Source organism: Porphyromonas uenonis DSM 23387 = JCM 13868 (assembly GCF_000482365.1).
In the GTDB taxonomy this organism is placed as follows: Bacteria; Bacteroidota; Bacteroidia; order Bacteroidales; family Porphyromonadaceae; genus Porphyromonas; species Porphyromonas uenonis.
On record NZ_KI535306.1, the window covers coordinates 90,045 to 147,715 of the forward strand.

The following is a 57,671-nucleotide window of genomic DNA, read 5'->3' on the forward strand; positions in this document are numbered from 1 at the left end:
AAATTCCTAGGTAGGAATTCCATTCTTCGGGAGGAAGGTGTAAGCAGAGGGGATCCGTATCCACTCGGCATCGATACTCGAACCGTGTATCTCTAGTTATCGACATGTGCAGCTCCTAGACGGCTGGCTGTAATGCATCAGTCCTCCCTTCTGACCTAAATTGCGTGCATGCTAGAGAGGACGTAGGGCGTCAGTAGAGGAGCGTGCCGACGAGCGGGAGGTGGTCACTGGGGCCACCGAGGTAACTGTCCCCACCGTACGTTCGTCGAGGACGCCCCCACGGTGCTGGCGTCTCGTGCATATACTGCTGAGGGGGCAGCGCTATGCGTACTGTCTCTAGCTCTATGTGCGGATAGCGGCTCTCGGTGAGTAGCGAGCGAGAGACGAAGAGACGATCGATGCGCTCCCAGTAACCTCGATAGTAGTAGCTCCCTGGGGGCATCGTCTTTAGTTGCTCATCGGTGAATGGTGGCGTGAGATCTACCATAGCTAGCGAGTCTGCCTGAGATCGATACGCTGCGTAGGGCAAAGCCCAACTGTCTGTCAAGCCGTCCTCAGGGGTAGCGTTGAAGTCGCCCATGACGAGGATGCTTTGCTCTGGATCAGCCATTAGCAGGCTGTCGGTACGCATGCGGAGCATCTTGATCAGCGTGGCACGCGCCTCCTCTGCCGTAGCGCCTCCTCTGCGTGATGGCAGGTGGCATACGATGAGCGAGAGACGTGCGGCGGAGGGAAGGCGACCCGAGACGACAAGTAGATTGCGTGTCGGGTAGACGCTGTCGGGCGTGATCCGTAGAGGCCACTCCTCGGTCTGCTCTAGGGCAAAGCGGTCTGCATCATAGAGCAGAGCCACGTGAGATCCACGACGGTCGGAGCCTGTAGCACAGATAGTCTTGTAGTTGGCACTGCGCAGGAGCGTGTGATGCGCTAGTTGCTCCAGTGCCTCCACGCTCTCGACCTCTTGTAGGGCTATGAGAGCGGGGATGTCCCATGCAGTCACATGAGAGATCACCTCAGCTAGCTGACGACACTTGAGCTTCATGCGTGGTGCCGTCCACCCTTTGCGAGCCGTGGGGAGGTACTCACGATCATCCCAGCGGGTGCTGGGGATGGTGTCAAAGAGGTTCTCCACATTGTATGATACGAAGGTCAGCCTCTGCTGTGCTACTAAGTGGAGCATACCTCCGAGTAGTAGGAAGAGTATCATTGGCCAGCGCAAGCGTACAAACAGAGAGGTAGTCATTTTCAGATAAAAAGGAAGCGGCGCTCCCATAGAGTCTAGTTAGTCTCTACGAGAGCGCCGCTACAAGTTGATGTAGGGTCTATATTACCAAACCAAGACACGCTCCTCGGGAGCAATGTACATGGGGTCTCCAGGTTGAACGTTGAACGCCTCATAGAAGGCATCAATATTCTTCAGTGCCTGATTGACACGGTTGATACCCAAGCTGTGTGGATCGATCTTGGTCAGACGGACCTCCTCCTCGGGGGTGATGTTTTGTCCCCATACACGAGCGTAACCGATGAAGAATCGCTGTGCAGGCGTGAAGCCGTCGATCTTGTCAACCTTCTTGCCCTCGAGCTGCTTCTGGAGTGCTAGGTAAGAGACTAGGAGACCACCCTGGTCAGCAATATTCTCACCGAGCGTCAGATGACCATCAGCATTGAGGTGGTCATTGACCTTGATCTTGCTATACTGCTGTGCGAGGCGCTCCGTAGAAGTCTTGAAGTTCTTCTTGTCAGCCTCAGTCCACCAGTTGTTCATGTTGCCGGCAGCATCATACTCACTACCCTGATCGTCAAATCCGTGCGTCATCTCATGACCGATGACCACACCGATAGCACCATAGTTGACAGCATCATCAGCATTGATGTTGAAGAACGGAGGCTGTAGGATACCAGCAGGGAAGCAAATCTCATTCGTCGAAGGCATATAGTAAGCGTTGACCTCCTGAGGATTCATGAGCCAGCGAGAGCGATCGACAGGCTGACCCAGCTCAGACATATTGAAGTCATGCTCAAACTGGTGGGCACTGCGAATGTTCTCCACAAAGCTCTTGTCCTCAGAGATGTTGAGCTTAGAGTAGTCCTTCCACTTGTCAGGGTAGCCAATCTTGACCGTGAAGTTAGAGAGCTTCTCGATAGCCTTCTGCTTCGTATCTTCAGACATCCACTCGAGCTGAGAGATGCGATCCTTGAGCGCAGACTGGAGATTGCTAATCATCGTCTTCATACGCTCCTTAGCCTCTGCGGGGAAGTACTTCTTGACGTAGATCTCACCGAGAGCCTCGCCGAGGGTGCCGTTAAGTAGGTTGACCGCACGACGCCAGCGTGGGTGCATCTCCTTGGTACCAGAGAGTGTGGTGGAGTAGAAGTCGAAGCTAGCCTGTACAAAGTCGTCCGAGAGATAGCCTGCGTAGCTATCAATAGTCTGTGCTAGAAGATAATCCTTGAGTGCCTGTAGGTCTGCCGTGGGGAACCACTTGCTAAATTTCTTGAAGAAGTCTAGCTGACCGCCATTCCAAGACTCTAGACTCTGAAGCTTGCGGCCCTCGATGTAGCGAGCCCAGTCGAAACCAGGGTTATCGGCGACAAACTTCTTGACCTGAACCTTGTTGAAGTTACGAGTCACATCACGTAGCTCCGTCTGCGAGTAGCACATGTCAGCGAGTACGTTGCTGACGGCGATATTGTTTTTCGCAATGCGCTGCGCCTCCTCGGCAGAGTAGCCAGCTAGCTGAGCAATACGCTCGATGTACTGGTTGTAAGCCTTGATGATCTCGCCATTCTTTGGGTCTGTGTAGTACTCTTTGTTGCCCAGAGCCAGACTGGTCTGATTGAGGTTGAAGATATTCATGTCGCTATTCTCAGCATCCGCCATGACGTAGGTGCCAAAGAAGGTATCATCACCCTTGTTGTCCTGCTGAGCGGCGAAGTCTACGAGCGCCTCCTTAGAGTCAATTGCCTCGATAGACTTTAGCTCGTCAAGGATCGGCTGAGCGCCCAGCTCGTTGCGCTTGACACTGTCGATAGCCTGCTTATATAGTACAGAGACACGATACTCATTGGTACCTGCCTCGTAGCTACCCTTAGCTAGCTCATCGACGATGCCATGAACCTGCTCTAGTGAGCGATCACTAAGGACATCAAAAGTTCCGAAGCGACTATAAGCTGGCTTGAGCGGATTAGCCTTGATCCAGCCACCATTGGCATAGTGGTAGAAGTCATCCTGTGGACGCACGAGCGTGTCCAGATCAGCTAGGTTGATAGCTGGGACGATCTCTTCGTTGGTCTGCGCACCCTGCTTCTTATTGCAAGCAGAGAACGAGATAGATACTGCGCATAGAGCAGCAACTAGTAGTTTGCGATTGTTCATATTTGATTGTTCGATTTCAAAATGATTCATAGGTTGAGAGAGAGTCTACTTTAGAGGAGTGGAGAGGGATACTCTCCCGCCTCAGTCAGCTTGGCTAGATGCTCTATGACCATCTCACGGTCAGAGGCATAAGTCGCGCCAAACCAGCGGGCATCGGTACTTAAGACCTGCACCTGAGCCAGTCCCTGACGGATCAGCGTGTCAACGACTGTCGGAATAAAAAACTCAGACGTAGGCTCGTTGCCATGCTCCTTGAGGAAGTCTGCAAAGAGTCTCTCAGAGTACTCTAAGTAGTCAGGCGTAAAGCCCCAAAGATTCATCGATACAAGCGTGCCACGTGCTATGGAGAGCTTCTTGCCGTCATGCATGCTGACTATCTCGTGGCTCTCATTCTCGTGGATGTTCTTGTGCTCGGTGATGTGCATGAGGTAGCCCTCGGGCGATGCCTTGCATACGCCACGGCTCACGCTCCCCTCAGCGGTGAGCGTGCTCTCTATATCGTAAGCGACCATACAGTAGGCGCCTCGGCTGTCTGAGGGTAGCTGAGAGAGGTAGTCACTCATCGTCTGAAAGGCCTCACGACCGTAAAAGTCGTCTGCATTGATCACTGCAAAGGGGCCGTCAATCTCAGGTGCCGCCATCATCAGCGCATGGTTAGTACCCCACGGCTTGGTGCGCTCGGCAGGAGCCGTAAAGCCCGCGGGCAGTGAGTCTATCTCTTGGTAGACGACAGCCGTGTCGATAGCTTTCTGATACTTCTGTAGCACCTGCTCTTTGAATTGCTCCGCAAAGGCGTGGCGAATGACAAAGATCACCTTGCCAAAGCCTGCTCGGATCGCATCAAAGACGGAGTAATCCATAATACTTTCTCCCGCAGGTCCCAGCTTGTCTAGCTGCTTAAGTCCGCCATAGCGACTGCCCATACCAGCAGCCATGATGACTAGTGTAGGTTTCATTCGATCGTTCGTTGTTAAATGTGTGTAGAGAGGGACCACTCTATGAGAAGAGCGTGCCCCCGCTTCTGCTATTGAGGATAGTGCGTGTTCGTATCGTCCAGATGCTCTAGCACCTCCTCTAGGTAGCGTCTAGATTCCTCACGCGCCAGCTCTAGGTTGTGTAGCTTGTAGTTGCCACAGTCACGAGGAGCCACGCCAGGCACAGCGCCCTCGTAGTGTGCCACAAAGTCAAAGGCACGACGGAGCAGGTCTGCTATATCTAGCGGATTGAGGTCTCCTACTATAATAAGGTAGTTGCCCGTCAAGCAGCCCATCGGTCCCCAGTAGATAATACGACTCCCCCACTCGGGATCATTGCGCAGATAGGTCGCCACGAGATGCTCTATCGTATGCAGAGCACTCAGGTCAAGCACAGGCTCACGATTCGGTGCCTTCATACGTATGTCAAAGGTGGTCACCACCTGATCACCCACGAGGTCACGACGAGAGACATAGACACCACGCTTGAGGCGCTCGTGATCTATGGTAAAGCTTGGGATATCCTTCATACCTTAGGTTACGTAAGTTACTTTTTCTCGCTGTATGCGAGGACTCCAGGCTCTATCTCTAGTGGATTGTCGTAGAAGGTCGGATAGTTAAAGAGCCTAGCCGTACGCTCCCCCCACAGCGTGATCTTGTCACCCGTGATATGGAGCATGCTACCCTCTCGCAGACCGAGTACGTCGCAGTTAGGATTGTACTTGACAAACTCACGGATACGCTGCTCACGCGTCTCGCCACCATGACCCTCAGGATGCGCATCGAGGTAGTGTGGATTGATCTGGAAGGAGATAAGCCCCAGTGCCTGCGTCGTATCAGGATTGCAGATAGGCATATCGTTTGTCGTCATGATCGTCGGGCAGGCGAGGTTCGACCCAGCGCTCCAGCCTACATAGGGGATGCCATCCTCGAGGACGCGCTCACGGATCAGCTTCATAGCGCCCATATCTTGTAGCTGCTTGAGGAGTGCCCATGTATTGCCACCGCCCACCATAATAGCCTGAGCAGAGGCAATGGCCTGTAGCGGTTTATCGTAAGTGTGCAGACCCGTGACATTGACACCAACGCCACCCAGCGCATTATTGACCTTAGCTACATACTCATCCCAGCTATAGGTGATAGCAGCATAAGGGACGAAGAGTACATCCTGAGCCACTGGACCTAGGAAGCGACCAATCTCCTCAGCAGCATAGCCTAGATAAGGCTGGCCCTGAGATGCCGAGTTGGATATAAGTAAGAGTTTCTTCATGTCTATACTAGAATGATTGAGATAATCCAGTCGCAAAGGTACAAAATAGAAATACACGGCTCCACGCTTTTCACACGAACACGCTAAAAAATCCTTCATTTTCCACGATCTCCAGCACTCATTGTGTCAGGCTCTCGGGACGTCCACCGACCTATATGAGACTGTTGCATAAAGGCGAATCGCTGTGTTGCTTTAGGGATTCGGCTTCGGTCACATACGGAGGTATGCTCCCTTCAGACCTCACCCTCAGCGCCTTGCGCTTCATCCTTTCTGCAAAGTCTAGACAATCTTGCAAGCAAGATTGTGAGACTGTTGACTTTTGCAACAGTCTCTATATGGCAACCCTCTTCGAGAGGAATTGCATTAGCGGGTGGAATGAACGATTCCGCAGATCGGATAGCCCGATTTGCAGAATTAAGCGAAAGTCTCGACGTGCGCTATCTCTTGATTTTGTATTACCTTTGTGGCACGAGGGTGCGTTGTCCCTATGAGTGGATACATGCCCACCCTCCTTTGTCAAGTATCACCTTAGATAGTAATCATAAGTATATGAAAGGTTTCAACCCTATAGGTAGTCTGGTAGTCCTCGTCGGGGCGCTCATACTCATCGTCCCCGCTCTGATGGACAAGGGGGGGAATATGTTCAATCTGATCGGTTGTATCGTGATGATTGCTGGATTCCTCCTACACATCTTCCTCAATAAGCGCATCACAACTATCAAAGAGTAATCCTACCCAAGTGCCCTCTGGAGCACTGGCTCTGGCCTTGTATCCAGCCCCTTGGCTATCTGTCGAGGGCTTGCCTTGCCCATACGTAAGACAAGTCCCTTTCGTTCGTATATAAGGTCACCCCTAGTAACTTACTCACCAGCTCTATGTACTACAACAAGGCGATCCTGATAGGCTTCGTAGGTGCAGACCCCAGCGTACACTATTCGCGTCGGGGCACCTGTCAGGCGTCGCTACGCTTAGCGACCTCTGTGCCAGGCTATACGAAGCGTGATGGTACGCAGATACCAGATCGTACGGAGTGGCACACGGTGGTGATCTTCGGTACGCTGGCACAGTTTGTCGAGCGCTGGGTGCGCAAGGGGTCGCACCTCCTCGTGGAAGGCGAGATACGCTACAACAGCTATACAGATCGACAGGGGAAAGCGCAGGCACGTACGGAGATATGGGCGGACAAGGTCACCTTTGTGGATCGTCCTAAGCAGAGCCGTGGCCAGGAGAGCAGCTCGCCTCGTCCTGCTACCGAGCAATCAGTATCGCCGTCTGACCTTAGTGACGCAACCAGCTAGGGTGGCAACAGCATAAGTCACAACCGTAGTAACAATGGGTGATGCCTTCTTATTAAGCCTTTTCGGAGGAATCGTGTACAGCAATCCTATCGTTTGGATAGACGCTATACCGCTTCTGATCATCCTCTTCCTACTGCTTTGCTCCGCCTTCATGTCGAGCAATGAGGTGGCCTTCTTCTCTCTTACTCCGAAAGAGGTGCAGCAGATCAAAGAGCAGGAGCACCCCAACGACCCACGACTACTCCAACTCCTATCGCACTCGGAGCAACTACTGGCGACCATCCTGATCGGCAATAATGCGGTCAACGTGGGGATCACGATCCTCTGTGCGTGGTTTGTGGGGGAGCATTGGGACTTCTCGGCAAATCTTGTTGCAGGCTTTATCATCCAGACGATCCTCATCACCTTTCTACTCTTACTCTTTGGCGAGATTATCCCAAAGATCTATGCTCAGCGACACCCGCTCTCCTTCATACGGATGACGGCTCCAGCCGTGTCCGGTCTCTACAAGGGAATCGCTTGGTGCTCCAAGGGCTTGATCAAAACCTCTAAGCTCCTCGGCTCTAAGGCTAAACGGGGGCCTGAACTCTCTGTAGACGATCTCTCGGAGGCTGTGGCGCTGACGGCAAACGGAGACAATAAGGAGACGGAGATGATCCATGAGATTGTCAAGTTTTACCACAAGACGGCCGATGAGATCATGGTGCCACGCGTCGATATGGTCGGTATCAACTACCACTGGGCTTATCATCAGACGCTGAGCTTCGCGGTCGACACGGGTTACTCTCGACTGCCGGTCTACGATGGGTCGCAGGATACGATCCGAGGAGTGCTCTATGTGAAGGATCTACTCCCTCACATGCACGAGGAGGACACCTTCCCCTGGCAAAAGATCATCCGACAAGCTTACTTCGTACCTGAGAATAAGAAGATCGACACCCTACTGGAAGAGCTACAGCAGGAGCGTATCCATATGGCGATCGTGATTGATGAGTTCGGCGGGACCTCGGGACTGATCACGCTGGAGGACATCCTCGAGGAGATCGTCGGAGAGATCGTCGATGAGTACGATGACGAGGATCCACCCTATGTACGACTCGCCGAGGGAGTTTATCTGATCGATGGTGGTATGTCGCTAATCGATCTCTGCAAGCTACTAGATGTAGAGCCAGAGTACTTTGCTCCACACTACGAGGAGGTTGATACGGTCGGAGGTTTATTCCTAGAGGTACTACAGGAGATCCCTCAGGTGGGTCAGCAGGTAACTATCTCGGACATCGACTTCATCGTGACGCGCATGGAGCGCCACCGTATCATGCAGCTCAAGATGCGCCTGCATCCTAAGGAGCAGACTGACACACAGACCGATAGTCAGACAGAGTCTCAGTCGTGAACTACTCACAGCTACCCCTCCCGCTGGGGGACACACTCTACATTGCTGAGCTACCACCCAGCATCGCGCCTAGCCTATCTACCTACCGCTCACTAACGCAGCAGCTACTTGACGAGATCGCTCCTAGGGAGTCGGTCTGGCGACTGACGCACCTCCCCTCTGGCGCCCCCCGCCTTGTCTCGCCTGACCACGACTACCGTATCTCCATATCCCACAGCGGGAGCTACGTGGCTCTCGTCCTCAGTGAGGGGCCACACGGTGTAGGCGTCGATATTCAGGTGGCTAGTGATAAGTTGCCACAAGTCGCTCCGAGATTCATGTCTCCGACCGAGCTGGCTTACTATCGTCATCTTACGACAAGCGAAGCGGACGAATGGCTCTACACCGTGTGGGGGCTCAAGGAAGCAGCCTACAAAGCTTACCCGCTACAGGTCAAGCGCCACCTAGCGACCAACTATATCGTCTCTCTGCCCGAAGCTTCTCGCTCTTGTGGCGTGGAGAGCGAATCCTTCGCCCGCTACACCGTCTATGCCGACGAGGGGGACGACCACCCTACCCTTCTCACGGGCCACCTCCTTCGTAGCATCACGACTGCACCCTACCACCTCACCTACGTTCAGACTGTGGGCAACAGCTTTTGAAAGTTAAGCCCTACGTCCGAGACACGGTATCTCTAAAATCCTTATCTTTGCGAAAGCTTTGGTGTATGTACACCGTGCTATGACCTTTGGACTATAAAAAGACCTATGAGCCAACTATACATCTACAACACGCTGGAGAGGGCTAAAGTGCCCTTTGAGCCAATTGCCCCGCCACATGTGGGGCTCTACGTTTGCGGACCGACCGTTTACGGGGATCCGCATCTAGGGCACGCTCGCTCGGCGATTACGTTTGACATACTCTTCCGCTACCTCAAGCACCTCGGCTACAAGGTGCGCTACGTACGCAATGTGACCGACGTGGGGCACCTAGAGCATGATGCAGATGATGGCGAGGACAAGATAGCTAAGAAGGCTAAGCTCGAGCAGCTTGAGCCGATGGAGGTGGCTTACTACTACCTCACCCGCTACCACGATAGTCTGCGCCTGCTCAATGTGCTGCCGCCTTCTATCGAGCCACTTGCCTCGGGGCATATCATCGAGCAGATCCAGTTGGTACAGCAGATCCTCGATGCGGGCTACGCCTATGTGAGCCACGGGAGCGTCTACTTTGACGTACTCAAGTACCATGCTGACCACCCTTACGGCATCCTGAGCGGACGCAATGTGGAGGACATGATATCCAACACACGCGATCTGGACGGGCAGGACGAGAAGCACAACCCGCTGGACTTCGCTCTTTGGAAGAAGGCGCAGCCTAGCCACATCATGCGGTGGCCTTCGCCTTGGAGTGAGGGTTTCCCCGGGTGGCACTGCGAGTGTACCGCTATGGGACGTAAGTACCTAGGCGCTCACTTCGACATCCATGGCGGTGGACTGGACTTGACCTTCCCGCATCACGAGTGCGAGATCGCACAGGCGGTCGCTTCGCAAGGAGAGCCGATGGTCAAGTACTGGATGCACAACAATATGATCACGGTGGATGGCAAGAAGATGGCGAAGAGTGCGGGCAACTTCATCACCCTGGAGGAGTTCTTCACGGGCAATCACCCAGCACTCGAGCAAGCTTACGCGCCGATGACCATTCGCTTCTTTGTCCTGAGTGCGCACTACCGTGGCACAGTGGACTTTAGCAATAGCGCTCTGCAAGCTGCCGAGAAGGGGTACCAACGCCTCATGGACGCTGACGCTAAGCTTCAGTCGCTCAAGCCTTCGGCTACCTCAACGATTGAGAAGATTGATCTGGCGGAGCGTTGCAAGGAGGCGATGGATGACGATATCAACACGCCGATGGTGATTGCTGCGCTCTTTGATGCGGCTCGTCTCATTAACTCGATCCACGACGGACATGAGCAGATCGCGAGCGAGCAGCTGGAGGAGCTACGCAAGGCCTACGACCTCTACCTACACGACATACTCGGTATGCAGTCGGCTACGGAGGCTTCCGACCTGAGTGGTAGCCAGCAAGAGGCTTTCGCAGGAGCGGTGGATCTACTTCTAGACATTCGCTCCAAGGCTAAGGCTAGCAAGGACTGGGAGACGAGTGACCTGATACGAGACAAACTGACCGCTCTGGGATTTGAGATACAAGATACCAAGGGCGGTGCCGAGTGGAAGGTACTGTAAGACGCTTTGACCTAGACTAGCCCCTAATGCTTTCGCTCATTATTCCTGTCTACAACCGTCCTGACGAGGTCGAGGAGCTACTACACTCGCTCGCTCAGCAGCAGACGCCCCCGTCCTACGAAGTCGTTATCGTGGAGGATGGGAGCTCGGTGCCTTGCGCCGCAGTTGTAGATCGCTATCGTGACCAGATGAGCATACACTATGAGGTGGTGCCCAACGGGGGTCCATCCAAGGCGCGCAACATAGGGGTGCGCCACGCCACGGGCGACTGGGTCATCATCCTCGACTCGGACGTGGTACTCCCGCCTGACTACCTATACAATGTATCTCAGGCGATCGCTGCGGACGAGTGCGATGCATGGGGCGGACCCGATGCGGCTCCGTCGCTACAGGATGGATCCTTCGGCATGTGGCAGCGGGCGATCAACTATGCGATGACCTCGCCTCTCACGACGGGCGGCATACGAGGCGGGAGCAAGCGACTGACGAAGCGGTTCTACCCTCGCACCTTCAATCTGGGCTGTCGCAAGTCTCTCTTTGAATCTCTGGGAGGCTTCGACGAGACGATGCGCTATGGCGAGGATATCGACTTTAGCATGCGTCTCTACGAGGCGGGCAGCCGGGTCGCTCTCCTTCCCGAGGCGGTGCTCTATCACAAGCGCCGCGTGGACTTGCGAAAGTTTTACCGACAGGTGTGGCACTCAGGCACGGCTCGTGTGGAGCTCTCACGAAGACACCCAGGGTCGATGCGCTTGACCTACTTACTCCCCACGCTCTTTGTCGTGACGACGCTACTGGTCACACTGCTGGCTCTGTGGTGCCCGTGGTTCTGGCTCTACCATGTACTCTTTATTGTGACTATCTTTGCAGACGCATTCTGTCGCACGCACTCGATGGCGGTCGCTTGGCGAGCTGTCGTAGCCTCTTTTGTCCAGCTATCGGGCTATGGCATCGGCTACCTCAGCCAGCGCTTCAAGCGGTGCAAAGCTTAATCCTCAAACTCTATCTCTGAGTTATCTTATGAAACAGATTCCTTGGCAGCGCATACTGCTCATCTTTGGTTTCTTCCTGATTGTAGCGCTTGGTTACTTTACGCCAGCGCACTTTGAGGGGCGGACGCTCTTTCAGGCGGACGTGGCGGGCGTCTCGGGCAATGGCTCCGACGTGCAGGCTAGTGACGAAACCTCCTACTGGACGAACTCGCTCTTTGGCGGGATGCCGATGTATCAGATCAGTCCCTCCTACCCCTCGACCAAGCCGTTGCAATACTTGCAAGATGTGCTGACGCTCCGCAAGCCGCTGAGCATATTGGGCAGCTATCCGTGGCTAATCTTTGCGCTACTTGTGGGCTTCTACATCTTCATGCGCTCGCTCAAGGTCGATCCCCTGCCCTCCGTACTAGGAGCAGTGATGTGGGCCTTGTCAAGCTACTTCATCATCCTCATTCATGCGGGGCACATTTGGAAGCTGACCGCACTCTGCTTCGTGCCCCCCACGATCGCTGGACTCGTCTGGTGCTACCGTGGCGAGCGCCTCTGGGGAGGCGCGCTCTTTGCCTTCTTTATGGCGCTGCAGCTCTTGGCAAACCACGTGCAGATGACCTACTACTTCGCGCTCCTCATGGGCGTCCTGGTCATCACCTTCTTGGTGCAGGCGATTAGAGAGCGGCAGGTTGTAGACTTCCTCAAGTCCACGGGCGTGCTCATCCTCGCAGGTCTCCTCGCCATCGCAGTCAATGGGACAAACCTCTACCACACTTACCAATACGCTCAGGAAACGATGCGAGGTGGCAGTGAGCTAACGATCGCTCCGCCACATGCTCCCGAACAAGCGGAAGCTGAGGTCAATAGTAAGGGACTCTCCAAAGAGTACATCACCCAGTGGAGCTACGGCATCGGTGAGACCTGGACGCTCCTCGTACCCAATACAAAGGGCGGTGCGACCGAACCTCTAGCTAAGGGACACGCCAAGCAACTCGCCAAGGCTCCCTACGAGTACCAGCAGATGCTGGGACAGATGAATGCGTACTGGGGTGACCAACCCTTTACCTCGGGTCCCGTCTATGTGGGCGCCTTCGTCTGTATCCTCTTCATCATCGGATGTGTCGTCGTCAAGGGACCGATCAAGTGGGGACTGCTCATCGCTACGATCCTCTCGATACTGCTCGCGTGGGGCAAAAACTTCATGCCGTTGACGGATCTCTTCATCAACTGGATGCCGATGTACGACAAGTTCCGGGCGGTCTCCTCGATCCTTGTCATCGCAGAGCTTACGATCCCGACACTAGCCGTACTGGCTCTCGTGCAGCTCATCAAGGAGCCTCAGCTCCTACGTAGCAAGAGCGTCTGGATAGCAGGCGGAGTACCAGTTCTACTCTTACTTCTCTTCGCTCTCCTGCCAGATCTCTTCTTTGGCTTCCTATCCCAGCAGGAGAAGAGCATGTTTGCCGAGCTAGCCCCACAAGATCCTCGCTACTTAACGCTACAGAATCAGCTAGAGACGATGCGTATGGGTATCTTCCGAGCAGACATATGGCGCAGCTTGCTCTTCATCGTCTTAAGTATCGTGCCCCTATGGCTCTTTGCCAAAGGCCATCTCAAAGCTCAGTGGCTCTGCTGCATCCTCGTCGGGCTGACGCTCATAGACCTATGGCAGGTGGACAAGCGTTACCTAGCCGATGACGACTTCATCGCCCCACAACTGGTACAGCAGCAAGCAGCTCCTATGACGGAGGCTGACCGTACGATCCTTCAGGACAAAAGCCTCGGCTATCGTGTCTTCAACCAGACGGTCAATAGCTTCAACGATGCCACCACCTCTCGCTGGCACCACAGCGTGGGCGGTTATCACGCGGCCAAGCTACAACGCTATCAAGACCTGATCACTTACCAGCTCTCTACGGGCAATAAGCAGGTCTACGATATGCTCAATACGAAGTACTTCATCGTCCCCAACCCAGAGACCCGCACTCCTATGGCGGTGACCAATCCAGATGCCTTCGGAGCAGCTTGGTTTGTCGACAGCCTTCGCTGGGTCGCTAATGCCAATGAAGAGATGGAGGCTCTCACCACGGCAGACCTGCGTCATGTCGGTGTCGTCGATCTCCGCTTTGGCGAAGAGCTACCGCAGCCTCTTATGCTACCCGACAGCACCGCTCAGCGTAGCATCACCGTCACCAAGTACACCCCACGACAGGTGGTCTACAACGTATCGGCAGAGGCTCCTGGCATAGCCATCCTCTCAGATATCTACTACCCGCACGGCTGGCACGCCACCATCGATGGCAAGGAGATACCGATCGCACGGGCTAACTACGTGCTACGAGCCGTCTCACTGCCTGCAGGCAACTACCAGCTCGCGCTCACCTTTGAGCCACGCTCCATAACCGTGACCGAGAGCATTGCTTTTACGGCACTAGCCCTGATCCTTCTAGCGCTCATCGGCTCCATCGTATGGCGCATCAGATCTTTGGGAAAAGGCAAGAAAGCCCCCACAAACTCACAAACGAATTAATTACCTTTATATATAGATCAAACTATGACTTATAGAAACTTACTAAAGATCACCACCGCCTTACTGCTTGCGGTCTTGGTCTCTTCGTGTGCTTGCAGACTCAAGCCTCTCAATGGCTCTGCAGCTCAGGTAGATCCCAACCCCTTGACACTCGTGGGGACGCAGATCCCTGGACAGGTTCGTCTGACGATCCCTGCTAAGTGGTGCCACAAGCGTGCTATCGTCAATATTACCCCCGAGCTACGCTACAACGGCACCAGCGTGACGGGGCAGACTGTCTCCATACAGGGAGAGAATGTACGAGACAACTACCAGTCCATCTCTTACGAGCGTGGTGGTAGCGTCATCGTACCCTTTGCCTTTGAGTACAAGCCTGGTATGGAGCAGAGTGACCTCTACCTCACCTTTACCGCTACAGTCAAGGGCAAGAAGGTCAACCTCCCCGCTGTCAAAGTAGCTCGTGGTACCATCATGACTGCAGGCCTAGCTAGCATTAGCGATATCACGCCAGCGCTGGCTCGTGACGCATTCCAGAGAGTCATCAAGGAGCAGTACACGGCCGACCTCAAGTTCCTCATCAACCGTGCTGAGGTTCGTGCGGCTGAGCTCAATAAGCGTGAGGTCAAGGAGTGGAAAGATGTCGTCGACAACGCTTATCAGGTACCCAACCAAGAGGTAGACATTGAGATCCAAGCCTACGCCTCTCCCGATGGTGCTCAGGACTTCAATGAGCGTCTCTCGGCACAGCGTGAGCAAAACACCTCTCGTGTTGTAGCGCGCCAGCTGGGCAAGAAGAAGATCGAGGTCAACGCACACTACACCGCTGAGGACTGGGACGGATTCCAGAAGCTTCTTGAGGCTAGCAACATACAGGATAAGGAGCTAGTCCTGCGCGTCCTCTCTATGTATCCCGATCCAGAGGATCGTGAGCGTGAGATACGCAACCTCTCACACGTCTTCACACAGCTAGCCGACGAGATCCTTCCCGAGCTACGTCGCTCACGTCTCAATGCCAATGTACGCATCATCGGCAAGAGCGATGACGAGCTCAAGATGTTTATGGCACAGCGCCCAGGTCGCCTCACCATCGAGGAGATCCTCTACACCGCTACGCTCTATGACAATGCTAAGGATCAGATGAATGCTTACCAGCAGGCTGTACAGCTCTATCCAAAGGACTACCGTGCTTACAACAATATCGGTACACTTTACCTAGCTCAGGGCAACTACGAGCAGGCTGCTAACTACTTTGCAAAGGCTCAGAAGATCCAGCCCAACGCTGCTTCTAATATGAACGAAGCGCTCCTCGCTCTCGACCGTGGCGACCTAGCAGAGGCTCAGCGCCTCATGGGTAGTGCCGTAGAGGCGCCCGAGGCTGGTCAGGGCATCGGATTCCTACAGATGCACGAGGGTAAGTATGCAGACGCTATCCGCTCCTTTGGCAATACGCCATCGAACGCGCTAGCCATCGCTCAGATCATGCAGGGTCAGTACGCAGATGCTACACGCACTCTCGCTGCTGTCGCACAGCCCAATGGCGAGACCGCATACCTCAAGGCTGTCGTCGCAGCTCGTACCAACGATCTGCAGGCGCTCGTCAGCAACCTCCGCTCAGCTATCGCTCAGGATCGCAGCTACGCACTGCGTGCTCAGCGAGACCTCGAGTTCGCTGCCTTCAGCCAGACACCCGAGTTCGTCGCTCTAGTAAAGTAACACAACGGCAGTGACGTAGCAGAGCGTCACCCCCAACTCAAGAGAGGAGCTATCCGCCTAGGCGGATGGCTCCTCTCTCGTTGAGACTGTTGACTTTTGCAACAGTCTCTCGTTATCTGCGACGACATCAACGTCATCGGACACTACCATCAGCAGTTCTTTCCTCCCCCTTCGAGGAAATCAGACATTTCCTCGGTAACAACTCAAAAATATCCACCTAGCCCTTTGGCAATTCCTCGGGATAAACTGCAACACGCTCATTTTTATGCGTCAGCCCCGTTCGCAGATTCAAGTAGAGAGTGCGTACGTTCACTTTTTTTATTTCTGTAGAAGACGTACATTTGTACTGCAAATGTAAAGGAAGCGAAACGACTAGGGACTCTCCTTATGACTAGACGAAAGAAAGTGACGCTGCTGGTCATCGGGGCTACGGCTCTGGTGATGATCCTGTGCGGACTCTGGCTATGGCGCTCTATGCGCACAAGCAATCCGTGGGGCGCTCAGACTATTGGCGACATAGCTACACCCGCAGGCTACAGCCGTGTGGAGGCGCCCGCAGGGAGCTACACGGCTTATCTACGCGCCCTACCCTTGAAGCCGCGCGGTGCTAGAGTGCAGCTATACACGGGGGGCGATGCACGCTTGCAGTTTCTCTCCTCAGCGGTGATCGACCAGGATATCCTCAGCAACGATGAGCAGTGTGCCGATGTGACTATGCGTCTGCGGGCTGAGTACCTTTGGCAGAAGGGGCGTTACCGAGAGATTAGCTTTCGCAATGTCCATGGCAAGACGATGCGCTACTCTGGCGGAGCGTCTCGTAGTGCCTTCGAGCGTTATATGCGGGGCGTCTATGGCGCTTGCAGTACCTTCTCTCTATACCAGGAGACCAAGCCCCGTGCTATCCAAGATGTAATGCCAGGCGATGTGCTCGTCTACCCAGCACGCACAGGGCGCAAGTATGGTCATGCCGTTATGATAGTCGATGTGGCACGGAGCAGATCTGGCAAGGTGGCGATCATGTGCCTCGAGGGCAATACCCCCGCTCGTGAGAAGCACCTTGTGCGCAATCCCAACCCACTGCACAACCCGTGGTTTATACTCAGCGAGGAAGATGAGGCGATACAGATCTCAGTCTTCCGCTTTAACAAAGACGAGCTCAGACATTACTAACTTCACAATAATATGAGACGAACCCTCTTACTCCTCACCCTACTCCTCAGCAGCCTCCTCACCCTCTCAGCTCAGACCTATATCTATAGCGGAGATAAGCGCTACGACTACGACTCACAGGTCATCGCCACCTGGGACGGCACTCGCCTTTACAGCGGGGACAAGCGATACGACTACAATTCACGAGTCATCGCCACCTGGGACGGCACCCGCGTCTACAGTGGCGACAAGCGATACGACTACGACTCACGAGTCATCGCCACGTGGGACGGTCCTCGCATCTACAGCGGCGACAAGCGGTACGACTACGACTCCCGAGTCCGCTACACCATCGAGGGTCATCTCCCCGTTGCCGTTGCCATCTATCTCATCTTGTGATGCTTTTAGGGAGAGCAGCAGGCTATTCTTTTGGGAGAAATAGCTAAATTTGTAGCAACAAACCAGCAACTTATATCATACGATGAAGCGAATCATGGCTCTACTGCTAAGCCTCCTCTGCTTAGCCACTACACTGTCCGCTCAGGTGCAGGACACGATAGACCTCTCTACGCAAGACTTGCCCACCTTGGAGCGAACGTTTGACACATTCTCACCCGACCTCCAGGATGCCCTAGAGACTATCATGCCTAGCCCTGAGAATCAGACAGCATTCCTTGAGAACGTCCAGAAGGCCCTCCAGAGCGAGCCAAACAATGGTGTCGCTTGGGCTTACGTCGCCACCATCTACCGTATGCAGGGCAAGCCCGAGCAAGCGCTAGAGGCGGCCACCAAGGCAATCACCCTCCTACGGGCGAAGCCCGCACGTAGAGCTATGGTTTACAGCCTCCGCTCTGATATCTATACAGACCTTGAGGATGGTGTCAAGGCGCTTATGGACCTACACTCTGCTATCAAGGATGCTCCCGACACGCCTGCTCTATACTTAAAGCGCGGTGGTCTCTATATGAATATGGAGCAGTACGAACTCGCAGAGGTGGACCTGCGTAAGTTTATTTCGCTAGCTCCTAAAGACGCAACTGGCTATACTGGATTGGCTACGCTTGCGATACTACAAGAGAAGTATGAGGATGCCATACAGAACCTAAATGAAGCTATCAAGATTGCCCCAGACGAAGGCCTTCTCTACTATCTGAGAGCTGCTAGCAACATCAAGCTAGAGCACTACGATGAGGCGATGGATGACATTATCTATACCATTGCAAATAGCCTCGCAGACCAAGACACCTATTCCCTACTCAATGTCATCGCAGATCAGGCGATGCCTACTCTCGAAGCTAAGCTCAAGGCTGTAGAGTCCGTGAACAAAACGGGAGATTACCTCTTCCTCATAGGTTTGGCACATCAAAACATCGGAGACAACAAGGGTGCGCTGGAGTACTACCAGCAAGTCACAGAGCGACAAGAGCTAGACGATGTCGTAGCCAACTCTATAGCGACTGCCTATCAGGGGCTAGGTGACTACAGCTCTGCCCTCAAGTATATCGATGAGGCTATCTCGCTAGACCCTACAGACTACACCTACATTTATACCAAAGCGCAGATACTCTCAGAGGATGGCAATCTACGAAGAGCCCTCGCAGAGTCGAATAAATATGTCTCCCTCGTACCTGATGACGCTGATGGTTACTATCAGCGTGCTCAGATCAAGAGTAAGTCCCAGGACCTCCAGGACGCCATCGATGACTACTCCAAGGTCATCGAGCTAAGCGACACCTACTTATGGGCTTACATCAAGCGAGCTGACCGCTACACAGCTCTGGGACGCAAGGATGCCGCCACAGCCGACTATCGCAAGGTAATCGAGATCCTACAGGAGCACGATGCGACAGACATGTCCATGGCGTATGCTTACCAGTCTCTAGGCGAGCAGGAGCAAGCCCTAGCGACCATCGCTAAGTGTATCGAGGGGGCCCCCGACAATGCCGAGCTCTACTACAGCATCTCAGGGGTCTATGGTCGAATGGGTAAGACGCAGCAAGCGCTGGACAACCTACGCATCGCCCTCGAAAAGGGATACAAAGACCTCATCTACATTGAGGACGACACAGACCTCGCCGCCCTACGAGACAATCCACAGTACAAAGCCCTCATACAGCAGTACAAGGAGAAGCTAGGCTATAAGAAGCCCCAATAATAAGCACCCCAGACACAATCGCATAGCCACGTGGAGAGTCACAAGTCTATCCACGTGGCTTTCTTATGTCCTCTGGTAACCATGAGACTGTTGCAAAAGTCAACAGTCTCACAATCTTGCTTGCAAGATTGCCCTGACTTTGCAGAAAGGATGAAGCGCAAGGCGCTGAGGGTGAGGTCTGAAGGGAGCATACATCCGTATGTGACCGAAGCCGAATCCCGAGAGCAATGCAGCGATTCGCCTTTATGCAACAGTCTCAACATGCTGCGGACACGCACTACACGCTCCTCCACAACCGCAAGGCTATCGTTGCCTTCCTCAATAAAGAACTGGAGTTATCCTAGCCTACCAAAGCTTATCCTCTCGAAAGAAATAGCTACATTTGTAGCAACAAATAACAACTCTCTCAATACGATGAAGCGAATCATGGCTCTACTGCTAAGCCTCCTCTGCTTAGCCACTACGCTGTCCGCTCAGGTGCAGGACACGACAGCTCTCTCTGCACAAGACTTGCCCACCTTGGAGCGAACCTTTGACACATTCTCACCCGACCTCCAGGATACCCTAGGGATCATCATGTCTGAACCTGAGGATCAGGCAGCGTTCCTCGAGAACGTCCAGAAGGCACTCCAGAGCGAGCCTAACAATGGTGTCGCTTGGGCTTACGTCGCCACCATTTACCGTATGCAGGGCAAGTCCGAGCAAGCGCTAGAGGCTGCAACCAAGGCGATCACCCTCCTACAGGCGAAGCCCGCACGTAGAGCTATGGTCTACAGCCTACGCTCGGACATCTATACAGACCTTGAGGATGGTGTCAAGGCACTTATGGACCTGCACTCTGCTATCAAGGATGCTCCCGACACGCCTAATCTATACTTAAAGCGTGGTAATCTCTATGCCGCTATGGGGCAGTACGACCTCGCAGAGGTGGATATGCGTAAGATCGCTTCGCTCGATCCTAAGAACCCAATAGGCTATATTGGATTGGCTGTGATTGCGATGCAACAAGAGAGGCAGGAGGATGCCATACAGAACTTGAACGAAGCTATCAAGGTTGCCCCAGACGAAGGCTTTCTTTACTATCTGAGAGCTAATGTCTACATCAAACTAGAGCACTACAATGAGGCGATGGATGACATTATCTATACCATTGCAAACAGCCTTGCAAACGAAGACACCTATACCCTCCTCAATATCATCGCAGCTCAGGCAATGCCTACCCTCGAAGCTAAGCTCAAGGCTTTAGAGTCCGTGAGCAAAACGGGAGAGTACCTCTTCCTTATCGGCATGGCTCATCAAAACATCGGAGATGACAAAGGTGCACTGGAGTACTACCTGCAAGTCACAGAGAGACAAGAACTGACCGATTTCGTAGCCAGCCACATAGCGACTGCCTATCAGATGATAGGCGACTACAGCTCGGCACTCAAGTATATCGACGAAGCTATCTCGCTAGACCCTACGGACCACACCTACATTTACAGCAAGGCTCAGATGCTCTTTGAGGATGGCAATTTCCGAAGAGCTCTCGCAGAGTCGAATAAATATGTCTCCCTTGTACCTGACGACCTTGATGGCTACTATCAGCGTGCTCAGATCAAGAGTAAGCTCCAGGACCTTCAGGGGGCCATCGATGACTACTCCAAGGCGATCGAGCTAAGCGACACATTCTTATGGGCTTACCTCAAGCGAGCAGATCGCTACACAGCATTGGGACGCAAGGACACCGCCACGGCCGACTATCGCAAGGTGATAGATATCCTACAGGAGCACGATGCGACAGACATAACTATGGCTTACGCTTACCAGTCTCTAGGCGAGCAGGAGCAGGCCATCGCGGCCATCGCTAAGTGTATTGAGGAGGACCCAGACGATGCCGACCTCTACTACAGCATCTCAGGGGTCTATGGTCGAATGGGCAAGACGGAGCAAGCGCTGGACAACCTACGCATCGCCCTCGAAAAGGGTTACAACAGCTTTTCATTCATCGAGCAGGACGACGACCTCGCCGCCCTACGAGACAACCCGCAGTACAAAGCACTCATGCAGCAGTACAAGGAGAAGCTAGGCTACAAGATGCGAGACGAGTAACCCCGAAATTGACAACATGAGACTGTTGCAACAGTCAACAGTCTCACAATCTTGCTTGCAAGATTGTCCTGACTTTGCAGAAAGGATGAAGCGCAAGGCGCTGAGGGTGAGGTCTGAAGGGAGCATACCTCCGTATGTGACTGTTGCAAAAGTCAACAGTCTCACAATCTTGCTTGCAAGATTGTCCTGACTTTGCAGAAAGGATGAAGCGCAAGGCGCTGAGGGTGAGGTCTGAAGGGAGCATACCTCCGTATGTGACCGAAGCCGAAGCTCGAAAGCAACACAGCGATTCGCCTTTATGCAACAGTCTCAACAGATATAGGTCCTCTGGCGGGGAGCTAGCAGAGTGCGGCGCAGATGCGGTCGCACCAGATCAGTCCGTCGTGCGTCAGACGCAGATGGTCGTCGTCTGTGAGGGTGAGCAATTCCTGATCGAGCCACGGTGTGGCGCGGTCCATAATTGGTTCCGCTTGTAGCTCCGCCCGACGAAGGTCTATGCCACGGCTGGTGCGCAGCCCCAGCATGACACACTCTTCGTATAGCTCGGTCAGTGAGAGCCACTCCTCATCGGCTATGGGGAGCTTATCCTCTTGCAGACGCTCTATATATAGGTGTATGTCGGAGACATTCCACCAGCGATGCCCCGAGATGTAGCTATGAGCGCTAGGTCCTAGCCCCAGATAAGGGGTGCCAGCCCAGTAGGCGCTGTTGTGCTGAGAAGCAAAGCCTGGAAGCGCCCAGTTGGACAATTCATAATGCGTAAAGCCTGCCTTTTGACAGGCTGCGACCAGCGCATAGTACTGCGCCACGTAGGTCTCTTCGCTTGAGGGGATCACCTCTCCGCGCTCCCGCATACGATCCAAGCGTGTGCCACGCTCGTAGGTCAAGCCATAGGCTGAGAGATGCGTCACGGGCAGTGCCAACGCATGCGCCAAGCTTTCGGCCCAGTCCCGCTCATACCCCTCGGGCAGTGCGAAGATCAGATCGATGCTCACATTGTTAATGCCCGCCTGTCGTATATAGTTGACAGCCCGCTCGGCTTGTGCCGCAGAGTGTCGACGATGTAAGAAGCGCAGCGTCTCATCGCTCCAGCTTTGCACCCCCAGGCTGATGCGGTTGAAGCCTAGCTGCACCACCCCATTGGCCCATTCAGGGGACACATCCTCGGGATTCGCCTCGATGGTTATCTCGATCCTTTTATCCAGTCGCCAGAGCGAGCGGATTTGCCACATCAGTCGCTCTAGAAGTGGGAGCGGGAGACTACTAGGTGTCCCCCCGCCGAGGTAAATGGTGCGAGGAGCCGTAGCCCACACAGCTCGGTCGTGGTATATCTCTAGCTCACGGCAGAGCGACTCCACAAAGGAGCTCTGTAGCGACAAGTCGCTCTGCGAGTAGAAGTCACAATAGACGCACCGTGTAGGGCAAAACGGGATATGCAGGTAGAGCCCCCACATAGTTTACTTTAGCTCATCCGAGTTGTAGTAAAGCGCCCCCGCTGAGAGCTGGCCCGTATGTCCACTAAAGGTGGCGGGCTCTACAAAGAACTCGACCAAGACATCTTTCGGCAGGAAGTCTCGAGAGATGACCGCCGAGCGTCCTGCGAGGTTTTGCCCCAGCAGTACGAGAGGACAGTCCAGATGCGAGCCGTAGAGACGGTAGTATAGATTGAAAGTGTGCCCCGTCGGCTCCTTGAGGTTATAGCCCCACGTGATGGTCAGTTGCTCTCCGTCATCTACGATCTCCTCAACCTTTGCTCGGCCAAAGGGAATACGAGGTGCTGCGCCAAAGGCGGGACGCAACGTAGGCAGGAGGAGCTGATCCTGTCGCTCGGCAGGTAGCTGGTTGTACATCTGTAGGAATTGCTCAGCACGGTAGTAGCTCACCCCTGAGAGATTGTACTGCGCCAGCGTGTCAAGCTGATTGTAAATGTCTTGTAGCTTCCAGCGCGAGTTGTCATAAAGGCGGTAGACGCCAAGCCCCGCCACGATCGGTCCGTGGGGTGCGATGCGCTTAGCCCAATCCGCTATGTAGTAGTTGAAGTGCCCATCCTTGTAGTAGATCATCGGCACGATGAAGTCCACGATACCGCGCTGAAACCATACGAGCGGATCTTGCGACACATCGTCCTTGCAAAAGTAACCTCCAGGAGCAGGCTTAGGCAGTTGCTGATACTTGCCAATGCAAGCTGTAGAGAGCGCCACCTCAGGAGCTACCTCTTGTAGCGTACGGTGGAGCGTATCGATCATCGCCGTCACATTTTCCTCGCGCCAGGCCATACGAGGTAGCCGCTTGGGGTTCATACGCTGATAGCTCTTGAGGTCATTAAACTTACTGGGGCCATCAGGATAGCGGATATAGTCTAGGTGCACGCCATCCACATCATAGCGAGTCACTAGGTCACGCACCAGCTGGGCCATATGCGTACGCACAGCAGGCCGAGCAGGATCCATAAACCATGCGTTGCCCTGTCGGAGACACATCTCAGGGTGCGCTGCGTAGAAACCCTTACCCTGCTTAGCCAGCGCCCGCACATGATCATTCGTTCCTAGCGGATAGGAGACCATCCAGGCATGCACGCTCAGACCACGGTGGTGACACGCATCGATGGCATACTGAAGCGGGTCATAGCCCTCGGGTAGCACACCCGTCTTGCTGATCGTCGTGGAGAGAGGCTCGAGAGTACTCGGATAGAGCAGATCGCCACGCATACGTACCTGTAGGAAGACCGTATTGATCCCCGCACGCACACAGTCATCAAGCATCTTGTCGAGCGACTCCTGCTGTCGCACCATACCAGCATGCGTGTCGGCCGTCATCTTGGGCCAATCCAGACCCCAGATCGTTGTGAGCCACACAGCGCGCATCTCCGCTTTGGGACGTTGTGGCGCAGGATAAGCTACTTCACTTATAGTACAGTCAGGCAGCTCGATACGCGGTCTCCGCGTCGTAGAGTGGCGTGTACCGCACTGGCTAAGGAGGAAAAGCGTCAGCAACAGCAGTACAGACTGACGTAGTGTAGATGAAAGGGGAAATCTAAGTCTCTGGGACATCGCTCTTGTGAATTGATAGATACTACAAAGGTACGAAATCACAGCGTGAAGCTGGCTGTATCAGCTAGCCCCCCTGAGACGAACCCGCTGTAGGGACACACGAGACGTGTAGCGAAATGTAGGGACGCACGGTCGTGCGTCCGTTCCCGTTAAAACAACGACGCTGTAACATTTGACGCAACGGATGCTGTAGCCTTTGATACAACGGACGCACGACCGTGCGACCCTACAGCCGTTACACGTCTCCCGAGGAAATCGGGAATATCCAAGGAGCAAACGAAAATTCTCCACGGAGGGGCGAAATAAAACTTCGGAGGAATCAAATGAAACTTCGGAAGAATGAAATCATAAGTCCGAAGAATTTTCCTACGCCTCACTGGATAATCAGAAATCTCTACCGAGGGATTTACGATTTCCTCCATAGGGAGGTTGATGAGCTCATTATATATAATGTATCCCCCCCTAACCTCTAACCTCTAACCTCTAATCTCTACTTACATATCTTTACAGGGAAGTTCGTCCGGTACCCTCCTTTCTCGAATATCCACGTGGGAAATCTCAAATCTCCACGTGGATATTTTTTATTTTCCACGTGGGCGTCATTCATTTCCTCCGAAGTTTCATTTGATTCCTCCGAAGAATTTTTTCTTCCCCACGTGGAAAATAAAAATTCTCCACCTGGATATTTCGAAATATCCACGTGGAAATCACTTTTCCCCGACATAGCGCCGTATCGATATGTATTCAGGTCTAAATTATTATAACGAGCCAGTATCCGATCGGAGGCACCCGTCCTCCCACTGCGCCCCTATAGGGTGACGTCTCCCTAACCTCTAACTCCTCTAACAGCTTCACAGCGGAAAAGGACCTCGTCAGAGGTCCGACGCATCGTATCCATCGGTCGTTCGGGGCTATGCCCCGAACGACCGATGGATAGGCGAACGTGGTAGAAGATCGACCCCTTGTGGGTCGGACTAAGTGAAGCTTACTGCTCCAGCCCGACCGCAAGCGGTCGTTTACTCCATAATGCCTGCTCAAAACAAACAGGAGCGTGATAAGGATCTATCTCCTTACCACGCTCCTAGCTGTAGATTATAGGGTGCGCGCCTTAGTTTGTTTGGTCACGCAGCCCCCTGATGAGACCGTATGAGCTATGAGGCCCTGGTCTCGTGAAGTGACTTTACTTGGTGATGTACTGTGTGAATGTACCTGTAGCCGTCTGCATTACGACGACATACTGACCAGCAGGTAGCGTAGAGAGATCTACGACGCGTCCTGGCTGATCGATCTGCATCACGTTAGTACCGTCTACGGTCAGGATGCGAAGCGTCAGCACCTCAGCACTATTGTCCACATATAGCTGAGCCGTAGCGTCGAGCTGCGTAGGATAAGCGACAGGCTCGAGCGCACGCTCTACCTCGCTGACACCTACAGGAGCGTAAGCACCACCATTCTCATAGACGACCTCTACCGTGTAGGTGTCGGTCGTACTACCCTTAGGATCTTGGTAGTCATTACCCGTGAGACCCTCAGCGATGACCTTACCATTCTTGAGGAGCTTATAGCTCTTGACCTTGGGGAATGGTACGGGGACCTTACCCTTGGCAAAGCAGTCGAACTTATCGAGCTTCTCAACACGATCAGAGGGAGCGAAGACGAAACGCATAGCGTGATACTCCTCAGGAGGTGTAGAGCCCCTGAACTTGGTCTCAGGTACAGGGACCATCATCTGACCAGAGAGCAGGAAGCCATCTAGGTAAGGACGTACGGCATCGTTGGTGTTCTTGACACAGACGACACCAGCAGCGTTGTCCTCGTTGGGGATACCATAGCCGATGAAGAGATCGCTCATAGGATCGATCTTGAAGGGCTTGTCTAGAAGCACCGTAACCCACTCGCCGGGCTTCCAGTCTTCTGGCACGTTGAATGACTGCTCATAAGAGACACCAGCCATACCACCGAGCATATCATTGCGAGCAATACCATTGCGCAAGATGATCGTGTAGCGCTGAGCTTTCTCAGGCTCGGGGAGGTTGATGAGCGTATCGGGTATGAGACGCACGGCATAGAGTGTTGGGCTAGCCTCTCCGACGAAGCGATCACTAGCGATACGTACCGTCAGATTGTAGCGGTTCGGCGTAGAGTAGCGTCCCCTCAGCTCAGCCTTAGGATGCTTGTAGGGGATGAACTCCATCTTGTCAGGATCGGGATAACCAAAGAGAGAGACCTCCTGAAGGTTAGCAGGCTCACTCCAAGCGACCAAGACACCATTGCTACTAGCCTTAGGAGTAGCAGTCATAGTGTGTACAGCATTACCCCAGTAAGCGCCCTGCTCGAGGAGATCGGACTCACCATAGGTGTAGGCCTTGCCCTCATTACGTCCATCATCTGGTAGGGTCTCACCACCATAGTCATAGCGGACCTGTACACCGTAGACGACTGAGCCCTCACGAGACTTGTCTCCGAGAGCAACCTCACGAGACTCTGTAAACTTATTGTCGGTAACCTCCTTGACAAAGGTTCCGTTGCGATAGATGCGATAAGAGACCTTCCACTTAGCGGGGATCGTGTTCTTGTCAATAGCGGCCCAGGATAGCTGAGCCTCCGTATTGGTCACCTCTACCTTGAGGTTAGACACAGACTGTAGGGGCTTGAGACCATTACGCCACGTACCCTCTAGCTGCTTAGCCTGACCACCATCCTTAGGATCTAGGTAGATGTCCATACGGTCGATTGAGTCACCCTTCTGAAAGTGATCCCAGTGGAACTTAAGACGTCCATAGAAGTCCTCGCCCTCTGTACGACCACCCGTGAGCGTACCGACGACTAGGTGGTCAGCGCTAAAGAGTGATGAGCCAGAAGAACCACCCTCGGTAGCTCCCTGCGTATAGTGGAAGACGAAGTGAGCATTTTTCGCTCCAGCCTCGCCATCACCAGTGTCCCACTGACCTATTCTGACAGGACCAGCTGCGATAGAGATCTTCTTAGCATCTCCCATCGGGTGGTGTATACCTACAACTGGAGTCTTGGGTACCATAGACCAACGATCCCAACCATTGTAGTAGACACGATAGTTCTCAGGGACCTGTGTATGTGCCTCAAGGAGCAGACCATCACTCATACCCAAGAAGGGAAGGAACGTGCGGACATCACAACCGACGATAGACTTACCACGATTGAGTGCTAGAGAGCCGTTACTACAAGTAGGTTTTTCATAGTGGAAGACAAAGGTCCACTTGTCTAGATACTTTTGCGCTACCTCCTGTCGTGTGGTCAGAGAGATACAGTGTGCAGCGGATAGGATAAGGGGACGGAAGTCCTGGTTGGTATTGTTCATCAAGTTGCCTGAACAGAGACCGATGCCCTCTTCATCATACATAATGAGCTGGCAAACACCCGTCTTCTCAGCTTGCCACTCAGCACCTTCAGGACAGTTGATACCGATCTGAGGAATAGGATCTCCACTCTCATCCTCACCAGGGAAGAAGATGCGAAGCTTGTTGGTGTTATTGTCCACCTTGGCGTTGTAGATATAGCCGATGCCAGAGACGAGTAGCGTAGGCATGGCTCCTGTGCGTCCTGGCTCATACTCCATAATGACCTCATCACCATTCAGAGGCTCATTGGCAAAGCCTCCATGCTTGGGATGAGTCTCATGGGTATATGCACCTAAGAGTGTGGAACGATCAGGAGTGTAGATATAGAGACGACCTCCATCGTTGGGGATGAAGAAGTCATCATAGAGGAGCGTCATAGCCTTGGCTCCTGGAGAAGAGACACGTAGACGATAGATCTCCTTGCCATACTCCAACTCGATAGCCTGAGCCTGACGTGCGAAGTCAATAGAGGTCTTTACGACACGACCGATCGTGAGAGGCTTGAACTGTACCTGCCCCTTGTTCCACGCCCGTGCCGTACGGAAGTCCTGGACGTTGAACTCTGGGAGGACACGAACCACTGGCGTGCTCCCCGCTGAGCGCAACTCAGCTGTCGAAGCGGTAAAGCCAGCTGGAACTCCTCCAAAGGACTGCTGTGCCACAAGCCCTCCAACCCAAGAGAGGGCTACGACACCCACAGCTAGTAGTTTGGATATAAACGAATGATTCATAAAGCGGTGTAAACTGTGCTTTGTTTGATTAGATTAAGTATAGAGTCTAGTTACGACCCAAACACAAGATACAGTGTGGAGCAACATACTGTGCATCCACACTGTATCTTATATTATAGAGTCGTCCTTGTCATCAACGACGTATGATCAGCTTGCGAGGATCATTGCCGATCAGGACAACGTATGTACCCTCGGGTAGATCAGCTACAGTAAGCTCTGCATAACCCTCACGGCTAGTAGCGTAGCTAGCTACGAGTGAACCTGAGAGCGTGTAGATATTGACCGTCGTAGCAGGCTGTGCACCAGCGATGGTGACAAAGTCTGTAGCGGGGTTAGGATAGAGCTGAGCCTCCTCAGAGCTTGGTACGGTAGGCATGATGACACCGAGCCACTTCTCGCCATCCCATACGGCTGTATCAACAGGATTCTCGCCTGTTTTCTGATACTCAGCAAAGACCTCTGTATCCTCTTCTAGGATAAAGCTCTTATCGCCCATAATGTTGATAGGCTTACCTCCAGTCTTAAGCTTTCTCATCGTAAGAGCACCAAGCTGCCAGTCGGCAAACTCATCTTCAGCACCTGCGACGACCTCGATCTTCATACCACGAGGTAAACCTCTCGTATCAAGACCGTCACCATTGAGCTTGAGGACACCCTTACCGAGCTTCTTCAGGACTACCTTGCAGATATCGTTGGTAAAGGTAGCTACCACCTCAGCATCAACATCGGGAGCGTAGAAGTAGCGCTCGTTAAAAATGTTGACAGAGTCTCCCTTAAAGACTAGAACAAGAGACTTAAGAGCATAGCCATCCTTATGATCAGAAGTAATCGTAACCTTAGTATCTGTGTAGACATTGTCTAGGCTTGTCTGACCATTGATCTTGATAGAGCCACCCTCGCCGACAGTCTTGGTCGTAATCTTGCAGAATGCGGCTCCATCATAGGCTACCCAGCGCTCCTCAATCTTACCAGTCTTCTCGTCCTTGGTTGGGCGCTTATCATATATGCCCCAGCCCAAGTCATGAGCTGCTTTGACATCTGCCTTGAGACAACGATTTTGCTCATTGCCACTACGTGTCCGAAGAGCATAAAGACTACCAGCAAAAGTACCTAGACTTCCAGCGCTCTTCTTGGGAAGAGACTTGATGAGATTCATCATAGCATCACCCTGGATGCTGTTGCTCTGGATATAAATCTCAGAAAGGTTGGGTAGCCCAGGGAATGTGAGTGCGGTAAGCTTGTTTTCTGAGAGATCCACATAAGAGAGCTCCTTACAACCATCTAGCTTAACCCCAGTAATCTGATTCTTATTAGCACTGAGTGTAGCAAGATTAGCAAACCCAGTTAGATCTAGCGTTGTCAGTTGGTTACCATCCACATAAACAGTTCTCAGACTAGCCTTACCACCAGTTAGATCTATAGATGTAAGCAGGTTGTCACTAAGGACGACCGTGTTGAGCTCAGGACAATCCTTTATGGAGAAGTTCGTAAGCTTGTTCTTTCTTAGATTGATGTTTTTGAGGTTATCCAAACCATCGAGGTGCATCTCTGGGAGTGCGTTGTGGTTTAGACTGAGGTAGGCAATCTTAGGACATTCCTTAAGATCAATTGCCGTCAGTTGATTCTCACTCAGGTCTAGGTCCGTTAGCTCACTATTACCTTTGAAGGTAATCTTAGAAAGTTTGCCTGCGTGCAGATCAACATTTGACAACTCAGTCAGATCAGAAAGATCAATCTCACCGATCTTTGTATTCTTAGCACTTAGGGTCTCTAGACTAGTACACCCCTTTAGATTGATAGATGTAAGTGGGTTCGTAGAGACACTGAGGCCCTCAATACCAGTGGTCTTAGAGAGGTCTAGTGATGCGAGGTTATTGCTAGATAGATCTAGATCCTTACATGAGACCCCATCTAGATTGATCTCTGTTAGAGCATTGATCGGTAGGGAGACGGTCTCTAGTTTAGGAGCAGCAGCTAGGTTGATACTCTTAAGCTTGTTGGCATCAGCCCTAATCTCCTTTAGACTAGTACAACCATCAAGCTTGATCGTATTGATGTTTGATGAGGTACAGTTTAGATACTCTAGAGCTGACAGTCCAGACAGGTCAAGGTAGTCAAGAAGGTTGGTACCGCAGATTAGAGTCTTGAGGTTGACACAATTCTCAAACTTAAGGCTCTTAACCTGAGACATCGTAATCTCGAAGGAGCGGATATCTCCTGTGACGGTGATAGGCTTACTCGTAATCTCATAAGCTATCTTGCCCTCTACGGGAACAGCCTTAGCACCTTTTATCTCGATGGACTTGCTAGATCCATCAGGGCCCTCAACGATGAGGTTCATTCTATCACCGACTTTGAGCGCCGTGGTAATGGTGATTGTACCAGTAGCAGGTTTGGGCGCCTGAGCCAACGCTCGTGGTGCCATCAGCCCCAACACGCCTAGTAGCGTGAGGAGAAGGAGTAGTTTTGATTTCATAATCCTTATATAGTTAGTTAGTTTTGTCTAGGGGAAGTAGCTCTGTAGAGGCACCCGTCCTGTGCAGTGACATCTATGTCAGGGAGTCCGAGCGTCTCTACAGTGCTATGCGCTTAGTCAACAAGCACCTTAGTAGCTTGCGTACCATAGGTAACCATATAGAGACCAGCAGGCAGTGCGAGCTGGGCCTCCTGAGCAGAGGTCGTATAGACGACCTGACCATCGAGTGTGTAGATAGCGATAGGAGCTACCTCAGGAGCTACGATAGAGAGGACACCACCAGCTACGCTGATCTGTAGAGGCGACACTGGCTGGACTAGCTCATTGCCTACTGGATAGATCCTGCGGAACTTCTTCCAGTTTCTATCTTTCTGATAAGCCTCTCTAGCCTCTGTGGGAACCTCTAGGACAACTTTCTTATAGAAGTTTTTGCCCATTTCGTAGGCTTTACCCTCACTGTCCTTGCCTACTACTGGAGGTGTGACAGCAAGTATCTGTAGCGTACCACCAACCTTCTCCATAGCCTCATTGCCAGAGAATGCTAGGTTCTCAACCAAAGTGACGTTCTTACCAAGAGTTATCTTCGTAAGCTTCTTACAGTCACTGATGCAGTAAGGAGGTATCACACGGACCTTCTCAGGGATCGCGATCTCTTTGAGAGAGTAGATCTCAGAGAAAGCTGCGCGTCCTACACTATCAACGGACTCTGGGAACTTGATGGACGCAGTCCAGCTACAACCCAAGAAAGCGTAAGGCTCTATGATCTTGATGCCCTCGGGGATGGTAACAGCGGTTGTTCCCTTGAAGAGACATGTGTGGAGAGAGTTCTTGACCTTGTTGATAAGGAGCTTACCCTCATTGACGCCATCAGACTTAACCTCAAAGACGGTGTTACCCTCAGCGAGCTTAAAGGCTTCATACTTCTTAAGCTGGTAGAATGCTCCAGGAGCGATCTCCTTGACAGATGCTGGGATGGTCATCTCCTCAAGCGCCTCACAACCGTAAAAGGCGTCCTCACCTATCTTCTCCAAGCCCTCGTTGAGAACGATTTTCTTTAGATAGGAACAGTCATAGAATGCATTATCTGCTATCTCCTTCACCGTGTTGGGTAGCGTTACTGTAGTAGTACTTTTACGTTGCATAGGACAGAGATAGAGTATCGTCTGAGCCTTATTGTATAGGACGCCATCCTTTTCGGAGAGGATAGGATTCTCTGCATTGACTTCGATAGAGCCGATTTTCGTACAGCCAAGGAATGGATCCTCCCCCATCTGCTTGAGTCCCTTACCAATGCGGATCTTAGTCAAACTACTACAGAGTAGGAAAACATTGTCTCCCATCTTTTCAATATGATCTGGGATGTCGGCCTCCACCATATCAGTCATGGAGAAAGCTCTATCCTTAAGCTCCTTACAAGTCGTAGGGAGCTTGATCGAGCTGACGTTGTTGAATGCAAACGCAGCTTCTCCTACAGCAACAACAGTGCAGGGGATTAGATTCGTACCATCCTTGACGTTGAGGATCTCAGGGACCACAACTTTCTCGCCATAGATGCCAGGCTTACGCTCTTTGACATCTTGAGCTGGTGCGATCTCGACGGTCTTCTTGTCCTTGTCTACATAGCGTACGTTGAACTCTTCCTTGGTCTTGAAGATAGGACGCGTGTCTCTCTTGAGACCTTGCGACATCAGCTGTCGATCCTTCTTGACCATAAAGGAGGGTTCCTTCACTCCCCCATCGCCATAGCTGGAGAGATCGGCTGTCTGGGCTGATACTTGAAGCGAGAATCCACTCGCTGCCACAATTAGTCCTGCTGTAATCAGTAGTTTCTTTATCATATAATGTTATTGGTTAGTACTATCTAAACTCTATCTACGTGATTTCCAAATCCGTATAGCTTGCTCAAGACTGGCAACTGACGGCCAGTCTTCGAAATCGGGGGCAAGTTACAAAAAAACCGCCACATGACAAGCAAACGAAATATCTCAATCAGGGCTGACGCATTATAATTGCTCCGTTAGAAGCTACACATTAGCGACAAGCGAGACTTGGATGAGTTCATTATATATTATTGCTATCCGACTACTCGACTTCGACCAATCTACAGCTTTCTTCGTAGGGAACTTTAGTTTCATACCTAGGAAACTTTAGTCTCATACCTAGGAAACTCCAGTTTCATACCTAGGAAACTTTAGTCTCATACCTAGGAAACTCCAGTTTCATACCTAGGAAACTTTTGTTTCACACCGTATGGAACTTTAGTTTCACCCAAGTGGTACTGATAGTTAGCTCATTTCTGCAGAACGATCTACTTGATGCCCCCTAAAAAAGCTTTCACTGGACAGCAATAACTATATATAATGCGTCAGCCCTGGTGTCTCAATCAGGGCTGACGCATTATAATTGCTCCGTTGAGACTGTTGACTTTTGCAACAGTCTCCCCTCAGTAGATTCTAGTCAAGCATTCCTACACATCGCTACCCGTATACTATAATAAGAGGAGACTCTGTAGCCGATTGGTTGCAGAGCCTCCTCCTGTGTTGCGCTGTAGGGTTAGCTACAGCCTATGTAGCATAGAGTTAGCGACGGATGATGAGACGCTGTGTCTCACGACCTACCTGTAGTAGATAGGTACCCTCCTGTAGCTGCGTAAGCTCGATGCGTAGCGTGTTGCTAGTAGCCTCTGCCTGATAGATCAGCTGACCCTCCAGCGTGTAGATAGCTACGGTAGCTCCCGCAGGGATACCCTCGAGGAGAACGTAGTCACGTGCTGGGTTAGGATAGAGACGTAGCTGCTCTGCTACGACACTCTCGACACCTGTAGGATCTACAAAGGTTGCTACAACCTCCGTATCCTTCGTGATCGTAAAGCTCTTGGTCTCCGTGATATCTTCATCATTAGCCATAAGCTTTGTAAGCTCGCACTGACCGTTGGGGCGCACCTCGATATGTATCGTAGTACCCTCAGGTATAGCATCGGGGTTAAGAGCCTCCTTGAGGTTGATTGAGCCATACTTATTATCATTGCTCTTGAGCGTCACCTTATAGGTTTTGAGCTTGCCAAAGACAGCCTTAACCTCGGTGGGAGAGGTTACTCTAAAGCTCTTTGTAGCGAGGATGTCCTGACCATTAGCTTCGAGAGAGAGCAGTGCTTGCCCCTCCTCAGGCTCAGCGACGACAGTCAGCAGAGTTCCCTCTAGCACCGCATTGATATCAGCAGCACCCTTGAAAGAGATCTTGCCAGGACCCTCGACATTCTTAGTGACTGGGAAAGAGCCCTTCTTGCAGGTTACCATAATAGTAGGATTCTCTAGGATCGGCAGGCGCACCTTAGGACCTTCGTCTGGAATCTCAAAGAAGCTCATCGTTAGCTTGAACTCATTGCCACCCAAGACAGCAATCTTCTTTAGTAGCTCAGGTAGCTCAGGCGTGAACTCCTGCTCGTATCCGACATTAACCTCAAGAGGCATTAGATCTGTCCAGACCTGCTCTGGTCCATACTCTAGGATGTAGCGGTACATCACCTTGTTCTTAGGAGCTACGGTGCCTACATACTTGACGCGAACTGGAGAGAACTTACCTGTACCTCTCTCAGCCTCCATAGGCTCAGTCTTAGAGGCTGGCTCGATGACGAACGCTGGTCTGATAGCGGTTGAAGGATTGACGGTAGCATCGAGTAGGTCGAAGTACTGCATCTTACCCATATCCTCCGTCTGGTAGGCGACACGGAGAGAGACCTTACCCTTGGCGTAGGGACAGCGCTCTGCCTTGTAAGTAACCTCCTGTGTCTCACCAACGGGTATAGCTGGCAAGAGCTCGGAGTAACGACGCCACTTACCGCCCTCAGGCTTGACCTCAAGGTAGAGTGGTCTGAAGAACTCCCCACGGCCCGTGTTCTTGAGCTTGAGCGAGATGGTGCTCTTCTCGTAGGCGTTGAGCGTAGCCTGAGCACTACCCTCTACCATCTCAAGCTGAGCGAATGGATGTGTTAGATCCTCTTTAGCTGTCCAGCCATTAGGTGCAACCTTTTTGATAGTAAAGGTGTGACGTCCCTTACCGTTCTCATTATTACCCTCGCGTACATCCATGGCGCAAGGTCTCCACACCTTCTTACCATTAGGTAGGGTGACCTGATAGACTAGGAAGAAGTCCCACGTACCCGCAGTGATGTACTTCGTAATATCTAGCTCAAACTGGAACTCAGAGGAGAGGTCATAGAGACCGCCCAAAATCCTAGTCTTAGCAAACTCATCCATGTAGACCGTATCGGTCGTACCTAGCTTAACAGCTCCAAAGGTCGTAAGACCATAGTAAGTGTACTCAGCTTCGCCATCATCATTCTTGACAGGAGCATCGCTCATCCATACAGAGTAGTTGGCATCGGCCATCTGGATCTTTGAACCACCAGCGCGGAGGTGCATAGTGAACTTACGCGTAGTCAGGAGAGGGATCTCGGTATCCTTAGAAGTACCATCACGATCAGGCTTAATGCCTATGACGGCACCCTGCTCCATGCTAAAGCCTCCACCGAAGCCACCGCCGATACCTAGTTGGTCGGGGGATAGGAAGTTAAGGTTGAAGTAGCCATCAGCGAGCCCCTTCCAGCCCCAGTTGATATGATAAAGGCCATCAACGTTGTAACCATCGCAGACGAAAGCGTGACCACCGCCTGTACCTGTACCACAGTATACGACAGGACGCTGTGCAGCGAGCTCAGCACGGATCATCTTATCCCACTCAGCTTGTGTGTAGTTGACACGTCTCTTGAAGGTCACCTGCTTGTCATAGCGAAAGTTGTTACGTAGCGCCGTGACAATCTTCGGAGCGAAGCTACCACTAGCTTGCGCATTGTAAGCGGTCTCGATAGCGACACCAGCATGATAGCAGAGCGTACCGAGAGCCTCCTTTTGTGCCTCTGTAGCGGTCTTAACATCTGCAAAAGACTCAGGCATATTAGCCCAGTCATAGGTCGTCTGGCTAAAGTCTACCTTATGACGACGTCTGACACCAGGCTCCTTGTACTCTACCTTACCCGCGCCCTTGTCAGGCCACTTATAGTAGCGCATCACCTGAGCGTAAGCGGTAGCGACACAGCCCACAGGCATGTGCTTACCCTTGTCATCTGTTGGAGTCTTTGAGTTCCATGGCTCAGCCTGATCCCACTTGATACCACCTAGTAGAGGTTCCACCTCTGCAGGCGCTCCAGCCATTGGTAGCGTCGGTGCCAAGCGAGTCTGCATACCTACCTGACCAGCCAGCTCATCCATACGCTGCTGGCAAGTCTGGAGGAAAGCGGCTAGGTTGTCCGGCATCCGCTCAACAGAGAAAGTACCCGTCGTGGCGTAACCTATATAAGGTGCGAAGCGGTCGTCACCAGCGATGATGACAAAGCCCTCAGCCTCTCCCCTATTATATACATAGTAATAATGAGCTGGCTCAGTCGTCGACTGTAGTTTATAACCATTGGTCGTGCGGGCTGGAGCCGACACGAGGGTTAGGCTAGCAGAGCGCAGTTGCTGCGTCTGCGTGTTCTTTTGGAAGAACTGCTCTGCGAGCAGTCGAGCTTCTTGCTCTCGTAGTGGGCGTGCAAAGATCTGCACCACTCCACAGAGCAATAAGCATAGTGTCATGGTCAGCATTCGTGACCGTCCGAGTAGCGAGTAATTCATAAGCTAGTAAATTTGTTAGTCAATTGCATTGGGCAAAGGTATAAAAAATACATGTAACGGAGGCCGGCTATTCCCACAGGACTGACGCTTATCACACACTATAAAATGAGCTCATTTCAGTTTCTCCGGAGAAACTCTATTCTTCGGGAGGAAGACGTAATTAGAATCAGCTGTAGTACTAATAGCGACGCTCGAATCGTGTATCCTGGGCTATCGCCAATTTTGCATTTGCGGAGTCTAGGCGAAGTGGTGCGTGAGGATAGACGACAATGATTTTGTATCTTTGTGGCGTAATGCACTATAAGAGACTATAGCCGAAGGTATGAACTATGGATATGTCAAGGTAGCGGCCGCTGTGCCCTACGTCAGAGTAGCTGACTGCTACTACAATACGAGCCGCATCAAGGAGATGATCTTTCAGGCGGAGGAGCTGGGCGTAGAGATACTTACGACCCCTGAGCTCTCGATCACGGGATATACTTGTGGAGACCTCTTTCACCAGTCGTTCCTTCTGGATCAAGCGCAGAAGGCGCTCTGCCAGTTGGTCGAGGAGACGGCCGAGACTGACGTGATGGTGATCGTCGGTATGCCGGTGAAGGTGGAGGAGAAGCTCTTCAACGGGGCGGTCGCCTTCCAGCATGGTAAGATCCTAGGCGCGATCCCTAAGACTTATCTGCCGAACTACCGAGAGTTTCAGGAGAAGCGCTGGTTCTCCCCCAGTGATTCGCTACAATATAAGACGGTGCAGATGGGACCACACACGGTGCCTATCGGGCGCAACATCATCTTCAAGTGTGGACCGGTGGGCATCGGTATAGAGATCTGCGAGGATATGTGGACTCCCTTTACCCCAGGTACACGCCTGAGCCTTTATGGTGCGCATATCATTTTCAACCTCTCAGCGAGCAATGAGAATGCAGGCAAGCATGACTACCTGCGCTCGCTAATCAGTGGCGCCACGTCGCAGTCTATCTGTGGATACGTCTACGCCTCTAGTGGCTATGGCGAGAGCTCGACTGATCTGGTCTACACGGGTAAAGCGTTTATCGCTGAGGTGGGCAAGATCGTCAAGGAGATGCGCCGCTTCGAATACAAAGAGCGTATGATCGTGAGCGACATTGATGTGTCTCGTATCCATGGCGAGCGTCTGATCAATAGTAGCTTCAAGAGTGCGGTCAATCACTTTACCGACGAGGAGGAGCTGGTGAGCATCCCCTTCACGCTACGCTCTGAGGCGGAGTCGCAGCCTATGGATCGTGTCATAGATCGCAATCCTTTTATGCCTGAGGGGGCGAACCCCGAGGAGCGTTGTCACGAGATGTTTCAGATACAGGTGTGCGGGCTGATACAGCGCCTCAAGCATATGCGTGCGGAGCATGCGGTGATTGGCATCTCGGGCGGACTGGACTCGGCACTGGCGCTACTGGTGACGGCAGAGGCTTTTGACCTTTTGGGCTTGGATCGCAAGCAGATCATTGCGGTGACGATGCCTGGCTTTGGTACCTCTGATCGCACCTATCGCAACGGCTATGCTATGATGCAAGCGCTGGGCGTGACGATCCGTGAGATAGATATCAAGGAGGCGACGGAGCAGCATCTCTCGGCCATCGACTATAAGGGCAATCGGGAGGATGCGACCTTTGAGAATGCGCAGGCACGTGAGCGCACGCAGATATTGATGGACCTCGCCAATATGTACCACGCGCCAGTGATCGGGACGGGAGACCTCTCTGAGATCGCCTTGGGGTGGTGCACCTTCAACGGGGATCATATGTCTATGTATGCGGTCAATAGTGGAATCACGAAGACGAGCATACAACTGATCGTCGGGTGGTATGCTACGCACAAGGCTGAAGACACGCTACTGGCCACGACGCTACAAGACATCGTCGCTACACCTATTAGCCCTGAATTACTGCCAATCAAAGATACAAAGACGGGCAACGAGCAGCAGACGCAGAACCTCGTGGGGCCGTACGAACTACACGACTTCTTCATCTATCACTTCCTACTCGATGGCTTTGAGCCGAAGAAGATTTTTTACCTCGCCAAGGTCGCTTTCGAGGGAGCTTACACGCCCCAAGAGATCAAGCACTGGATGGGAGTTTTCTTCAAGCGGTTCTTCTCACAGCAGTTCAAGCGCAATGCGATGCCCGATGGGCCTAAGGTGCTGAGCGTATCGCTCTCCTCACGTGGGGAGTGGCGCATGCCGAGCGATGCGGTGAGCAGTATGTGGCTCCATGAGGTGGAGAACCTAGAAGTATAAAGACGCGAGCGATGATGAGGCAAGAGGAGCGGGCACAGCTGTTGGTCCCGATAGCGGACTTTATCAAGGAGTTCGAGCAGGCCTTCGAGCGGTCACTACAGAGTGATGCGTCGGTGCTGTCACACGCACTAGAGCATCTGCAACGCTCCTCGGGCAAGCACGTCCGTCCGATCATCGTGGGGCTATGCGCTCAGCTTTGCTCTGGACAGACCAACGAGCAGACGCTCTCCGCAGCGCTCGTCATAGAGCTCCTTCACACTGCCTCGCTCATTCACGATGATGTCATCGACTGGTCGGACACACGGCGTGGACAGCCTACGCTCAATGCGCTCTACAGCAATCATCAGGCGGTCTTGATGGGAGACTATGTACTCTCGACCGCCTTCCTCGAGATAGTCTCTCGGGAGCACAATCCGGAGATGTTACGTGTCGTTGCCCAGGCTGGGCGCAACCTCTCTATTGGTGAGCTGATGCAGCTCTCCCTCTCGAAGGCACACACCTATCGTGAGGAGGACTACTACGCCGTGGTGGATCGCAAGACGGGAGCGCTCTTTGAGGCGAGTGCCAAGCTGGGAGCTCTGAGCGTAGATGCTACCGAGGAGCAGGTGGAGCGCTGTGCACGTCTCGGACAACTGATGGGGCGTGCCTTCCAACTGCAGGACGATCTCTTTGACTATGACAAGCTCCAGGACGTGGGCAAGCCTACGGGTCACGACTTGATCGAGGGAAAGGTCTCTCTCCCTCTGCTTTATGTCCTCAACCATGCGACTTCCACGGAGCGAGACGAAATCATCTCTTATCTACAGCAACCTATCGAAGCGGACTCAATAGACTACCTCCTCCGCATAGCTCGTGAGCGTGGTGGCATTGACTACACAGAGAGACAGATCCAGCAGATACTCCGAGAGGCTATCGACCTGCTCAAGAGCTTCGCACCGAGTGCTACGAGAGAGACGCTAGAGCGCTTTATCACATTACTAGGAGAGAGACAGAAGTAGCGGACGAGGAGTATGGAAGGTGATACGCTCAATTGGATAGACTATATGGTCCTGGGCTGTACAGCTTGGGCACTCTTCAAGGGCTTCAAGCGGGGTGTCGTATCGGCACTGATTGGCGTGCTGGGCATTGCCGTCGGCTATGTGCTGGTACGCTGGATAGGCGTACCCGTAGCGCTCTGGATCTCTCGCACCTTCGGACTACCCCACGGCGTGGCGGTAGTGGGTGCTTATGTGGCGACCTTCTCGCTCTCATGTTGGGGCATAGCTTTCCTGGCACGACCTACGGTGAGAGCAATCAGACATTCGTCACTTTCAGTTGTCAACAAGCTTATGGGAGCACTCTTCACGGGGTGTTTCGTCATCATATTCTTTAGCCTTATCTTTAATCTAACCGACTTCATACTGCCACGAGGAGTGCTAGCACAGCTACCCGACATCACGACAGAAGCGGGCGAGCCGGCTGAGCCTCGACGAGATCAGCGTGACAAGTCTAGACTATACGACCCTGTCCGAGGCTTGATCCCGTGGGCTGCTCTAGGCGACCTAACCTCTTGGCAGGATAAACAATTAAAGCAACAATCAAGTGAATAACGAACATAATCCTAAGCAAACAGTCCCCACAGCTACCGATCCAGAGGTACGTGCGGTGACGCCGACGGGGGAGGATATCCTCGACGATATCACCCAGGGGGACTACAAGTATGGCTTCGTGACTGACGTCCATACGGAGACCATCCCCAAGGGTCTCAACGAGGAGGTAGTACGCCTCATCTCGGCAAAGAAAGAGGAGCCCGAGTGGCTCCTAGAGTTCCGCCTCAAGGCGTATCATCACTGGCTTACGTTAGAGCGTCCCGACTGGGCGCATCTCTCAATCCCCGAGATAGACTACCAAGACATTATATACTATGCGGATCCTCGTCACAAGAACGAAGGAGACGGCACGATAGATCCTGAGATCGAGAAGACCTTTGACAAGCTCGGCATACCGCTCCACGAGCGGGCGATGCTCTCGGGCAATATGGCGGTCGATGCGGTCATGGATAGTGTCTCGGTGAAGACCACCTTCCGCACGAAGCTTCAGGAGCTGGGCATCATCTTCTGCTCTTTCAACGAAGCGGTGCGTGAGCACCCAGACCTTGTCCGCAAGTACCTGGGCAAGGTGGTTTCGTCGCACGACAACTACTTTGCAGCGCTGAACTCGGCGGTCTTTAGTGACGGGTCTTTTGTCTATATCCCCAAGGGCGTGCGCTGTCCTATGGAGCTCTCGACCTACTTCCGCATCAATGCGGCCAATACGGGGCAGTTCGAGCGTACGCTCATCGTGGCAGATGAGGGCGCTTACGTGAGTTACCTGGAGGGCTGCACGGCTCCGATGCGTGACGAGAACCAGCTCCACGCTGCGATCGTTGAGATCATCGCTGAGACCGACGCTGAGGTCAAGTACTCGACCGTCCAGAACTGGTACCCAGGCGACAAGGACGGACGAGGCGGTATCTACAACTTCGTCACCAAGCGTGGTCTATGCCGTGGCGACCGCAGTAAGATATCTTGGACACAGGTTGAGACCGGCTCAGCTATCACGTGGAAGTATCCAAGCTGCATCCTGCGTGGTGACGACTCGGTGGGAGAGTTTTACTCTGTCGCCGTGACCAATAACTACCAGCAGGCGGACACCGGCACGAAGATGATTCATCTCGGACGCAATACCCGTAGCACCATCGTCTCTAAGGGTATCTCGGCCGGTAGTAGCCAAAACAGCTACCGTGGATTGGTCTCCATTGCTGCCTCAGCGGAGAATGCGCGCAACCACTCACAGTGCGACAGCCTTCTCCTGAGCGACCACTGCGGAGCGCACACCTATCCTTACGCAGACATACGCAATGACTCTGCGGTCGTGGAGCATGAGGCGACTACCTCGAAGATCAATGAGGATCAGCTCTTCTACTGCAACCAGCGTGGCATCACCACCGAGGAGGCGGTCGGTCTGATCGTCAATGGCTACGCCCGTGAGGTGATGAGCAAGCTTCCGATGGAGTTTGCCGTTGAGGCGCAGAAGCTTCTATCCGTAACCCTCGAGGGGAGTGTCGGCTAGCACATCCCCGCTACACATTATATAGATACAGATTACACACTACTATGAGCAACGTAATACTCGACATAAAGAATCTCCACGCCAACATAGGCGACAAGGAAATACTCAAAGGGATCAACCTCACCATCCGTGAGGGTGAGACACACGCTATCATGGGACCCAACGGAAGTGGCAAGAGCACCCTCTCGTCCGTCCTCGTAGGGCACCCCGCCTTTACCGTAACTTCTGGCGAAGTGACCTACCTTGGTCAGGACCTGCTGGCTATGGATGCAGTAGAGCGAGCACACGCGGGTCTCTTCCTCAGCTTCCAGTATCCCGTAGAGATACCAGGCGTGAGCATGGTCAACTTCATGCGCTCAGCTCTCAATGAGCGTCGCAAGACTCAGGGCGAAAAGCCAATGCCCGCAGGCGAATTCCTCAAGATGCTAAAAGAGAAGCGCGAGGTGGTCGGTCTCGACGATCGTCTCCTCAAGCGTTCGGTCAACGAGGGCTTCTCCGGCGGTGAGAAGAAGCGCAATGAAATCTTTCAGATGGCAGTCCTCGAGCCACGGCTCTCGATACTCGATGAGACCGACAGCGGACTAGACATTGACGCTCTACGAGCTGTCGCTCACGGAGTCAACACGCTCCAGCGTCCCGACAGCGCTTGCGTCGTCATCACCCACTACCAGCGACTGCTGGACTACATTAAGCCGCAGTTTGTCCATATCCTATACAAAGGTCGGATCGTCACATCGGGCGGACCCGAGCTAGCCCTCAGGCTAGAGGACGAAGGGTACGACTGGATCAAGGAAGAGGTAGCTAAAGAGGAGAAGCAATGAGTCCACGTAAGCAACCACCCACAGCGCACCTGCAGTACCTAGACCTTTACCAGTCTCAGCAGGATTACATTGATCAGCACAGTTTACCCGTGCTACAAGCGCAGCGAGACTTCGCACTGGAGGCTCTGAGCGAGTACGCCTTGCCCCAGCGAGGTATGGAGGATTGGCAGCGTATAGACATTGAGTCACTCTACGCTCCCGACTATGGAATCAATCTACAGGAGCTAGACCTAGCCCCCGCAGGGCATAAGCAGCTTCCACAGTATAGTTGCGACCTATCGGTCAATGAGCTCACCATCAAGGCGAGCGCTCTCAACAGCAACTACCTCTACACCCACTACGCTAACCAAAAGCGTAAGCTCCCCGAAGGAGTCTTCGTCGGCTCCATCAAAGAGTTTGTCAAGGAGTACCCAGACCTGGCAGAGCGTTACTATGGGCAGATAGCCGAGGTTGACACCGACGGCACCATCGCGCTCAACACGCTCTTCGTACAGGACGCCTTCGTCCTCTACGTTCCCGACGGCATGCAGCTCGAGCAGCCCGTGCAGCTCGTACAGCTACTCCACGCTCAGGAGCCACTCCTCTGCATTCGTCGCTGGCTCATCATCCTCGGGGATCGTGCTGAGGCTTCTATCCTCGTCTGCGACCATACGATAGACCGGACCAAATTCCTCATCAACCAAGTTGCCGAGATCTACGTCGGTGATGGTGCTCAGCTCAAGCTCTTCGATATGGAGGAGAACAGCCACCAGACGCATCGCACCTGCACCTACTTCCTGCGCCAAGGGGCAGAGAGCCAAGTGACCCTCGCTGCCTATACGCTCAACAATGGGATCACACGCAATAGCTTCCGAACGCGCTTCCTCGGGGAGCGTGCCGAGCAGATACTAGGCGGAGTTGCTGTGACCAATGGCACACAGCACGTCGACACCTTCACCCGTGTCGAGCATATCAAGCCAAAGTGTCATAGTACGCAGCTCTTCAAGAACCTCCTCGAGGAGCAATCCACGGGAGCCTTCTCGGGGCGCATCTTCGTAGCTCAGTCGGCACAGCAGACCGAAGCTTACCAGAGCAACCGCAATATGCTCCTCTCTTCTGAAGCTCGCATGTACAGCAAGCCCCAGCTAGAGATCTACGCTGACGATGTCCAGTGCTCGCACGGTATGGCTACAGGACACCTAGACGAGGAGGCGCTCTTCTATATGATGCAGCGAGGCATCCCCGAGCACGAGGCACGGGTCATGCTGAGCGTAGCCTTCGTCGGAGATGTCATCGCGCTCATGCCCCTAGAGGATCTACAGGATCGCATCGAGGGCATCGTACGTAATCGTCTTCTAGGCAAAGAGCCTACACACTGCAGCCAGTGTGGCAAGCTAATCTTCTAAGAACGCTCCATACTATAGCAATGAGATCTCGCTGGAGACTACATCTCGTGATGCTCTGCGTCACCATTATCTTTGGAATCAATGGGCCCTTCACCAAGGCACTCCTTGGTGGGGGGCTCACTCCATATACGCACATGTTCTGTCGCTTCCTAGGCGCCACGATACTCTTTTGGATCGCTTCGATCTGGGTGCCACGAGAGCGCATCGACCGCAAGGACTGGGGCAAAATGGCCTTAGCCTCCCTGACTGGAATCTTCTTCAACCAGGGACTCTTTGCCATTGGCATGTCAATGACCTCGCCCGTCAATCAGTCTCTCGTCGCCACGCTGGGTCCTATCGTCACCATGCTTCTTGCGGCTGTCGTGCTCAAGGAGCCGATCACACGACTCAAGGGGATCGGAGTCTTCGTCGGAGCCTCAGGCGCTCTGCTCCTCGTATCCTCCAATGGCTCCTCCACCGCAGGCTCTACGCTCGGCGACCTGATCTGCGCCACGGCAACCGTCTCCTACGCCATCTACCTCACCTCCTTCAAGACCCTCATACAGAAGTACCACCCCGTCACCTTGATGAAGTGGCTCTTCGTCATCTCCCTACTCGGCTCCGCACCGATGGGCCTGCGTGACATGATGCGCACTGAGTGGAGTACCTTTGACGCCACCTTCTACGGGCAGCTAGCCTTTGTCGTCGTGGGTGCCACCTTCGTCGCCTACCTCTTGTTGCTCTTCGCACAGCGAGGCTTGCGTCCCACCGTCGTCAGCATCTACAACTACGGCATCCCCGTCATCGCCTCGCTACTGGCCGTCATGATGGGGCAAGACCAACTCACACTCGCCAAAGTGGCCTCCGCTATCCTCATCCTGCTCGGTGTCTTCATGGTGACCCGCAGCAAAAGCCGCCAGCAGCTCCTCCGTGAGCAGCTGCGCAACGAATAGTCCAGCTCCCTCATTTTCACAAAAGTCCCCGTTTCCTAGACAGGAGAAGCTCCCGGTCTTATATGAGACTGTTGCAAAAGTCAACAGTCTCACAATCTTGCCTGCAAGATTGTCCTGACTTTGCAGAAAGGATGAAGCGCAAGGCGCTGAGGGTGAGGTCTGAAGAGAGCATACTTCCGTATGTGACCGAAGCCGAAGCCCGAAAGCAACACAGCGATTCGCCTTTATGCAACAGTCTCTATATAGCCAGCAATAAAAAAGAGAGAGACCTATCTGCTCCCATGAGGGGTGTCAGATAGGTCTCTCTATCGTTGTACGGTCGGTGGGACTCGAACCCACACACCTCGCGGCATTAGATCCTAAGTCTAACGCGTCTACCAATTCCGCCACGACCGCAGCGAGGTTTGCGTCTGCAAAGGTAAGAATAATCTTTGAATTAGCAAGCGTTCGTATGACCTCAATTTTGCCAATCTCACGAATAACGATTCGTAGGGCTACCCTATTTGCGGCATCTAGGCTAGTCTACTAGTCAGCTATCTAGGCAGATATTAGCGTAGTGAGACGAGCAGCGTGCCGTCTTCGTAGACGAAGATGAGCTTCTCCTCCTTGGCGAGCCAGCCGAGCGCTGCGTAGATGTCCTTCTCGGTACGTATCTTGGTCGCTTTCTTGAGCTGCTTGATGTCCATCTTGCCGAGCTTGTCGAGAGCATTCCAGATGAGCCCTGCGTTGGTGCCGATATAGGCGATCATGTTTTCTTCCATAGTGCTAGTGTATCTGATTTTCTATACGGCAAAGCTACAGAAAAAGATTGATATAGCTCTTGCGACTAGGTTAAGCTGTGGGGCTTCTCGAGATAAGGGGTGCAGAGGTCGTAGATGGCTATGCCAGTGGCGACGCTCACATTGAGCGAGTGCTTGGTGCCGTACTGAGGGATCTCGAGGCAGTAGTCGGCGTACTGGATCACCTCGTCAGAGACGCCGTGCACCTCATTGCCCACGATCAGCACGGCTCCACGGTCGTCTAGCGCTGGCTGGCTGCCGAGGGTGATGCTCTGGTGGGTCTGCTCGAGAGCTAGGATGGTACGTCCTTCCTGTCTGTACTGCTCTAGCGCCTCGATGGCGGAGTCTAGGTGTCGCCAGGGTACCGCCTCCTCGGCACCGATGGCAGTCTTGTGAAGGAGCGGGTGAGGAGGACAGCCTGTGATGCCAACGAGGAGGAGCTCCTCTAGGCGAAAGGCGTCTGCCGTACGAAAGATGGACCCGACATTGTGCATACTACGTACATTGTCGAGGAGGATGGTGAGAGGCACCTTCGGAGCAGTGTGGTACTCCTCTGTAGTGAGGCGCTGCATCTCTAGGATAGAGGTTTTCTCTATAGGCATAGCGAGGTAGTTTTTTTACTTCGTGTCTTTGTACCCTTTGGACTGGAGGAGCTTGATGAGCTTCTCCTTATTGTTTTGCTGGATCAATATCTCGCCATCACGTGTGGAGCCACCACAACCGAGCGACTGCTTGAGCTGGCGTGCGAGATCTGTAAGGTCGCTGTCAGAGCCGACGAAGCCTCTGATGATGAGTGCCTCCTTGCCCGCACGTCCGGCTCGTGAGTACTCGATGCGTAGTCGCTGCTGAGCGGCAGGCAGGGTCTCTACCTCGAGGCTCTCGGCTTGTGGCGTCCAGTCGGGATCGGTGCTGTAGACGATGCCACCCGTGGAGGGGGCTTTGCTCTTTTTCTTGCTCATAGCTGTGGGGTCAATAGTGAAATGAACTACCTCCGACGAATTCACGAAGGAGGGAGGTCGAGGGCACCTCGTCAAAGGGTGCGGGGCGCACATGCTCTAGGAAGCGCAGCAGGCGGCGAGCCTCGCTGTACTCCTGAACACAAGCGGGGACCTGGTAAAGGATGCGCTCGGCAAGCGTCTTGAGGACGGCGACCTCGTACATGAGGGCGCTGTTGAAGAGGACGTTGGCTCTCTGCTGGTAGGGGAAGATCCATCGCTCCTCACCAGCCCGCACACTGTGCCAGCGACTGATGGTGTCGATGGCTGAGTAACCTCTATACTTGTGGTCTCGCACCATGCGCCTCAGCAGACGAATGTCGGTGCTGGGGATACGGTTGTGCGCATCCAGACCGATGGCGGTGAGGGCGCTGATATAGATATTGTAGGTCAGAGGCTGTAGATCCTCGGGGATAAGTCTTGGATTGAGCGCATGAATTCCCTCGATGAGGAGCAGGTCACCCTCACCCAGCTGTAGGAGCTCCTTCTGATAGACTCTAGCGCCTTGGTTAAAGTCGAAGATCGGCATGTCAACCAGTTCGCCTGCCAAGAGGCGACGCAGATCACTCGCAAAGAGCTCTAGGTCTAGTGCCTCAATGTGCTCATAGTCGTACTCGCCCTTGTCATCTAGAGGGGTGAACTCACGAGCGACGAAATAGTTATCGAGCGAGAGCTGATGGGGACGAAGGTAGTTCGCCATGAGCTGCAGACGAAGCCGCTTGGTAAAGGTGGTCTTGCCCGATGAGGAGGGTCCCGCCACGAGTACGATGCGTACGCCCTTTTCGTACGCCTCGGCTATCTCAGTGGCTATGGCGGCTATCTCTTTCTCCTGTGCAGCCTCGGCAACCTGTACGATCTCGGAGAAGTGACCCGAGGCGATCGCTTTGTTTAGACTGCCCACATAGCTAACGTCAAGGAGCTTGAGCAAGCGAGACTGCTTGTCAAAGACCTCACGCATCGGTTGCTGAGGCTCGAAGGGGGCTAGCTCTGTAGGCTTGACTATCGAGGGTACACGTATCAGTACGCCTCCGAGATATGGGACGAGGTCGTAGAGCTGTACTTGTCCTGTGGAGAGGAGTAGCGAGCCGTAGTAGTTGTCGGGATAGCCATCGAGATAGTGGTAAGTGACGTATGGCTGTCCGCTGGAGGTGATGAGGTCGACCTTGTCCATCTCTCCCATGGCAGTAAAGATCTGCACCGCCTCCTCAGCCGGCACGGTGCGACGCTCGAAGGGCAGGTCAGCCGCAATGAGATGATCGATGCGTCGCTTGACTAGGGTTAGTTGCTCCTCCGTAATTCCCTTGTCGCCGCACTTGACTACGCTAAAGTAGCCCCCCGAGAGAGAGTGGCGTACGCTCAGATGGTAGTGGGGCAGCTCGTCGTGGAGAGCCTTGGCAAAGAGGAGACAGAGAGAGCGCAGATAAGTGTGCCGACCGCTCTCCTCGGTGAGACCGACGAACTCCACCTGACAGGACTCGCGGAGCCTCCAGTCGAGGGGCACGGTAAGATTGTTGACTCGTGCATTGACCGGCTCGAAGCCGAGCGTCGTGCGGTAGCTCTGTGCTATCTGATAGAGCGTAGCCCCTGGGGGGACGCTCAGGTATTCATCGAGATTGGTGCAGTATATAGATAGATTTTCCATGAGAATGGGAAGATTTAATCCAAAGGGTTAGGCTAGGCAGTCTAAAATCGCTACCTTTGCGGTACGAAGTTACAAAATAGCTGTCACCAAGAGACTATAATCGGTCACACGAGATGGCTCAGTCACATAGGAGCGACCTGTGACTATGTGCCTTCAGCCTGAGCAATAGCTTGGGCGCGGGGAGCTTTCGCTCGATAAATGACATACAAACAACGATATACTCATGACGTTTACTCTGTTTGACTTTATCTATCTGCTGGGATCGCTAGGACTCTTCCTCTTTGGTATGAAGATCATGAGCGAAGGCATCCAAAAGGCTGCGGGCGATAGGATGCGCCAGATCCTCTCAGCGATGACCTCTTGGCGAGTCTTAGGGCTCTTCACAGGTGTCTTGGTGACAGCCTTGGTTCAGTCGTCTAGTGCTACGACACTGATGGTCGTTAGCTTTGTCAATGCCGGGCTTCTCCAGCTAGGACAGGCCATTTCGGTCATTATGGGTGCCAACATTGGTACGACCGTCACAGCATGGGTTATCACGCTCTTTGGCTTTAAGATAGATATATCAACGTTTGCGATACCGCTCTTTGCAGTCTCTATACCGCTTATCTATATGAAGCGGGAGCAGCTCAATTCGCTCGGAGAGTTTCTCATCGGCTTCTCGCTCCTCTTCCTCGGCCTGCAGTTTCTCAAAGACTCTATGCCCGACCTGCAGAGCCATCCCGAGGCGCTCGCCTTCCTGCAGGGCTACACCGATATGGGCTTTGGGTCTATCCTGCTCTTCCTCTTAATAGGTACCATTATGACGCTGGTGGTGCAGTCCTCCAGTGCCACGGTGGCGATCACACTCATCATGTGCTCCAAGGGCTGGATCCCCTTCGAGATCGCTACGGCGATGATCCTGGGCGAAAACATCGGTACTACCATCACGGCCAATCTGGCAGCCCTCGGTGCTAATATCAATGCAAAGCGTGCGGCACTCTCACACCTGCTCTTCAATGTCTTCGGCGTGCTACTCGTCTTGATCTTCTTCTACCCCTTTACCAATATGATCGCCAACTGGCTCGTCCATATGGGCGTAGGAGATCCTCGTGACCTATACGAGTACACCAATCAGCTCAGCCAGATCTACGACCCCGCCAGTATGAGCGCCATCGCCTCGGCAGAACCCCTAGCCGATCCCTCGCTAGCAGCAATACAGGCGCAGATCGTGAGTCTCGCCACGACGGTCTCGATCGGACTGTCACTCTTCCATACTACCTTCAACTTGCTGAATGCCTTCGTGATGATTTGGTTCGTACCAGTCTACGTAAAGATCTGCAAGCGTGCCATCCCAATGAAGAAGTCTAAGAAGGGGACTACAGAGCAGACACACCTACGCTACATACGTGCTGGTATCCTACCGACGGGTGAGATCGGACTACTACAGGTACAGCAGGAATTGGCCGAGTACGCCAGCCGAGTTACGCATATGATGTCGTACTGTGAGGGTATGCTCAAGACGGAAAGCCCCGTCGAGCTCAAGAAGCTCTACAACAAGTGCGAGCAAGAGGAGGACATCTCTGATGCTGTCGAGGTCGAGATAGCGGACTACCTCAACAAGATCTCCCACACCGAGCTGGGCAAGGACTCGCAGAGTGATATCCTCGTCTACTACCGTGTGGCAACCGAGATAGAGAGCGTCGCTGATGCCGCAGTGGGCATAGCGCGTGAGATCAATCGATACCACCAGTTGGGCAAGAACTATACAGACACCGTGCGAAACAACCTCCTCCAGATCCATATCATCGCAACCGAGACAGCGCTCAAGATGACCGAACTACTCCGTCGTGACAAGCTCACAGAGAGTGACGCTCGTGAGAGCTATACACTGGAGAAGCAACTCAACGACCTGCGCACCTTGCTGAAAGCGCAAAACATGGACAACGTCCGTACGCAGAAGTACGACTACCCCGAGTCCGTAAGCTATATGGATCTCGTAGGCTACTACGAGCAGCTGGGTGACTACGTGCTCAACGTCGTCCAGGCCGCCACCAAGGGGTAGAAGAGACGTCTAGTCGCAGACCCCTCTGCCTAGCTTCTAATACAAATAGCGATACCTACTGACGCAAACCGTCAGGACGCAGCATCCGTGCGTTCTGACGGTTTGTGTGTTTGCAAAGGACTACTCGTGAGACTTGCTGTGTGTACATTCCCCTAAAAACGCCTGAGACATTGGTTCCAACAGGGTGAAACTAAAGTTTCAACCCCTCTGGAACAAAAGTTTCACCCGTATGAAACTCCAGTTTCTTCCGTATGAAACTCTAGTTTCTTCCGTATGAAACTCCAGTTTCACCTATATGAAACTAATAAGAGCTCTGTAGAAGGGGACAAGAAGGGACGAGCAACGACCTGAGGGGGGCGCTACTTGTCAATATATTGAACTAGCTTATGATGAGATTTGCGGTCTCTAGGCCTGCAGGAGGCGCTGGTCGTGCTGGCGTACGAGGTAGAGGAGCCAGCCTCCATAGACTACGTGGTAGAGTGCGATGACGAGGTAATAAGTGGAGACGGCCTCGATGAAGGGAGCGCGCAAGACGTAGATGAGGAGCACCAGGAGGGCAACCTGCAGGAGGAGGTTGAGCAGTTGGAACTGTAGGTGTGCTCTTTGTCGCCCGATGATGTCAGGGATGACGTTGATGATGGAGGTGAAGAAGAGGACGAGCAGGTAGACCAGCATGGCGCGTATGATCGCTGTGCAGGCGGCGTACTCGGGTGCTAAGAGCCAACTGACGAGATAGGGCATAGCCCACCAGAGGAGTAGGAGCGTGGGGAGACCTACGACGAGCGTTACCATGAGGAGCGGACGGATGAGCGGTCGCCAAGGAGCCTGCGCATGGTGTGCTACCGAGAGGCGGTTGAAGTAGACCTGACTGATGCTATCTGCGATGAGCTGTATGGGACGACGTGCCAGCATCGTTGCCATAGAGACCAGTCCCACCTCTACGGTGGTATAGCCTAGTGGTAGGAACAGAATGAGCAGCGAACCGAGGAGGGTGGTGATGACTGCTTGAGGAAGGCTAAAGAGCGGGAAGACTCTGTACTTTCGAGCCACAAGCTTTAGCTGAAGACGACTGGTCGAAGTCTTCGCTTGCCTACGAAACTTGAGTGGTCGCAGGAGTGGAATGAGCGAGAGCAGCGTCGATGCTATTTGGGCGCACCACAAGCTCCAGACGGAGGGGGCAAGGAGTCCGAAGCCCACTTTGAGACCATTATTGCCTAGTCCCTGCACTGCCTTGCTGGTGGCGATGCGCTTGAAGTGTCCTAGGCTTAGCGCGTAATTACTTAGCGTGGCGCATAGTCCCAAGGCGCAGACGACGGGCGGGATGAGCCAGAGCTTGCCCTGCAGGGAGGCGTAGCGGGTGGTTCCGATCCACGGATCAATGGCTGGGGCGAGGGCGAGTAAGAGGAGTGTCGCTAGAGCTGTAATCCACAGGGTGAGCCGTAGCAAATGGTTTCGCTCTAGTGGCTCTTGGCAGACGACGATAGCCTGCTCGTAGCGCCCTCCCACAGCGATGCTCAGGAGCGTGGCGATGGAGAGGATGAGTGCTAGGTCGCCTAGCGTGTCTGGTGCGTATAGTCTGCTGATCCAGGGTAGGAGGAGCAGGGCTATCAACTGTACCCCGACACCGACAGAGAGGAGTAGACCGCTATCGGCTAGTATGGAGCGTAGTGGTCGGGGCACTTTCACAGCTTTAGTATAAATCGAGGAAGGCGAGGAGCAGGTAGACGGCAGGCACCGCTAGGAGCAGGCTATCTATGCGATCGAGGATGCCACCGTGACCCGGGATGAGCTTGCCCGAATCCTTGACACCTGCCTGACGCTTGAGGCTACTCTCAAAGAGGTCGCCGATGGTGCCGAAGATGGCGACTACTGCAGCGATGAGCAAGATGTGTAGCCAGCTTAGCTCTGGGAATAGAAGGAGGCGCAGGATGACTGCTGAGAGGAGGACGAGGAGGAGCCCCCCGATGGAGCCTTCGACACTCTTCTTCGGTGAAATGTTGGGAGCCAGTCTTCTTTTGCCCCATCGTGAGCCGACGAGGTATGCGCCCGTGTCATTGACCCATATGAAGATGAAGATGGCGAGGAGGAGCAGCCCGTTGTACTGCGTCATGGAGGAGAAGGGATCGGCCACAAGCGTCAGTCTGATGGCTAGCGCGAGAGGCACCGCTATGTAGAGCTGCCCTATGAGGCTGTTGCCGAGACTGGGGAGCATAGCCTGGTGCGGGAGGAATGTGGAGCGACAGACGACATAGAGCAGGTAGAGCATGTAAGGGATAAAAATGCCTATGCCTTGGCTAATCGCCATGCCATACTGCGCCGTGGCGTAGAGAAGCCAGACGGCCGCTGCGCAGTCTAGCACGATGCGGAAGATGTAGGGGCGGTTGACTTCCGTGAGTCGGTTGAACTCAATGAGCCCTGCCACCGCAAAGAAGGAGAGCAATACCCATAATCCCAAAACTATGGGGAGGGCTAGGACTAGCACGATGAGTGCTACATATATAGTTCCCGAGACAAGGCGGGTGGTGAAGTTCGACATGGTAGCGTTGTATTCAGTAATTGTCGTGAGTTGCGTAGGTCTTAATAAGTAAGTCGGGCAGAAACGCTCGGGTAGTGAGTATCTCTGTCCGACTGTCTAGATAGGGCTATTCGCTTTCTGTAGGCTCCTCATCTTTTTCCTCATCTGAGGGAGCGGGCGTAGGGTGGTCATCCTCCTTTTTAATGTAGGGTGGAGGGGTGGCACTAGCGAGTCGCTTGGCGCGCGCAGCTTCGTTGAGCGCATCGAGCTCGTCCGAGCGTGAGATCCACTGACGCTTGCCGAGGATCCTCTCCACATCTTCCGTGTAGATCACCTCGCGCTCTAGGAGTAGCTGCGCCAGCTGGTGATGCTGCTCGGCATACTGTGTCAGGATCTCCTTGGCACGGGCATACTGTGTGGCAATAAGCTTGGAAACCTCCTGGTCGATGATGACCGCCGTCTCCTCACTGTAAGGCTTTTGGAAGTTATAGCCGTCGCTCTGCGAGTCGGCGTAGTTGAGGTTGGGGAGCTTGTCACTCATACCGTAGTAGGTGATCATAGCGTAGGCGAGCTTGGTGACACGCTCTAGGTCGTTGGCGGCACCCGTCGAGATGCGATCGAGGAAAAGCTCCTCAGCCGCACGACCGCCCAGTAGCGAGCAGAGCTCATCGAGGAGCACCTGCGTGTGGGTGATCTGTCGCTCCTCAGGCATATACCAAGCAGCGCCAAGCGCCTTGCCACGAGGCACGATGGTGACCTTGACCAAGGGATTGCCATACTCCGTCATCCAGCTGATGGTAGCGTGTCCCGCCTCGTGAATGGCGATGCTACGACGCTCATCCTCAGTGATAATCTTGTTCTTCTTCTCCAGACCACCTATGATACGATCCACCGCATCCATGAAGTCTTGCTTCTCGATCGCCTGCTTGTCGTGGCGAGCCGCTATGAGCGCAGCCTCGTTGCAGACGTTTGCTATGTCAGCTCCCGAGAAGCCTGGTGTCTGTCGCGATAGTTGATCCACATCTACGTCTGCGCCTAGCTTGAGCCCCTTCATATGTACGAGGAAGATCTCCTTACGATCGTTCAGGTCGGGTAGGTCTACGTAGATCTGGCGGTCAAAGCGCCCAGCACGTAGGAGCGCCTTGTCAAGGATGTCCACACGGTTCGTCGCTGCGAGGATGATCACGCCGCTATTGCCATCGAAGCCGTCCATCTCGGTGAGGAGCTGGTTGAGCGTGTTCTCCCGCTCATCATTACTGCTGAAGCCGGCGTTCTTGCTACGAGCACGCCCCACAGCGTCGATCTCGTCGATGAAGATGATACAGGGCGACTTCTCCTTCGCCTGCTTGAAGAGGTCACGAACGCGAGAGGCACCTACACCGACGAACATCTCCACGAAGTCCGAACCCGAGATGGAGAAGAACGGCACGTGCGCTTCGCCAGCGACCGCCTTCGCAAAGAGCGTCTTACCAGTCCCTGGAGGACCTACGAGGAGCGCTCCCTTGGGGATCTTACCGCCTAGCTTGGTGTACTTGTCAGGATTCTTGAGGAACTCAACAATCTCCTGCAGCTCCTGCTTAGCTTCGTGTAGTCCCGCCACATCGTCGAAGGTGACGTGCGACTCATTCTTGTCATAGAGCTTAGCCTTGGACTTGCCCACGTTGAAGACCCCGCCAGGGCCACCACCTTTGCCGCCAGGGCCGGCGTTCATACGACGAAACATCCATATCCAGAAAACAAGTATCAGAATCAGCGGAGCCCAGTTGAGAAGGACTATCCAAAAGCTGGCACTCTCCGTCTTATACTGAACCTCTACAGCGATACCCTCCTTCTCGACAAATTCGTCAAAGCGATCCACCGATGGGGGTACGCACTTGACTTGATACTTCGTCTGGACCATACGGAAGGGGAAGCCTCGCTGCTCCAGGTTTTGTAGCTCCTGCTCGCTGTAGACCAAACCCACTTTCTTGGGATCGAGCGTAGCGATAGCAATTCCCTTGGTGCGGTTGACCTCCACCTTGGTAGCGACCTCCTTGCGGAGCAATTGCTGGAACTCAGTCCATCCCACCTCCTTATTATTAGTCGGTTGCTCAGACGGCAAGAAAAAGAGCATGAGCAGTATGAGCACAGCCGATAGGTAGATCCACATCGGATTAAAGCGACGCTTGCCACGTCGTGGATCCGACCCCTGAGGGTTAGGTGAGGGAGTCCCTAGGGGACGTCTAATATGTTTATTCATCTATGATCTCTTTCTAGTTCACCTCTCAAAAAGCGTACCACAACGCCCCTAGTAGACCTCTTGGCACACCCTTGCCCGCAAAGATACAAAATAACCTACTAGAGACTTAGAGTCCTGATAGCGGGGCTATTCATAGAGCTCTACGAGAGGAAGCCGAGGAGGACACCCGCAGCTACGGCCGAGCCGATGACGCCAGCCACGTTCGGACCCATCGCGTGCATCAGCAGGTAGTTCGTCCGGTCGTACTTGACGCCTTCGATCTGCGATATGCGAGCCGAGTCAGGAACTGCCGATACGCCCGCATTGCCGATCAGCGGATTGATCTTGTTACCCTCCTTGAGGAAGAGATTCATCACCTTGACAAAAAGTACCCCCGAGCAGGTGGCTATAATAAAGGAGAGGGCACCGAGCATAAAGATCTTCACCGAGTCAAGCGTGAGGAAGTGCGTCGCCTGTGTCGAGGCACCCACCGTCACACCTAGTAGGATGGTGATTACGTCGATGAGTGGCTCACGAGCCGTGCGAGCTAAACGATCGCAGACGCCACTCTCCTTGAGGATATTGCCGAAGAAGAGCATCCCCAGTAGAGGCAAGCCTGATGGAACGAGAAAGCCCGTCAGGAGCAGACCAAAGATCGGGAAGAGGATACGCTCTATACGAGACACCTTGCGGGGAGCCTTCATCCTGATGCGTCGTTCTTTATTAGTTGTCAGCAGACGCATGAAGGGCGGCTGTATGATCGGTACCAGCGCCATATAGGAGTAAGCCGAGACAGCGATAGCACCGAGTAGGTCGGGCGCCAGCTTGGACGAGAGGAAGATAGCCGTAGGGCCATCAGCACCGCCAATGATACCGATAGCACCCGCAGCGTTTGGCTCGAAGCCCAGCTGCAAAGCAATCATATAAGCGCCAAAGATACCAAACTGCGCAGCCGCACCGATCAGCATCAGCTTAGGATTGGAGATCAGAGCCGAGAAGTCTGTCATCGCTCCGATACCGAGGAAGATCAGTGGCGGGTACCACCCCTGTCTCACTCCTTGGTAGAGGATGTTGAGGACAGAGCCCTCCTCGTAAATGCCGATCTGCAGACCCGCATCCTTAAAGGGTATATTGCCGATTAGCATACCAAAGCCTATCGGGATCAGGAGCAGAGGTTCGAACCTAAAGCGTATGCCTAGGAAGATAAATAGGGCACCGACTAGGATCATGATCACGTGACCCGTCGTCACATTGGCAAAGCCGGTGTAGGTAGAGAAGATCTCTATATTGTCAACAAGGAAGTTCCAGAAATTCATAAGGCTATCTCGTTAATCGCTTAGGTTCGTATCACGCTTTCAGACGCTTGCACTCCACCGTAGGACGCATCATCTGACTCTTATCACTCCACGGCTCATAAGCCTGCGTGCGAGGTCGTATAGTTAGTTGCCCAGGAGCCTCACCACCGCCCAGCTGCAACTCTGTGGTCAGAGCGAGTGAGATGGCGACAGCCACGAGCGGATCATCCGTCGTACTGGCTACCGTCGTAGGCTCTCTGTGTACTCGATTGTGAAGGCTCTCCTTACGTTCTTCAATACGCATAGCCACGATTCCGACTAGTTTATAAGCTAAGAAGAGAATCAGGAGACCTGAGAAAACAACTAGCATAGCTGTTATAGTCATAACAAAGCCATTTGGATCAGCCTCTTGTAGGCGGTTGATCTTTTCGTTTTTGTCCTTGACCACATTGTTGGACCCCGGCGTCGTGTGCTGCGTGATATGCCACGCCTCCGCTGGAGCTATCGTCCGCACGCCATCATCAATACGTGCATAGGAGTGATTAGCGGGGATTGCTGCTGGTATCTCCACCTCATCAATGATAGAGGTGCCATCGCTACTGACTAGAGCCAGGTAGTGAGGCGACTCTGGCGTTAAGGTGAAGTTCAAGTGAAAGGTACCCCGTAGCGGCATCTCATCTGCAAAGAAGACCACACTCTGCCGAGGCTTGATGATCGTCAGTATGTCTCCCTTGGGGATCATATACTTCTTAAGGTCTTGCGGATCGTTCGTCAGGAAGCATCCCGCCAGGTCGATTGTCCCCGCTGAGGAGTTGTATATCTCGATCCAAGGGCTACGCTTGCCGTAGCTGTCTATGTAGTTATCTACATTATCTATCATCACCTCATTGATCCGCGCTGCCGTGATGCTCTGTGCTGAGAGCGTGTAGGAGGACCATAGGATGGCTATCGTAGAGAGGATTAGTAGTCGCTGTAGAGCAGACCGTGTGAATCGTTGCATAAGCTCACATGTATATCGCTAAGATTAGACCCCCAAAGATACATCTTCTTCGGAAAAGTACGGGCACCTAAACACGCTCTCTCACCTCTAATTTTCATTCCTACCTAGGAATTTGGCAAATTGCTACCTAGGAAATGGCCAAATTCTTCGGACTTATTTTTTGATTCCTCCGAAGTTTCATTTGATTCCTCCGAAGTTTCATTTGATTCCTCCGAAGTATTTTTTATTTCCT

Annotated in this window: 41 protein-coding genes and 1 tRNA gene; 20 read left to right on the forward strand and 22 right to left on the reverse strand. The window is 53.3% G+C overall.

Annotation, left to right across the window (positions count from 1 at the left end; genetic code table 11):
- Nucleotides 1-190: 190 nt before the first annotated feature.
- The 5 genes from L215_RS0104065 to pepE all read right to left on the reverse strand — a co-directional run bounded on the left by L215_RS0104065 (nucleotide 191) and on the right by pepE (nucleotide 5,620).
- Nucleotides 191-1,207 (reverse strand): endonuclease/exonuclease/phosphatase family protein, encoded by a 1,017-nt coding sequence (locus L215_RS0104065; RefSeq protein ID WP_238296707.1) that lies wholly within the window; start codon nucleotides 1,205-1,207, stop codon nucleotides 191-193.
- A gap of 120 nt (nucleotides 1,208-1,327) precedes the next feature.
- A complete protein-coding gene (locus L215_RS0104070; protein WP_025884363.1) occupies nucleotides 1,328-3,376 on the reverse strand; it encodes a M13 family metallopeptidase in 2,049 nt (682 codons plus the stop codon).
- Between the two features lie 50 nt (nucleotides 3,377-3,426).
- Nucleotides 3,427-4,332 (reverse strand): sugar phosphate nucleotidyltransferase, encoded by a 906-nt coding sequence (locus L215_RS0104075; protein WP_025884361.1) that lies wholly within the window; start codon nucleotides 4,330-4,332, stop codon nucleotides 3,427-3,429.
- A gap of 68 nt (nucleotides 4,333-4,400) precedes the next feature.
- Nucleotides 4,401-4,880 (reverse strand): S-ribosylhomocysteine lyase, encoded by a 480-nt coding sequence (locus L215_RS0104080; RefSeq protein ID WP_025884360.1) that lies wholly within the window; start codon nucleotides 4,878-4,880, stop codon nucleotides 4,401-4,403.
- A gap of 17 nt (nucleotides 4,881-4,897) precedes the next feature.
- Nucleotides 4,898-5,620 carry a dipeptidase PepE gene (pepE, locus tag L215_RS0104085; protein WP_025884355.1) on the reverse strand — a complete coding sequence of 241 codons (723 nt, stop codon included), beginning with the start codon at nucleotides 5,618-5,620 and terminating at the stop codon, nucleotides 4,898-4,900.
- 549 nt (nucleotides 5,621-6,169) lie between these two features.
- Between pepE and L215_RS0104090 the strand changes: the two genes are divergently transcribed.
- The 12 genes from L215_RS0104090 (at nucleotide 6,170) to L215_RS0104150 (ending at nucleotide 21,157) form a co-directional block, all read left to right on the forward strand.
- Entirely contained in the window at nucleotides 6,170-6,349 is a 180-nt protein-coding gene (locus L215_RS0104090; RefSeq protein ID WP_007365336.1) for a hypothetical protein, read from the forward strand.
- A gap of 146 nt (nucleotides 6,350-6,495) precedes the next feature.
- Entirely contained in the window at nucleotides 6,496-6,918 is a 423-nt protein-coding gene (locus tag L215_RS09290) for a single-stranded DNA-binding protein (protein ID WP_044111738.1), read from the forward strand.
- 34 nt (nucleotides 6,919-6,952) lie between these two features.
- Nucleotides 6,953-8,311 carry a hemolysin family protein gene (locus tag L215_RS0104100; protein WP_025884223.1) on the forward strand — a complete coding sequence of 453 codons (1,359 nt, stop codon included), beginning with the start codon at nucleotides 6,953-6,955 and terminating at the stop codon, nucleotides 8,309-8,311.
- Nucleotides 8,308-8,952 carry a 4'-phosphopantetheinyl transferase family protein gene (locus L215_RS0104105; protein ID WP_027451383.1) on the forward strand — a complete coding sequence of 215 codons (645 nt, stop codon included), beginning with the start codon at nucleotides 8,308-8,310 and terminating at the stop codon, nucleotides 8,950-8,952. The genes L215_RS0104100 and L215_RS0104105 overlap by 4 nt, the downstream gene beginning before the upstream one ends.
- Nucleotides 8,953-9,057: 105 nt before the next feature.
- Nucleotides 9,058-10,536: a cysteine--tRNA ligase gene (gene cysS, locus L215_RS0104110; RefSeq protein WP_044111740.1), complete on the forward strand. Its 1,479-nt coding sequence runs from the start codon at nucleotides 9,058-9,060 to the stop codon at nucleotides 10,534-10,536.
- Nucleotides 10,537-10,562: 26 nt separating this feature from the next.
- Entirely contained in the window at nucleotides 10,563-11,528 is a 966-nt protein-coding gene (locus L215_RS0104115; protein WP_025884222.1) for a glycosyltransferase, read from the forward strand.
- Nucleotides 11,529-11,556: 28 nt separating this feature from the next.
- Nucleotides 11,557-14,049 (forward strand): YfhO family protein, encoded by a 2,493-nt coding sequence (locus L215_RS0104120; protein WP_025884221.1) that lies wholly within the window; start codon nucleotides 11,557-11,559, stop codon nucleotides 14,047-14,049.
- A 24-nt stretch (nucleotides 14,050-14,073) separates the two neighbouring features.
- Nucleotides 14,074-15,762, forward strand: coding sequence for a tetratricopeptide repeat protein (locus tag L215_RS0104125; RefSeq protein ID WP_025884220.1), 1,689 nt, complete (start codon nucleotides 14,074-14,076; stop codon nucleotides 15,760-15,762).
- A gap of 387 nt (nucleotides 15,763-16,149) precedes the next feature.
- Nucleotides 16,150-16,932, forward strand: a complete 783-nt coding sequence (locus tag L215_RS0104130; RefSeq protein ID WP_025884218.1) for a DUF4846 domain-containing protein — start codon at nucleotides 16,150-16,152, stop codon at nucleotides 16,930-16,932.
- A gap of 12 nt (nucleotides 16,933-16,944) precedes the next feature.
- Nucleotides 16,945-17,310: a hypothetical protein gene (locus tag L215_RS0104135; RefSeq protein WP_027451385.1), complete on the forward strand. Its 366-nt coding sequence runs from the start codon at nucleotides 16,945-16,947 to the stop codon at nucleotides 17,308-17,310.
- Nucleotides 17,311-17,392: 82 nt separating this feature from the next.
- Nucleotides 17,393-19,066, forward strand: coding sequence for a tetratricopeptide repeat protein (locus L215_RS0104140; protein ID WP_027451386.1), 1,674 nt, complete (start codon nucleotides 17,393-17,395; stop codon nucleotides 19,064-19,066).
- Between the two features lie 414 nt (nucleotides 19,067-19,480).
- Nucleotides 19,481-21,157 carry a tetratricopeptide repeat protein gene (locus L215_RS0104150; protein WP_027451387.1) on the forward strand — a complete coding sequence of 559 codons (1,677 nt, stop codon included), beginning with the start codon at nucleotides 19,481-19,483 and terminating at the stop codon, nucleotides 21,155-21,157.
- Nucleotides 21,158-21,495: 338 nt separating this feature from the next.
- Here the strand turns inward: L215_RS0104150 and hemW are convergent, their stop codons facing one another.
- From hemW to L215_RS0104185, 7 genes are all read right to left on the reverse strand, one after another.
- Nucleotides 21,496-22,611, reverse strand: coding sequence for a radical SAM family heme chaperone HemW (gene hemW / locus L215_RS0104155; protein ID WP_025884404.1), 1,116 nt, complete (start codon nucleotides 22,609-22,611; stop codon nucleotides 21,496-21,498).
- 3 nt (nucleotides 22,612-22,614) lie between these two features.
- On the reverse strand, nucleotides 22,615-24,207 hold the full coding sequence (locus L215_RS0104160; RefSeq protein WP_025884403.1) for a glycoside hydrolase family 10-like protein: 1,593 nt from the start codon (nucleotides 24,205-24,207) through the stop codon (nucleotides 22,615-22,617).
- Between the two features lie 490 nt (nucleotides 24,208-24,697).
- Entirely contained in the window at nucleotides 24,698-24,931 is a 234-nt protein-coding gene (locus L215_RS0104165; protein ID WP_027451388.1) for a hypothetical protein, read from the reverse strand.
- A 456-nt stretch (nucleotides 24,932-25,387) separates the two neighbouring features.
- Nucleotides 25,388-28,315 carry a T9SS type A sorting domain-containing protein gene (locus L215_RS0104170; RefSeq protein WP_025884077.1) on the reverse strand — a complete coding sequence of 976 codons (2,928 nt, stop codon included), beginning with the start codon at nucleotides 28,313-28,315 and terminating at the stop codon, nucleotides 25,388-25,390.
- A gap of 133 nt (nucleotides 28,316-28,448) precedes the next feature.
- Nucleotides 28,449-30,791 (reverse strand): T9SS type A sorting domain-containing protein, encoded by a 2,343-nt coding sequence (locus L215_RS0104175; RefSeq protein WP_244869671.1) that lies wholly within the window; start codon nucleotides 30,789-30,791, stop codon nucleotides 28,449-28,451.
- Between the two features lie 113 nt (nucleotides 30,792-30,904).
- Nucleotides 30,905-32,629, reverse strand: coding sequence for a leucine-rich repeat domain-containing protein (locus tag L215_RS0104180; RefSeq protein WP_025884075.1), 1,725 nt, complete (start codon nucleotides 32,627-32,629; stop codon nucleotides 30,905-30,907).
- Between the two features lie 741 nt (nucleotides 32,630-33,370).
- Nucleotides 33,371-36,460: a thiol protease/hemagglutinin PrtT gene (locus L215_RS0104185; protein WP_027451390.1), complete on the reverse strand. Its 3,090-nt coding sequence runs from the start codon at nucleotides 36,458-36,460 to the stop codon at nucleotides 33,371-33,373.
- A gap of 322 nt (nucleotides 36,461-36,782) precedes the next feature.
- Here L215_RS0104185 and L215_RS0104190 point away from each other — a divergent pair, with 322 nt between their 5' ends.
- The 7 genes from L215_RS0104190 to L215_RS0104220 are packed head-to-tail and all read left to right on the forward strand — an operon-like array spanning nucleotide 36,783 to nucleotide 44,954.
- On the forward strand, nucleotides 36,783-38,726 hold the full coding sequence (locus L215_RS0104190; RefSeq protein WP_025884074.1) for an NAD(+) synthase: 1,944 nt from the start codon (nucleotides 36,783-36,785) through the stop codon (nucleotides 38,724-38,726).
- 11 nt (nucleotides 38,727-38,737) lie between these two features.
- Complete coding sequence (locus tag L215_RS0104195; RefSeq protein ID WP_027451391.1) at nucleotides 38,738-39,724, forward strand: polyprenyl synthetase family protein; 987 nt, start codon at nucleotides 38,738-38,740, stop codon at nucleotides 39,722-39,724.
- Between the two features lie 12 nt (nucleotides 39,725-39,736).
- Nucleotides 39,737-40,315, forward strand: coding sequence for a CvpA family protein (locus tag L215_RS0104200; RefSeq protein WP_025884072.1), 579 nt, complete (start codon nucleotides 39,737-39,739; stop codon nucleotides 40,313-40,315).
- A 55-nt stretch (nucleotides 40,316-40,370) separates the two neighbouring features.
- The gene (gene sufB / locus L215_RS0104205; RefSeq protein WP_027451392.1) at nucleotides 40,371-41,816 is read left to right on the forward strand and encodes a Fe-S cluster assembly protein SufB; all 1,446 of its coding nucleotides are present in this window, start codon (nucleotides 40,371-40,373) and stop codon (nucleotides 41,814-41,816) included.
- Nucleotides 41,817-41,872: 56 nt separating this feature from the next.
- Entirely contained in the window at nucleotides 41,873-42,637 is a 765-nt protein-coding gene (gene sufC, locus L215_RS0104210; protein WP_027451393.1) for a Fe-S cluster assembly ATPase SufC, read from the forward strand.
- Complete coding sequence (gene sufD / locus L215_RS0104215) at nucleotides 42,634-44,022, forward strand: Fe-S cluster assembly protein SufD (RefSeq protein WP_025884071.1); 1,389 nt, start codon at nucleotides 42,634-42,636, stop codon at nucleotides 44,020-44,022. The genes sufC and sufD overlap by 4 nt, the downstream gene beginning before the upstream one ends.
- A 20-nt stretch (nucleotides 44,023-44,042) precedes the next feature.
- Nucleotides 44,043-44,954: a DMT family transporter gene (locus L215_RS0104220; protein ID WP_025884069.1), complete on the forward strand. Its 912-nt coding sequence runs from the start codon at nucleotides 44,043-44,045 to the stop codon at nucleotides 44,952-44,954.
- Between the two features lie 314 nt (nucleotides 44,955-45,268).
- Here the strand turns inward: L215_RS0104220 and L215_RS0104225 are convergent.
- From L215_RS0104225 to L215_RS0104245, 5 genes are all read right to left on the reverse strand, one after another.
- A tRNA-Leu gene (locus L215_RS0104225) sits at nucleotides 45,269-45,350 on the reverse strand.
- Nucleotides 45,351-45,502: 152 nt separating this feature from the next.
- Nucleotides 45,503-45,703: a winged helix-turn-helix domain-containing protein gene (locus L215_RS0104230; RefSeq protein ID WP_025884367.1), complete on the reverse strand. Its 201-nt coding sequence runs from the start codon at nucleotides 45,701-45,703 to the stop codon at nucleotides 45,503-45,505.
- A gap of 77 nt (nucleotides 45,704-45,780) precedes the next feature.
- A complete protein-coding gene (locus tag L215_RS0104235; RefSeq protein WP_027451395.1) occupies nucleotides 45,781-46,335 on the reverse strand; it encodes an RNA methyltransferase in 555 nt (184 codons plus the stop codon).
- Nucleotides 46,336-46,350: 15 nt separating this feature from the next.
- Nucleotides 46,351-46,692: a translation initiation factor gene (locus L215_RS0104240; protein ID WP_025884370.1), complete on the reverse strand. Its 342-nt coding sequence runs from the start codon at nucleotides 46,690-46,692 to the stop codon at nucleotides 46,351-46,353.
- 10 nt (nucleotides 46,693-46,702) lie between these two features.
- Nucleotides 46,703-48,370, reverse strand: a complete 1,668-nt coding sequence (locus L215_RS0104245) for a nucleoside kinase (RefSeq protein ID WP_025884371.1) — start codon at nucleotides 48,368-48,370, stop codon at nucleotides 46,703-46,705.
- A 223-nt stretch (nucleotides 48,371-48,593) separates the two neighbouring features.
- On the opposite strand from L215_RS0104245, the gene L215_RS0104250 reads away from it, so the two are divergent.
- A complete protein-coding gene (locus tag L215_RS0104250) occupies nucleotides 48,594-50,411 on the forward strand; it encodes a Na/Pi cotransporter family protein (protein WP_027451396.1) in 1,818 nt (605 codons plus the stop codon).
- Between the two features lie 405 nt (nucleotides 50,412-50,816).
- Here L215_RS0104250 and L215_RS0104255 read toward each other — a convergent pair whose 3' ends face one another.
- The 5 genes from L215_RS0104255 to L215_RS0104275 form a co-directional block, all read right to left on the reverse strand.
- Nucleotides 50,817-52,097: a lipopolysaccharide biosynthesis protein gene (locus L215_RS0104255; RefSeq protein WP_238296698.1), complete on the reverse strand. Its 1,281-nt coding sequence runs from the start codon at nucleotides 52,095-52,097 to the stop codon at nucleotides 50,817-50,819.
- Nucleotides 52,098-52,101: 4 nt separating this feature from the next.
- Entirely contained in the window at nucleotides 52,102-52,947 is an 846-nt protein-coding gene (locus L215_RS0104260; protein WP_025884329.1) for a phosphatidate cytidylyltransferase, read from the reverse strand.
- 106 nt (nucleotides 52,948-53,053) lie between these two features.
- Complete coding sequence (ftsH, locus tag L215_RS0104265) at nucleotides 53,054-55,165, reverse strand: ATP-dependent zinc metalloprotease FtsH (protein WP_027451397.1); 2,112 nt, start codon at nucleotides 55,163-55,165, stop codon at nucleotides 53,054-53,056.
- Nucleotides 55,166-55,305: 140 nt separating this feature from the next.
- A complete protein-coding gene (locus L215_RS0104270; RefSeq protein ID WP_025884331.1) occupies nucleotides 55,306-56,460 on the reverse strand; it encodes a sodium ion-translocating decarboxylase subunit beta in 1,155 nt (384 codons plus the stop codon).
- 31 nt (nucleotides 56,461-56,491) lie between these two features.
- A complete protein-coding gene (locus L215_RS0104275) occupies nucleotides 56,492-57,439 on the reverse strand; it encodes an OadG family transporter subunit (protein WP_025884332.1) in 948 nt (315 codons plus the stop codon).
- Between the last annotated feature and the right edge of the window lie 232 nt (nucleotides 57,440-57,671).

What these genes read in the sequence shown, in the direction of transcription:
- L215_RS0104065 (WP_238296707.1), bottom strand. Translation starts at nt 1,207, where the DNA reads ATGATACTCTTCCTACTACTCGGAGGTATGCTCCACTTAGTAGCACAG.
- L215_RS0104070 (WP_025884363.1), bottom strand. Translation starts at nt 3,376, where the DNA reads ATGAACAATCGCAAACTACTAGTTGCTGCTCTATGCGCAGTATCTATC.
- L215_RS0104075 (WP_025884361.1), bottom strand. Translation starts at nt 4,332, where the DNA reads ATGAAACCTACACTAGTCATCATGGCTGCTGGTATGGGCAGTCGCTAT.
- L215_RS0104080 (WP_025884360.1), bottom strand. Translation starts at nt 4,880, where the DNA reads ATGAAGGATATCCCAAGCTTTACCATAGATCACGAGCGCCTCAAGCGT.
- pepE (WP_025884355.1), bottom strand. Translation starts at nt 5,620, where the DNA reads ATGAAGAAACTCTTACTTATATCCAACTCGGCATCTCAGGGCCAGCCT.
- L215_RS0104090 (WP_007365336.1), top strand. Translation starts at nt 6,170, where the DNA reads ATGAAAGGTTTCAACCCTATAGGTAGTCTGGTAGTCCTCGTCGGGGCG.
- L215_RS09290 (WP_044111738.1), top strand. Translation starts at nt 6,496, where the DNA reads ATGTACTACAACAAGGCGATCCTGATAGGCTTCGTAGGTGCAGACCCC.
- L215_RS0104100 (WP_025884223.1), top strand. Translation starts at nt 6,953, where the DNA reads ATGGGTGATGCCTTCTTATTAAGCCTTTTCGGAGGAATCGTGTACAGC.
- cysS (WP_044111740.1), top strand. Translation starts at nt 9,058, where the DNA reads ATGAGCCAACTATACATCTACAACACGCTGGAGAGGGCTAAAGTGCCC.
- L215_RS0104115 (WP_025884222.1), top strand. Translation starts at nt 10,563, where the DNA reads ATGCTTTCGCTCATTATTCCTGTCTACAACCGTCCTGACGAGGTCGAG.
- L215_RS0104120 (WP_025884221.1), top strand. Translation starts at nt 11,557, where the DNA reads ATGAAACAGATTCCTTGGCAGCGCATACTGCTCATCTTTGGTTTCTTC.
- L215_RS0104125 (WP_025884220.1), top strand. Translation starts at nt 14,074, where the DNA reads ATGACTTATAGAAACTTACTAAAGATCACCACCGCCTTACTGCTTGCG.
- L215_RS0104130 (WP_025884218.1), top strand. Translation starts at nt 16,150, where the DNA reads ATGACTAGACGAAAGAAAGTGACGCTGCTGGTCATCGGGGCTACGGCT.
- L215_RS0104135 (WP_027451385.1), top strand. Translation starts at nt 16,945, where the DNA reads ATGAGACGAACCCTCTTACTCCTCACCCTACTCCTCAGCAGCCTCCTC.
- L215_RS0104140 (WP_027451386.1), top strand. Translation starts at nt 17,393, where the DNA reads ATGAAGCGAATCATGGCTCTACTGCTAAGCCTCCTCTGCTTAGCCACT.
- L215_RS0104150 (WP_027451387.1), top strand. Translation starts at nt 19,481, where the DNA reads ATGAAGCGAATCATGGCTCTACTGCTAAGCCTCCTCTGCTTAGCCACT.
- hemW (WP_025884404.1), bottom strand. Translation starts at nt 22,611, where the DNA reads ATGTGGGGGCTCTACCTGCATATCCCGTTTTGCCCTACACGGTGCGTC.
- L215_RS0104160 (WP_025884403.1), bottom strand. Translation starts at nt 24,207, where the DNA reads ATGTCCCAGAGACTTAGATTTCCCCTTTCATCTACACTACGTCAGTCT.
- L215_RS0104165 (WP_027451388.1), bottom strand. Translation starts at nt 24,931, where the DNA reads ATGTCGGGGAAAAGTGATTTCCACGTGGATATTTCGAAATATCCAGGT.
- L215_RS0104170 (WP_025884077.1), bottom strand. Translation starts at nt 28,315, where the DNA reads ATGAATCATTCGTTTATATCCAAACTACTAGCTGTGGGTGTCGTAGCC.
- L215_RS0104175 (WP_244869671.1), bottom strand. Translation starts at nt 30,791, where the DNA reads ATGAAATCAAAACTACTCCTTCTCCTCACGCTACTAGGCGTGTTGGGG.
- L215_RS0104180 (WP_025884075.1), bottom strand. Translation starts at nt 32,629, where the DNA reads ATGATAAAGAAACTACTGATTACAGCAGGACTAATTGTGGCAGCGAGT.
- L215_RS0104185 (WP_027451390.1), bottom strand. Translation starts at nt 36,460, where the DNA reads ATGAATTACTCGCTACTCGGACGGTCACGAATGCTGACCATGACACTA.
- L215_RS0104190 (WP_025884074.1), top strand. Translation starts at nt 36,783, where the DNA reads ATGAACTATGGATATGTCAAGGTAGCGGCCGCTGTGCCCTACGTCAGA.
- L215_RS0104195 (WP_027451391.1), top strand. Translation starts at nt 38,738, where the DNA reads ATGATGAGGCAAGAGGAGCGGGCACAGCTGTTGGTCCCGATAGCGGAC.
- L215_RS0104200 (WP_025884072.1), top strand. Translation starts at nt 39,737, where the DNA reads ATGGAAGGTGATACGCTCAATTGGATAGACTATATGGTCCTGGGCTGT.
- sufD (WP_025884071.1), top strand. Translation starts at nt 42,634, where the DNA reads ATGAGTCCACGTAAGCAACCACCCACAGCGCACCTGCAGTACCTAGAC.
- L215_RS0104220 (WP_025884069.1), top strand. Translation starts at nt 44,043, where the DNA reads ATGAGATCTCGCTGGAGACTACATCTCGTGATGCTCTGCGTCACCATT.
- L215_RS0104230 (WP_025884367.1), bottom strand. Translation starts at nt 45,703, where the DNA reads ATGATCGCCTATATCGGCACCAACGCAGGGCTCATCTGGAATGCTCTC.
- L215_RS0104235 (WP_027451395.1), bottom strand. Translation starts at nt 46,335, where the DNA reads ATGCCTATAGAGAAAACCTCTATCCTAGAGATGCAGCGCCTCACTACA.
- L215_RS0104240 (WP_025884370.1), bottom strand. Translation starts at nt 46,692, where the DNA reads ATGAGCAAGAAAAAGAGCAAAGCCCCCTCCACGGGTGGCATCGTCTAC.
- L215_RS0104245 (WP_025884371.1), bottom strand. Translation starts at nt 48,370, where the DNA reads ATGGAAAATCTATCTATATACTGCACCAATCTCGATGAATACCTGAGC.
- L215_RS0104250 (WP_027451396.1), top strand. Translation starts at nt 48,594, where the DNA reads ATGACGTTTACTCTGTTTGACTTTATCTATCTGCTGGGATCGCTAGGA.
- L215_RS0104260 (WP_025884329.1), bottom strand. Translation starts at nt 52,947, where the DNA reads ATGTCGAACTTCACCACCCGCCTTGTCTCGGGAACTATATATGTAGCA.
- ftsH (WP_027451397.1), bottom strand. Translation starts at nt 55,165, where the DNA reads ATGAATAAACATATTAGACGTCCCCTAGGGACTCCCTCACCTAACCCT.
- L215_RS0104270 (WP_025884331.1), bottom strand. Translation starts at nt 56,460, where the DNA reads ATGAATTTCTGGAACTTCCTTGTTGACAATATAGAGATCTTCTCTACC.
- L215_RS0104275 (WP_025884332.1), bottom strand. Translation starts at nt 57,439, where the DNA reads ATGCAACGATTCACACGGTCTGCTCTACAGCGACTACTAATCCTCTCT.